General features: G+C 64.5%; 57 protein-coding genes (2 of these 57 only partly in view). 33 read left to right on the forward strand and 24 right to left on the reverse strand.

Annotation, left to right across the window (positions count from 1 at the left end; all coding sequences use genetic code 11):
• A protein-coding gene (locus E8E75_RS05685; RefSeq protein ID WP_120654647.1) for a DUF1329 domain-containing protein crosses the window boundary here: on the forward strand, window positions 1-756 show its 3' portion. Its footprint begins 612 nt before the window's first position; 756 of the gene's 1,368 nt are visible here — the last part of the coding sequence; the start codon falls outside the window, past its left edge; the stop codon is at window positions 754-756.
• Between the two features lie 150 nt (window positions 757-906).
• Entirely contained in the window at window positions 907-3,630 is a 2,724-nt protein-coding gene (locus E8E75_RS05690) for a LuxR C-terminal-related transcriptional regulator (protein WP_153918524.1), read from the forward strand.
• Here E8E75_RS05690 and E8E75_RS05695 read toward each other — a convergent pair.
• On the reverse strand, window positions 3,619-4,479 hold the full coding sequence (locus E8E75_RS05695) for a hypothetical protein (protein ID WP_153918526.1): 861 nt from the start codon (window positions 4,477-4,479) through the stop codon (window positions 3,619-3,621). The genes E8E75_RS05690 and E8E75_RS05695 overlap by 12 nt on opposite strands.
• An 89-nt stretch (window positions 4,480-4,568) precedes the next feature.
• Between E8E75_RS05695 and E8E75_RS05700 the strand changes: the two genes are divergently transcribed.
• Window positions 4,569-5,231, forward strand: a complete 663-nt coding sequence (locus E8E75_RS05700; RefSeq protein WP_120654650.1) for a TetR/AcrR family transcriptional regulator — start codon at window positions 4,569-4,571, stop codon at window positions 5,229-5,231.
• Window positions 5,232-5,320: 89 nt separating this feature from the next.
• A complete protein-coding gene (locus E8E75_RS05705) occupies window positions 5,321-6,262 on the forward strand; it encodes an alpha/beta hydrolase (protein WP_153918528.1) in 942 nt (313 codons plus the stop codon).
• A gap of 143 nt (window positions 6,263-6,405) precedes the next feature.
• On the opposite strand, the gene E8E75_RS05710 is transcribed toward E8E75_RS05705, so the two are convergent.
• A complete protein-coding gene (locus tag E8E75_RS05710; protein WP_153918530.1) occupies window positions 6,406-7,242 on the reverse strand; it encodes a metal-dependent hydrolase in 837 nt (278 codons plus the stop codon).
• 122 nt (window positions 7,243-7,364) lie between these two features.
• Between E8E75_RS05710 and E8E75_RS05715 the strand changes: the two genes are divergently transcribed.
• From E8E75_RS05715 to E8E75_RS05740, 6 genes are all read left to right on the forward strand, one after another.
• Window positions 7,365-8,384, forward strand: a complete 1,020-nt coding sequence (locus tag E8E75_RS05715; protein WP_120654653.1) for an AraC family transcriptional regulator — start codon at window positions 7,365-7,367, stop codon at window positions 8,382-8,384.
• A 50-nt stretch (window positions 8,385-8,434) separates the two neighbouring features.
• Entirely contained in the window at window positions 8,435-9,076 is a 642-nt protein-coding gene (locus E8E75_RS05720; protein WP_153918532.1) for an MBL fold metallo-hydrolase, read from the forward strand.
• An 80-nt stretch (window positions 9,077-9,156) separates the two neighbouring features.
• Window positions 9,157-9,864, forward strand: a complete 708-nt coding sequence (locus E8E75_RS05725) for an OmpA family protein (protein WP_120654655.1) — start codon at window positions 9,157-9,159, stop codon at window positions 9,862-9,864.
• A 193-nt stretch (window positions 9,865-10,057) separates the two neighbouring features.
• Window positions 10,058-13,786 (forward strand): response regulator, encoded by a 3,729-nt coding sequence (locus E8E75_RS05730; RefSeq protein WP_120654656.1) that lies wholly within the window; start codon window positions 10,058-10,060, stop codon window positions 13,784-13,786.
• Window positions 13,767-15,923 (forward strand): EAL domain-containing protein, encoded by a 2,157-nt coding sequence (locus E8E75_RS05735; protein WP_153918534.1) that lies wholly within the window; start codon window positions 13,767-13,769, stop codon window positions 15,921-15,923. Before E8E75_RS05730 ends, E8E75_RS05735 begins: the two co-directional genes overlap by 20 nt.
• 102 nt (window positions 15,924-16,025) lie before the next feature.
• Window positions 16,026-16,340, forward strand: coding sequence for an EthD family reductase (locus E8E75_RS05740; RefSeq protein WP_120654658.1), 315 nt, complete (start codon window positions 16,026-16,028; stop codon window positions 16,338-16,340).
• A gap of 43 nt (window positions 16,341-16,383) precedes the next feature.
• Here E8E75_RS05740 and E8E75_RS05745 read toward each other — a convergent pair whose 3' ends face one another.
• The 4 genes from E8E75_RS05745 to E8E75_RS05760 form a co-directional block, all read right to left on the reverse strand.
• The gene (locus E8E75_RS05745) at window positions 16,384-17,289 is read right to left on the reverse strand and encodes an acyltransferase (RefSeq protein ID WP_120654659.1); all 906 of its coding nucleotides are present in this window, start codon (window positions 17,287-17,289) and stop codon (window positions 16,384-16,386) included.
• A 227-nt stretch (window positions 17,290-17,516) separates the two neighbouring features.
• Entirely contained in the window at window positions 17,517-19,550 is a 2,034-nt protein-coding gene (pta, locus tag E8E75_RS05750) for a phosphate acetyltransferase (protein WP_153918536.1), read from the reverse strand.
• Window positions 19,551-19,572: 22 nt separating this feature from the next.
• The gene (locus tag E8E75_RS05755; protein WP_153918537.1) at window positions 19,573-20,739 is read right to left on the reverse strand and encodes an acetate/propionate family kinase; all 1,167 of its coding nucleotides are present in this window, start codon (window positions 20,737-20,739) and stop codon (window positions 19,573-19,575) included.
• Window positions 20,739-21,065, reverse strand: coding sequence for a DUF3565 domain-containing protein (locus tag E8E75_RS05760; protein ID WP_153918539.1), 327 nt, complete (start codon window positions 21,063-21,065; stop codon window positions 20,739-20,741). Before E8E75_RS05760 ends, E8E75_RS05755 begins: the two co-directional genes overlap by 1 nt.
• Here E8E75_RS05760 and E8E75_RS05765 point away from each other — a divergent pair.
• The 5 genes from E8E75_RS05765 to E8E75_RS05785 all read left to right on the forward strand — a co-directional run bounded on the left by E8E75_RS05765 (window position 21,034) and on the right by E8E75_RS05785 (window position 25,162).
• Window positions 21,034-21,519: a peptidylprolyl isomerase gene (locus tag E8E75_RS05765; RefSeq protein ID WP_120654662.1), complete on the forward strand. Its 486-nt coding sequence runs from the start codon at window positions 21,034-21,036 to the stop codon at window positions 21,517-21,519. The two genes, E8E75_RS05760 and E8E75_RS05765, sit on opposite strands and share 32 nt — an antisense overlap.
• Window positions 21,520-21,645: 126 nt before the next feature.
• Window positions 21,646-22,128, forward strand: a complete 483-nt coding sequence (locus E8E75_RS05770; protein ID WP_120654663.1) for a glutathione peroxidase — start codon at window positions 21,646-21,648, stop codon at window positions 22,126-22,128.
• A 155-nt stretch (window positions 22,129-22,283) separates the two neighbouring features.
• Window positions 22,284-22,874, forward strand: coding sequence for a TetR/AcrR family transcriptional regulator (locus tag E8E75_RS05775; RefSeq protein ID WP_256660919.1), 591 nt, complete (start codon window positions 22,284-22,286; stop codon window positions 22,872-22,874).
• Window positions 22,875-22,931: 57 nt separating this feature from the next.
• On the forward strand, window positions 22,932-24,041 hold the full coding sequence (locus E8E75_RS05780; protein ID WP_120654665.1) for an NADH:flavin oxidoreductase: 1,110 nt from the start codon (window positions 22,932-22,934) through the stop codon (window positions 24,039-24,041).
• Window positions 24,042-24,202: 161 nt separating this feature from the next.
• Window positions 24,203-25,162 carry a DegV family protein gene (locus E8E75_RS05785; protein WP_153918541.1) on the forward strand — a complete coding sequence of 320 codons (960 nt, stop codon included), beginning with the start codon at window positions 24,203-24,205 and terminating at the stop codon, window positions 25,160-25,162.
• Here the strand turns inward: E8E75_RS05785 and E8E75_RS05790 are convergent.
• On the reverse strand, window positions 25,159-26,370 hold the full coding sequence (locus E8E75_RS05790; protein WP_120654667.1) for a glycosyltransferase family 1 protein: 1,212 nt from the start codon (window positions 26,368-26,370) through the stop codon (window positions 25,159-25,161). The genes E8E75_RS05785 and E8E75_RS05790 overlap by 4 nt on opposite strands.
• A 144-nt stretch (window positions 26,371-26,514) precedes the next feature.
• On the opposite strand from E8E75_RS05790, the gene E8E75_RS05795 reads away from it, so the two are divergent.
• Window positions 26,515-27,078, forward strand: a complete 564-nt coding sequence (locus tag E8E75_RS05795; RefSeq protein WP_153918543.1) for a hypothetical protein — start codon at window positions 26,515-26,517, stop codon at window positions 27,076-27,078.
• Between the two features lie 64 nt (window positions 27,079-27,142).
• On the opposite strand, the gene cysZ is transcribed toward E8E75_RS05795, so the two are convergent.
• Complete coding sequence (cysZ, locus tag E8E75_RS05800) at window positions 27,143-27,910, reverse strand: sulfate transporter CysZ (protein ID WP_120654668.1); 768 nt, start codon at window positions 27,908-27,910, stop codon at window positions 27,143-27,145.
• A 287-nt stretch (window positions 27,911-28,197) separates the two neighbouring features.
• On the opposite strand from cysZ, the gene trxB reads away from it, so the two are divergent.
• Window positions 28,198-29,145 carry a thioredoxin-disulfide reductase gene (gene trxB, locus E8E75_RS05805; RefSeq protein ID WP_120654669.1) on the forward strand — a complete coding sequence of 316 codons (948 nt, stop codon included), beginning with the start codon at window positions 28,198-28,200 and terminating at the stop codon, window positions 29,143-29,145.
• Window positions 29,146-29,440: 295 nt separating this feature from the next.
• Here the strand turns inward: trxB and E8E75_RS05810 are convergent, their stop codons facing one another.
• The 7 genes from E8E75_RS05810 to E8E75_RS05840 form a co-directional block, all read right to left on the reverse strand.
• Window positions 29,441-30,028 carry a putative glycolipid-binding domain-containing protein gene (locus E8E75_RS05810; RefSeq protein WP_120654670.1) on the reverse strand — a complete coding sequence of 196 codons (588 nt, stop codon included), beginning with the start codon at window positions 30,026-30,028 and terminating at the stop codon, window positions 29,441-29,443.
• Between the two features lie 171 nt (window positions 30,029-30,199).
• Window positions 30,200-30,541: a HopJ type III effector protein gene (locus tag E8E75_RS05815; RefSeq protein WP_120654671.1), complete on the reverse strand. Its 342-nt coding sequence runs from the start codon at window positions 30,539-30,541 to the stop codon at window positions 30,200-30,202.
• Window positions 30,538-30,831, reverse strand: a complete 294-nt coding sequence (locus tag E8E75_RS05820; protein ID WP_120654672.1) for a DUF1244 domain-containing protein — start codon at window positions 30,829-30,831, stop codon at window positions 30,538-30,540. Before E8E75_RS05820 ends, E8E75_RS05815 begins: the two co-directional genes overlap by 4 nt.
• Before the next feature lie 87 nt (window positions 30,832-30,918).
• Entirely contained in the window at window positions 30,919-31,290 is a 372-nt protein-coding gene (folX, locus tag E8E75_RS05825; protein ID WP_120654673.1) for a dihydroneopterin triphosphate 2'-epimerase, read from the reverse strand.
• A gap of 3 nt (window positions 31,291-31,293) precedes the next feature.
• Entirely contained in the window at window positions 31,294-31,854 is a 561-nt protein-coding gene (folE, locus tag E8E75_RS05830) for a GTP cyclohydrolase I FolE (protein WP_120654674.1), read from the reverse strand.
• Window positions 31,855-31,874: 20 nt separating this feature from the next.
• Window positions 31,875-32,585, reverse strand: a complete 711-nt coding sequence (gene folM / locus E8E75_RS05835; RefSeq protein ID WP_153918545.1) for a dihydromonapterin reductase — start codon at window positions 32,583-32,585, stop codon at window positions 31,875-31,877.
• 80 nt (window positions 32,586-32,665) lie between these two features.
• Window positions 32,666-33,235: an antibiotic biosynthesis monooxygenase gene (locus E8E75_RS05840; protein ID WP_120654676.1), complete on the reverse strand. Its 570-nt coding sequence runs from the start codon at window positions 33,233-33,235 to the stop codon at window positions 32,666-32,668.
• Window positions 33,236-33,468: 233 nt separating this feature from the next.
• Between E8E75_RS05840 and E8E75_RS05845 the strand changes: the two genes are divergently transcribed.
• Window positions 33,469-34,416 carry a MerR family transcriptional regulator gene (locus E8E75_RS05845; protein ID WP_120654677.1) on the forward strand — a complete coding sequence of 316 codons (948 nt, stop codon included), beginning with the start codon at window positions 33,469-33,471 and terminating at the stop codon, window positions 34,414-34,416.
• 231 nt (window positions 34,417-34,647) lie between these two features.
• Here the strand turns inward: E8E75_RS05845 and E8E75_RS05850 are convergent, their stop codons facing one another.
• A complete protein-coding gene (locus tag E8E75_RS05850; protein ID WP_120654678.1) occupies window positions 34,648-35,094 on the reverse strand; it encodes a PAS domain-containing protein in 447 nt (148 codons plus the stop codon).
• A gap of 103 nt (window positions 35,095-35,197) precedes the next feature.
• Here E8E75_RS05850 and E8E75_RS05855 point away from each other — a divergent pair, with 103 nt between their 5' ends.
• Complete coding sequence (locus tag E8E75_RS05855) at window positions 35,198-35,647, forward strand: flavodoxin (protein WP_120654679.1); 450 nt, start codon at window positions 35,198-35,200, stop codon at window positions 35,645-35,647.
• A complete protein-coding gene (locus E8E75_RS05860; protein ID WP_120654680.1) occupies window positions 35,647-36,105 on the forward strand; it encodes a cupin domain-containing protein in 459 nt (152 codons plus the stop codon). The genes E8E75_RS05855 and E8E75_RS05860 overlap by 1 nt, the downstream gene beginning before the upstream one ends.
• A gap of 155 nt (window positions 36,106-36,260) precedes the next feature.
• Here E8E75_RS05860 and E8E75_RS05865 read toward each other — a convergent pair whose 3' ends face one another.
• Window positions 36,261-37,160, reverse strand: a complete 900-nt coding sequence (locus tag E8E75_RS05865; protein WP_153918547.1) for a LysR family transcriptional regulator — start codon at window positions 37,158-37,160, stop codon at window positions 36,261-36,263.
• Window positions 37,161-37,256: 96 nt separating this feature from the next.
• Between E8E75_RS05865 and E8E75_RS05870 the strand changes: the two genes are divergently transcribed.
• The 7 genes from E8E75_RS05870 to E8E75_RS05900 all read left to right on the forward strand — a co-directional run bounded on the left by E8E75_RS05870 (window position 37,257) and on the right by E8E75_RS05900 (window position 42,467).
• Window positions 37,257-37,643, forward strand: a complete 387-nt coding sequence (locus E8E75_RS05870; RefSeq protein WP_120654682.1) for a CidA/LrgA family protein — start codon at window positions 37,257-37,259, stop codon at window positions 37,641-37,643.
• A complete protein-coding gene (locus E8E75_RS05875) occupies window positions 37,633-38,319 on the forward strand; it encodes an LrgB family protein (protein ID WP_153918549.1) in 687 nt (228 codons plus the stop codon). The genes E8E75_RS05870 and E8E75_RS05875 overlap by 11 nt, the downstream gene beginning before the upstream one ends.
• Before the next feature lie 94 nt (window positions 38,320-38,413).
• Window positions 38,414-39,196 carry a class II aldolase/adducin family protein gene (locus E8E75_RS05880; protein WP_120654684.1) on the forward strand — a complete coding sequence of 261 codons (783 nt, stop codon included), beginning with the start codon at window positions 38,414-38,416 and terminating at the stop codon, window positions 39,194-39,196.
• Complete coding sequence (locus E8E75_RS05885; protein ID WP_153918551.1) at window positions 39,186-40,070, forward strand: alpha/beta hydrolase; 885 nt, start codon at window positions 39,186-39,188, stop codon at window positions 40,068-40,070. The genes E8E75_RS05880 and E8E75_RS05885 overlap by 11 nt, the downstream gene beginning before the upstream one ends.
• 120 nt (window positions 40,071-40,190) lie before the next feature.
• Entirely contained in the window at window positions 40,191-40,442 is a 252-nt protein-coding gene (locus E8E75_RS05890) for a hypothetical protein (RefSeq protein ID WP_120654686.1), read from the forward strand.
• A gap of 104 nt (window positions 40,443-40,546) precedes the next feature.
• Window positions 40,547-41,458, forward strand: a complete 912-nt coding sequence (locus E8E75_RS05895; RefSeq protein ID WP_120654687.1) for an SDR family oxidoreductase — start codon at window positions 40,547-40,549, stop codon at window positions 41,456-41,458.
• Between the two features lie 235 nt (window positions 41,459-41,693).
• Window positions 41,694-42,467, forward strand: coding sequence for a crotonase/enoyl-CoA hydratase family protein (locus E8E75_RS05900; RefSeq protein WP_120654688.1), 774 nt, complete (start codon window positions 41,694-41,696; stop codon window positions 42,465-42,467).
• 71 nt (window positions 42,468-42,538) lie between these two features.
• On the opposite strand, the gene E8E75_RS05905 is transcribed toward E8E75_RS05900, so the two are convergent.
• The 4 genes from E8E75_RS05905 to E8E75_RS05920 all read right to left on the reverse strand — a co-directional run bounded on the left by E8E75_RS05905 (window position 42,539) and on the right by E8E75_RS05920 (window position 46,185).
• Window positions 42,539-42,883, reverse strand: coding sequence for a cupin domain-containing protein (locus E8E75_RS05905; RefSeq protein ID WP_120654689.1), 345 nt, complete (start codon window positions 42,881-42,883; stop codon window positions 42,539-42,541).
• 71 nt (window positions 42,884-42,954) lie between these two features.
• Window positions 42,955-44,361 carry an FAD-binding oxidoreductase gene (locus tag E8E75_RS05910; protein WP_153918553.1) on the reverse strand — a complete coding sequence of 469 codons (1,407 nt, stop codon included), beginning with the start codon at window positions 44,359-44,361 and terminating at the stop codon, window positions 42,955-42,957.
• A gap of 177 nt (window positions 44,362-44,538) precedes the next feature.
• Window positions 44,539-45,270, reverse strand: coding sequence for a nuclear transport factor 2 family protein (locus E8E75_RS05915; RefSeq protein WP_120655359.1), 732 nt, complete (start codon window positions 45,268-45,270; stop codon window positions 44,539-44,541).
• Between the two features lie 111 nt (window positions 45,271-45,381).
• Window positions 45,382-46,185: a transglutaminase family protein gene (locus E8E75_RS05920; protein WP_120654691.1), complete on the reverse strand. Its 804-nt coding sequence runs from the start codon at window positions 46,183-46,185 to the stop codon at window positions 45,382-45,384.
• A 163-nt stretch (window positions 46,186-46,348) separates the two neighbouring features.
• Here E8E75_RS05920 and E8E75_RS05925 point away from each other — a divergent pair, with 163 nt between their 5' ends.
• The 5 genes from E8E75_RS05925 to E8E75_RS05945 all read left to right on the forward strand — a co-directional run bounded on the left by E8E75_RS05925 (window position 46,349) and on the right by E8E75_RS05945 (window position 51,583).
• A complete protein-coding gene (locus tag E8E75_RS05925; protein WP_120654692.1) occupies window positions 46,349-47,368 on the forward strand; it encodes a Glu/Leu/Phe/Val dehydrogenase dimerization domain-containing protein in 1,020 nt (339 codons plus the stop codon).
• Between the two features lie 91 nt (window positions 47,369-47,459).
• Window positions 47,460-48,551, forward strand: coding sequence for a pyruvate dehydrogenase (acetyl-transferring) E1 component subunit alpha (gene pdhA / locus E8E75_RS05930; protein ID WP_120654693.1), 1,092 nt, complete (start codon window positions 47,460-47,462; stop codon window positions 48,549-48,551).
• Window positions 48,544-49,545: an alpha-ketoacid dehydrogenase subunit beta gene (locus E8E75_RS05935; RefSeq protein WP_120654694.1), complete on the forward strand. Its 1,002-nt coding sequence runs from the start codon at window positions 48,544-48,546 to the stop codon at window positions 49,543-49,545. The genes pdhA and E8E75_RS05935 overlap by 8 nt, the downstream gene beginning before the upstream one ends.
• Before the next feature lie 10 nt (window positions 49,546-49,555).
• On the forward strand, window positions 49,556-50,662 hold the full coding sequence (locus tag E8E75_RS05940; RefSeq protein WP_120654695.1) for a dihydrolipoamide acetyltransferase family protein: 1,107 nt from the start codon (window positions 49,556-49,558) through the stop codon (window positions 50,660-50,662).
• 243 nt (window positions 50,663-50,905) lie between these two features.
• Window positions 50,906-51,583, forward strand: a complete 678-nt coding sequence (locus tag E8E75_RS05945; RefSeq protein ID WP_153918556.1) for an AraC family transcriptional regulator — start codon at window positions 50,906-50,908, stop codon at window positions 51,581-51,583.
• Here the strand turns inward: E8E75_RS05945 and E8E75_RS05950 are convergent.
• Together E8E75_RS05950 and E8E75_RS05955 are read right to left on the reverse strand one after the other, a co-directional pair.
• Window positions 51,580-52,461, reverse strand: a complete 882-nt coding sequence (locus E8E75_RS05950) for a sterol desaturase family protein (protein ID WP_153918557.1) — start codon at window positions 52,459-52,461, stop codon at window positions 51,580-51,582. The two genes, E8E75_RS05945 and E8E75_RS05950, sit on opposite strands and share 4 nt — an antisense overlap.
• Window positions 52,462-52,590: 129 nt before the next feature.
• Window positions 52,591-52,848 (reverse strand): YebG family protein, encoded by a 258-nt coding sequence (locus tag E8E75_RS05955; protein WP_120654698.1) that lies wholly within the window; start codon window positions 52,846-52,848, stop codon window positions 52,591-52,593.
• Between the two features lie 296 nt (window positions 52,849-53,144).
• Here E8E75_RS05955 and E8E75_RS05960 point away from each other — a divergent pair, with 296 nt between their 5' ends.
• A complete protein-coding gene (locus E8E75_RS05960; protein WP_120654699.1) occupies window positions 53,145-53,636 on the forward strand; it encodes a phosphate-starvation-inducible PsiE family protein in 492 nt (163 codons plus the stop codon).
• 22 nt (window positions 53,637-53,658) lie between these two features.
• Here E8E75_RS05960 and E8E75_RS05965 read toward each other — a convergent pair whose 3' ends face one another.
• A protein-coding gene (locus E8E75_RS05965) for a DUF3509 domain-containing protein (RefSeq protein WP_120654700.1) crosses the window boundary here: on the reverse strand, window positions 53,659-53,755 show its final stretch. It continues 215 nt past the right edge of the window; only the last 97 of its 312 coding nucleotides appear in the window; the start codon falls outside the window, past its right edge; its stop codon occupies window positions 53,659-53,661.

A 53,755-nucleotide genomic window follows, 5' to 3' on the forward strand; every position in this document is an offset into this window, starting at 1 on the left:
TTCACCTTCCGCGACAAGCTGAAGGACTACGACGCGAGCAAGCCGAGCAACGTGCTGTTCTACTTCAAACAGCGGGTAACTGCGCCGTCCCGCCTGGCCGGTAACGTGCTGCTGGTGCACGAGACCCTCAACCAGGTGAAGGAGCCGCGCCTGGCCTGGCTCTACAACGCCGGTCAACGTCGCGTGCGTCGCGCCCCGCAGGTGTCCTATGACGGTCCGGGTACCGCGGCTGACGGCCTGCGTACTTCCGATAACTTCGACATGTACAACGGCGCACCGGACCGTTACGACTGGAAGCTGGAAGGCAAGAAGGAGATTTACATCCCCTACAACAGCTACAAGCTGGATGGCCCGAACCTGAAGTACAGCGACATCATCAAGGCCGGCCATATCAACCAGGACCTGACCCGCTACGAGCTGCACCGCGTGTGGCATGTGGTAGCCACCCTGAAGCCGGGCGAGCGCCACATCTATGCCAAGCGTGACTTCTACATCGACGAAGACACCTGGCAAGCCGCCGCCATCGACCATTACGACGGTCGTGGCACCCTGTGGCGCGTTGCCGAGGCTCATGCCCAGTACTACTACAACCATCAGGTGCCGTGGTACACGCTGGAAAGCCTCTACGACCTGCTGTCCGGCCGTTACCTGGCGCTGGGCATGAAGAACGAGGAGAAACAGTCCTACGACTTCAGCTACACCGCTGGCGAGAGCGATTACACCCCGGCGGCCCTGCGCCAGGCGGGCGTTCGCTGATCGCTGCAACACCCTGTTGCGAAGCCGGCCTCCGGGCCGGCTTTTTCTTGTCTGTACTTCCTTCCCGGCGGGGCTTCTATTGGCTCTCCCGAACGGCTAGGCTCCTTCGAGCTCGCCCCCCGCACGTACAACATTCCTAGAAGCTGGGTGATGACCGTACTGACCAGTTCGCGAACCATTTCGTCGTCCGCTGTCCCCGTGGCAGATGCGCGCTTTTTCCGCCCGCCGCGTCCTGCCGGCCATGTCCCGCGTCCGCGCCTGTGCGAGCGGCTTGCCGCCGGCCTCGACGGTCGTCTGCTGATGCTCAGTGCCCCCGCCGGCTTTGGCAAAAGCTCCCTGGCGATCGAGTTCTGCGAGGACCTGCCTGATGGCTGGCAAAGTCTGTGGCTCAGCCTGAGTCGGCGCGACAGCGATCCGGGGCGCTTTCTCGAACGCTTGCTGGATGGCCTGCGCCAGTTCTATCCGGGCCTGGGCGACGAAGCCATGGGGCACCTGAAGATGCGCCAGCGCCACCAGCCTTTCGCCTTCGAGCAGTGGCTGGATGGCCTGCTCGACGAAGTCGCCGAGCGCCTGGATGCAAACCAGCCGCTGCTGTTGGTGCTGGACGACTATCACCTTGCGCAGAACGCAGTGCTCGATCGCTGCCTGCAGTTCCTCCTCAACCACTTGCCCGATGGCTGGGTACTGCTGGTCACCAGTCGCCAGCGCCCGGACTGGCACCTGGCGCGGCTGCGCCTGTCGCGTCACCTGTTGGAGCTCAATGAACAGGACCTTCGCCTGACTGAGGACGAGTGCCTGGCTCTGCTCAGCAGCCAGGGCACCAAACTCGATAGCGACGACCTTGAAGGCCTGCTGCAACGCAGTGAAGGCTGGGTCGCCGGCCTTCGCTTGTGGCTCCTGGCCGGCCAGGAAGCACCGGCTGGTACTGGTGTCGAGCAGGTCGCCCATGGCGATGAGAGCCTGATTCGCGAATACCTGCTGGAGGAAGTCATCGAGCGACAGCCGCCCGAAGTCCAGGCCTTCCTCTTCGAGACCGCCCGCTTCGAGCGTTTCTGCGCCGAGCTCTGCGATGCCGTGCGCGAGAGCCACGACAGCGCCGCGATCCTACGCCACCTGCAGGCGCACCAGGTGTTCCTGGTGCCGCTGGACGAGCAGGGCCAATGGTTCCGTTATCACCACCTGTTCTCCGATCTGTTGCGTGCCCGTGGCACCACGAGCCTGACGCCTTCCGGAATGCACCTGCGCGCCTGCCGCTGGTTCAGCGCACGTGGGCTGCTGGATGAGGCGGTGGAACAGGCCCTGCGTGCTGGCCAGCCCGATGTGGCGGCCTCGCTGGTGCAGAACCTGTCCGAGGAGCAACTGCTGGCCAACCAGAACATCGCCATGCTGCTGCGCTGGAAGATGGACTTGCCCGACAGCCTGCTGTCCAGCACGCCGCGCCTGATCGTGCTCTACAGCCTGGCCCTGGGCCTGGCTTGCCAGCTGGATGCAGCGGAAGAACTGGCCAGCAACCTGGCGCGCTTCCTGCCCGCACCGGACGCCGCTCAACAGCGCAGCCTGCTGGTGCAATGGCAGGCCATCAACGGGCTGATCGCCCGTGGCCGTGGCGATATCGAGCGTGCGGAAGCTTCCTGTACCGAGGCCCTGACTGCGTTGTCGCCGGAGAACTACGGCCAGCGCCACCTCTGCCTGTCGCTGCTGGGGAATATTGCCCTGGTGCGCGGCGACCTCTGGCGCGCTCGTGGCCTCAACCGCGAAGCGCTGGAAATGGCCCAGCGCGGCGCCAATCCGTTGTTCGAGTCGCTGGTCCATTACGACCGTGCCCGCGTCCTGCAGGTGCGTGGCGAAACGCTGCGGGCTCAGGCCGAAGTGCAGAAAGGCCTGGAGCGCCTGCGCGGCGTGGAAGTTCCCAGGGCCTGTGTGGCAAGGGCGCGATTGATGCTTTATCAGGGCTTCCTGCTGTGTATGCGCATGCAGCATCAGGCAGCACGGGTCAGCCTGCAGGCGGGCATTGCCGAAGCCCGTGCGTGCCGCGATATCAGCCTGTTGATCGGGCACTGCGCCCTGGCCGCCCTGGAAGGGCGTGAAGGGCGCTTCGCCGCCGCGTTTGCGCAACTGGCCGAGGCCGAGCGGCTGATGCACATCTGGGACGTACCGCCGGTTTACTACCTGGCGATGATCACCCTGTCCAAATGCGAGCTCTGGCTGGCACAGGGGCAGCTCGAACTGGCGGAAGCCTGGCTGCCACGACTGGAAGAAACCTACGCGGGCGAAGGGGCTGCAGCGGCGCCGGAGTTCCACCCGCTGCTGCCGTTGTGCATCGAGCAGCAATCGGCCGCGTTGTCCCGTGCGCAAGGTAAGGCGGTCGAAGCGGAGGCTCGGCTCAGGGCGTTGCTGGAGAAGGCCGAAAGCCAGGGAATCATGCATGTGGCCCTGGGAGCACGGCTGCAACTGGTAAGTCTGCTGCGCACCAGTCGCGAGCGCGAAGCCTCGGCGTTGCTCGACCGTGCCCTGGAATGCCTGCAATGCGGTTCCCTGCTGCCATATCGGGAGCTGCTGGAGCAGCATCCACAGTGGCTCCGCGAGCAACTGGCGACACGCTCTCCGGATTCGGTGCGCGAATTGCTCGACCTGCTGCCGGGCGCCGAGGTTGCGCTACCAGCGGACGTCGGGGCCGCCGAGGCATTGAGTTCGCGGGAGCTGGCGGTGCTGCAGCTGATCGCCCAGGGCTGCTCCAACCAGGAAATCAGCGAGCGCCTGTTCATCTCATTACATACGGTGAAAAGCCACGCCCGCCATATCAACAGCAAACTCGGCGTGGAGCGCCGCACCCAGGCCGTGGCCCGGGCCAAGGCGCTAGGTCTACTTCGCTGAGGTGGCCTGCGGTACCGAGAGGTCCAATGCCGGCTTGGCCGGTTTCGTCGGAGTGGGTTTGGCCAACTGGGCGTCCACGTCCTGCTGGATGCTGACCAGTACCGGTAGCAGGTCGGCCATGTTCGCGCGCACCTCGTCGTATTGATGTTTCTCCGCCAGTTCGGCCACCCGCGCCAGCAGTTGCCCACGCACATCCGCCGGCAGATGCACGAAAAGCTCCGGCAGTTGCTTGGCCAGTTCGGCGCTGTAGAGCACCAGGTCTTCGCGATTGAACTGGCGGGTCAGACCCAGGTAGTCCAGTGCGCTGGAGGTCAGCATGGCGGCGGCAGCCTTGGTCTCCTGCAGGCCCTGCAGGCGAATCTGGCTGGTCTGTTCCTTTTCGGAAAGCGTCATCCAGAACTCCACCGTGAGGGTGAAGAGGATGGCCTGCTGGCGCAGTGAATAGGTCATCAGGCCCAGCGCCTCGGCACCGTAGGGTTGCTGCGCGGCCTTGAAGTCGAAGTACAGGCGCATCAGCTCCTTGAGCTGGAAGAGCACTTCGCGCGCCTCGTTCTGTCGCAGCTCCAATGGCGCATAGATGTTCAGCTGTGGCTTGAAGTTCTGCTCACTGACCATGCGCGTGTAGATGGGGCCGGTGAACTCGCCGCTGCGTCGCGGCAGGGCGTTGACCTGGGTGGTATCGATCTTCTGCAGGGCCAGGATCAGTTGGTGATAGTCGGCGCTTGACCAGGGGCGCTGGATGTCCGGGATCTTCTGCCCCAGGTAGAACAGCTCGGCGGCCGGTGCGCGCAGGGCGAACACCAGCAAAAGGATGGCCAGCGGCAAGAGCAGGGGGCGTGTTAGCGTCATCGATCAGGACAATCCTGCGGGGAAGGGCCGGCCAAGAGTAACGAGGCCGCGATGCGCCGTCACCCGCGCCTTGGTTGGGAAACAGGCTGATGGAAACGAGCGAGCAGGGTGCCGTGCGTGCGGTGTTCGAGGACCTGGGTGGTTTCAACGCCGTGCGCCAGCAGGGCGAAGGCGAAGGGCCGCTGGTGGGCCATATTCTGCGCGCCAATATCCAGTTGGCGGCCATCCCGGTATTCGCCCGCAAGGGTATCGCCGAGACCACGGTTAACGACTTGCTGGAGGCGGCCCGGGTGTCCCGCCGCACTTTCTACAAGTACTTCGCGAACAAGATGGATGTGCTGGAAAGCATCTATCGCACGGCCGTGGTCCTGCTGCTGGCGCGCTTTCGCGAGATGCAGGACGACGCCGGCAGCGCCGACGCCTGGCTGCGCGGGATGGTGGCGCGTTTCTTCGATTACCACCTGGCCGTCGGCCCCATCATTCGTCTGATGCAGGAAGAAGCCCTGCGTGCCGATTCCCCCCTTGCGAGCCACCGCCAGCGGGCCCACGAGGAGATGGGCCGCCTGCTCGCCGAACGCCTGCATGGCGAAGGTGATGCGCGCGACCCGCTGACCTATCGCGCGCTGATCTGGGCGATGGAGGCGGCATCCCTGGAGCTGCTGGGTAGTGCCGCCTCCGCCAGCGGGATCGAGCGGGCCAAGACGGTGCTGGGGGATCTGCTGATCGCTGCACTGCGCCCACGCGCCCTCTAACACGACGGACACATCCTAGGTTGGGCGCGGTCTTCCGGGCTGCGTGCTGTGATAGGCCCTCGACAACAACAATCACGAGGTGCCCCCGCATGTCCGCATCCAGCTTGCCGCTGTCGCCGCCGCTCGCCGCCGGTTTCGCCCGTCTGGGTTTCGGCTCCCTGCCGCTCGACCGCCTCAAGGCGCGCTATGCCAGCGCCGATAGCGGTTCGCGTTTCATCGAGCTGGATGGTTTCAACGTCCATTACCGCGACGAAGGTAGCCGCGACAAGCCGGCCCTGGTGATGATCCATGGCGTGGTGGCTTCCCTGCATACCTGGGATGGCTGGGTCGAAGCCTTCGCCCCGTACTACCGCATCATTCGCTTCGACGTGCCGGGCTTTGGCCTCACCGGTCCCAAGCGCGGCGGTGACTACTCGGCCGAACGCATGGTCGGCATCCTCGGCCTGCTGATGGATTACCTGGGCGTGACCAGGGCATCCATCGCCGGCAACTCTCTGGGCGGCTACATCGCCTGGAACTTCGCCCTGACTCAGCCGCAGCGGGTCGACAAGCTGGTGCTGATCGACCCGGCCGGCTACCAGATGCGCAAGGTACCGTGGATGATCGCCTCCGCTGCGCTCCCCGGCGCCACCCTGGCCATGCCGCTGTGGATGCCCAGGGCACTGATCGCTCAGGGCATCAAGGAAGTCTACGGCGAACCGGGCCGGATCAGGCCGGGTGTGGTGGATCGTTACTACGACCTGAGCCGCCGCCCTGGTAACCGTCGGGCGATGATGGAGATCTTCCGCGTACTGCTGAAGGTCAACCAGGAGGAACTGGAAGGCACCGGCCAGCGCGTGGCGCAGATCACGGCGCCGACGCTGCTGCTTTGGGGCGAGAAGGACCGTTGGATTTCACCGAAGCATGTGCCGCTTTGGCAGCGCGACCTGCCCGGTATCGAGGTGAAGACCTACCCTGGCGTCGGGCATATCCCGATGGAAGAGATTCCGCAGCAGAGCGCGGCGGATGCGATGAGGTTCTTGTTGGGCTGACCGGTCGAACCTGGCTGTAGGGTGCGCCGCGCGCATCGAGTTTCCCGTGCGGACTTCCTGGTGCGCACGGCGCACCCTACCCAATCACCCCGAGCTCAAAAGAAAACGGCCCCGAAGGGCCGTTTTTCTCATCCGGTCAATGCTCAGGCAGCACTCGCTTGAGGCTCATCGAACTCTTCGCGGGTCTTGTACAGCAGGTCCAGGTTGTCGTGCTGCCACGGATGGAAGCCTTTCTTGAAGAAGTCCAGGTAGGTACGCACCAACGGGCGGAAGATACCGTTGCGCCCCCACATCCAGCTCAGGCCGTCGCGCCAGACGCGCCAGTTCCACAAGAGCCCGTCGCGCTTGAGCATGTGGGCCAGGCCGCGGGTGGTGTCGAGGACGAAGAAGAAGGTGCCCATCATCATCGCCCGGCGCAGCAGGCGATGACTGCCGCAGACCTGGTTGTACACGTCGAAGGCCACTGCCTTGTGCTCGGTTTCCTCCAGCGCATGCCAGCGCCACAGACGCGCCATAACCGGGTGGGCGCCAGTCATGTACTCGGGGTTCTTCAACAGACCATCGGCCATGATCGCGGTGATGTGTTCCAGGGCGGCAGTGGCGGCCAGTTGGCGGCGTGCAGAGAACTTCTTTTGCGTGTAGCGGATGCGTGCCTGGGCGCGGCGCTCGATGGCGCCGATGTCGTAGCCGAGGTCGCGCAGGCGATTGCTGTACTCCAGGTGCTCGCGGCTGTGGTGGCCTTCCTGGCCGATGAAGCCGCGGATCTGCTCCTTCAGGGTCGGGTCGTCGATCTGGTCGCGGAACAGGCGGACCGAGTCGATGAAGAAGCGCTCGCCGTCAGGGAAAAGCACCGACATCGCGTCGAACAGGTGGCTCTTGAAGGCATCGCCACTGTGCCAGTGGCGGGGCAGCGGATTGGGAAATTCGAAATCCATGTGGCGCGGGCGGATTACCAATCCTTCGGGTGTGGTGCTGGCCATGGGGGCTCCTTGAGTCTGTATGGACCATGGTCCCAATATCCGCTTGCCGGGTTTTGTAGGACAAGGTTATCTTCTGCCAACCTTCGGGTCATATCCGGCCACATCCAGAACAAGACGCCAATATGAAGCAATCCCTGACCTTCTCCGCCGAACTGGTGCCCGTCGCTTACGCCGAATCCTTGCTGGGTCTGGCTGAAGAGCTGGGCGTGGCGCGCGAGGCGCTGCTTGCCGGTGCGAGGGTCCGGCCGGAGATCCTCGGCACCCCCAATGGCCGCCTGTCGTTCCTCGATTTCAACCAGCTCGCCGGCACCGCCCTGCAATTGTGCCGGGAACCAGCCCTGGGCCTGCTGCTTGGCAGGCGCCTCAATGTCTCCACCCATGGAATCCTTGGCTATGCGGTGCTCTCCAGCGCCAACCTTGGTCGCGCCCTGCAGTTTGCCCTGAAGTACTACCGCGTCCTGGGACTGGCCTATGAACTGGAGCTGGTGGAGCAGGGCGATTGCCTGCAACTGCGGGCGACCGAATCTTTCCCGATGGGCCCCCTGGGGCGATTCGCCGGGGAAGGGCTGCTGGCCAGCTTCTTCAGCATCGCGCGCTTTCTGTTGGGTGAAGAGCTGCACGGGCAGCAAGTGGGTTTCGCCCACCCGGCGCCGGCCTATGCGGCGCGCTATGTGGAGGTCTTCGGTGTCGAAGCGCAGTTCGAGCAGTCCTGCCATTGGCTGAGCCTGCCCAAGCACTACCTGGAGCGGCCCATGGCCCTGGCAAACCCCGCCACGGTGCAGATGTGCCAGCAGCAGTGCGAGGCGTTGCTGGCCACCCTGGATGTGCAGGACGCGTTACTGACCCGTGTGCGCCGCCTGCTCATGGCTCGTCCCGGCGATTTCCCCGACCTCGACGGTGCCGCCCGCGCCCTGCATACCAGCGGGCGCAGCCTGCGCCGACACCTGGCGGCCATGGGCACCAGTTATCAACAGGTACTGGACGAAGTGCGCAAGGGGCTGGCGCTGCAGTACCTCAGCAGCACCCAGCTGCCGCTGTTCGAGATCGCCGGCCTGCTGGGCTTCAACGATCCCTCCAACTTCCGCCGCGCCTTCCGCAAATGGACGGGCAGGCTGCCGAGCGATTATCGTGCCGGGCCGTGATGCCCATTCCCCGAGCGCCGCAGAGCGCACCGCCGTACCGGAGATGCCCGATGACCCAAGCCACAGCCCTGATTCGCGAAACCTTCCCCGTCGGCCCGTTGCAGTGCAACTGCACCTTGATCGGCGATCCGGTCAGCAAGAAGGCCATCGTCGTCGATCCGGGTGGCAACCACGAGCTGATCCTGGCACGCCTGGAGGCCCACGGCCTGAAGCTCGTCAGCATCATCCATACGCATGCCCACCTCGATCATTTCCTCGCTTCGGGCGAACTGAAGAAAGCCACCGGTGCAACCCTGCATCTGCACAAGGAAGACCAGTTCCTCTGGGACAGCCTGGAAATGCAATGCCGCATGTTCGGTGTGCCCTACAAGCCAGTGCCGGCACCCGACCAGTGGCTGGCCGATGATGAGGAGCTGGCCTGCGGTTGCGGCGTTGCCCTCCACACTCCGGGGCACACGCCAGGCTCCATGAGCTTCTGGTTCCCCGAGGCCAAGCTGCTGATCGCAGGTGACACCCTGTTCCGCCGGGGCATCGGCCGTACCGATCTGTGGGGCGGCGACTACGGCACCATCGAACGCTCGATCAAGCAGCGCCTCTACAGCCTGGACGAGGATGCCACTGTGGTGACCGGTCACGGCCCGGACACGCGCCTGGGCGATGAGATGCGGGAAAATCCGTTCGTGCGAGCCTGATCTACGGAATTTTTACGCGCATTGATGTCTAATCGCCCGCAGCCACACCGGCTAAACGATTTCTCAGGAGTAAAAAGTCCATGTTCACCCCGCGTCGCCTGATCATCGCCGCCACCGCTTTCGCCATGCTGTCGGGCTGTGCTGCTCAGAATCCCTACAATCAACAGGGTGAAGTCCAGGCTCCCGCCGAAGGCGGCATGAGCAAAACCGCCAAGTACGGTGCCCTGGGCGCGCTGGCGGGTGCCGTAGCCGGTGCCGCGATCAATCATGACAACCGTGGCAAGGGTGCGCTGATTGGCGCCGCCGTGGCTGGCGCTGCCAGCGCAGGCTACGGCTACTACGTCGACAAGCAGGAAGCCGAGCTGCGCCGCAGCATGGAAGGCACTGGTGTGCAGGTACAGCGCCAGGGCGACAACATCAACCTGATCATGCCCGGCAACATCACGTTCGCCACCAACTCGGCAGATATCGCCAGCAACTTCTACACCCCGCTGAACAACCTGGCGACGTCGTTCAAGCAGTACGACCAGAACAACATTGAAGTGGTCGGCCACACCGACAGCACCGGTAGCCACCAATACAACATGAACCTGTCGCAGCAGCGCGCCCAGAGCGTGGCCAACTACCTGATGGCCCAGGGCGTCAACGGCACTCGCGTTTCCTCCCGTGGCATGGGCCCGGACGTGCCGGTCGCCAGCAACGCCAACGAGGCGGGCCGTTCGCAGAACCGCCGTGTGGAAATCAAGCTGACGCCCATCCCCGGCGCCCAGGCTCCGCAGCAGTACTGATACTGCTCCACCACCACGAGGCCCGCTGTTGCGGGCCTCGTCGTTTCTGCCGCTCGTCGTGCGATTACTGGCGCAACGCCAGTTGTCACTTTCCTGTCTAGACTGCGTTGCAGGGTTCCACCGAACCCTGTTTGAACCGTCGGCCAACGCCCCCAGAGGCGCCGCCACGGACAAGGAGTAGTCAGGAGCGTGCATGGACGACAACCAATCCCCCTTCTCCCGCAAGTACCTGTTGCCGCTGCTGGTGACACTGACCCTGCTGCTCGTGCTCGGCGGTCTGGTTATCTGGCAATGGCTGGCTCTCGAAGCACGTAATCGCGACGAGTACGAGCAGCGCTTCAAGATAGAGGCGGAGGAAATTGCCCAGCGTGTCGGCATCCGGATGCGCGCTTATGAGATGGTCCTGCGTGGCATGTCCGGCCTGATGGTTGGTAGCACCGCCGTGTCTGCCGAGGAGTGGGCTCGGGCCACCGACCAGTTGCAGTTGCAGGACCGCTATCCGGGTATCCAGGCGCTGGCCTGGGCGCGTTACCTGAAACACGAGGAACTCAGCGAATTCGTCGGCGAGATCTGGGACCAGGGGCGTCGCGAGTTCCGCGTATTCCCGTCGGAGCCGAGGGACGAGTACCTGGTGGTGCAATACAGCAGCCCCATGGACTGGCGCAACCGACGTACCCTGGGCTTCGACATGCTCACCGAGGCGGTGCGCCGGGAGGCTATCAATCTCGCCTGGGAGACCGGCGAGGCCATCCTCACCGGACCGGTGAAGCTCAGGCAGGAAACCGATCAGCAAGTGCAGGGAGGACTGCTGCTCTACATGCCGGTGTACCGCCCTGATGCGCCCAGCAGCACCGTCGAGGAGCGCCGTGCGGCACTGATTGGCATGGTCTGCGGTGCCTTCCGCGTGAGCGACCTGATGGACGGCATCCTGGGGACCCAGAGCAGCCTCTACAAAATTGACCTGAAGGACCTCGGTAACCCAGGTCTGCCCCTGTTGGAGACGGTTGGTGGCGAACGCCAGCCACGTTTCCACCAGGTCCAGGAACTGAAACTGTTCGGCCGTACATGGGCTTTGGGCGTAGGCAGCACGGCCAAGTACGAGGCCATGCTGGGCAACAACCGCATCGCTTTCAGCCTCTGGACAGGCCTGGCGGCCGCGGTGCTGCTCTCGCTATTGGTAGGGGGCTACCTCTACCAGCGTGAGCGCCAATTGCAGCTCAGCCTGTCTTCCTCCATCGAACTTGCCGAGCGTGAGGAACGCTTCCGCCTGCTGCTGCAGCACCTGCCAGTGGCCACGCTTATCTGCGACGTCCAAGGGCGTATAGAAATGGCCAATGCCAGTGCTGGCGACTTGTTGGCTTGTGATACCGAATTCCTGCTGGGCCAGCGCCTGCAGCGATACCTGCCGAACATGGCTGCACTGGTGTCGAGTGAGGCTGACCAGGCGCCCACCCAGCTGACCGAGGTTGAAGTGCAACAGGAGGGGGGAGAGCGAATTCCGGTGGCGCTGACCCTGAGCAGCCTTAACCTTGGCGTGAATCATCGCTACCTGATCAACCTGGTGGATCTGCAGGCGCGCAAGAGCGCTGAGGAACGCTTCCGCCTGGTGGTCGAAGCCTCGCCCAACGCCATCGTCCTGGTGGATACCCAGGGGCGGATCGCCATGGTCAATCGGCAGGCCGAGCAGCTCTTCGGCTACAGCCGCCAGGAAATGCTCGATGCACCGGTGGAGAAACTGCTGCCCGAGGCGCTGCGCGAGTCCCATGTGGCGATGCGCGAAGGCTTCCTGCGCAAGCCCGAGCAACGGCGAATGGGCAGCAACCGCGAGCTGTTCGGCCAGCATCGCGACGGCACCATGATCCCCCTGGAGGTGGGACTTTCGCCGATCCGTGCAGGCCGCGAAGTCCTGGTGCAGGCGGTGATCATCGACATCACCGAGCGCAGGGCGGCGGAACAGCGGCTGCGTGACCAGGCCGAGCAACTGATGCTGGCCAACCGGTACAAATCGGAATTCCTCGCCAACATGTCGCACGAGCTGCGTACGCCGCTGAACAGCATCCTGATCCTCAGCGACCAGCTACGGCAGAACATGGTCGGTAACCTGACCGAGAAGCAGACCCGGCACGCCGACATCGTCCACCGCGCCGGCAGCGACTTGCTGCAACTGATCAACGATGTCCTCGACCTGGCCAAGGTCGAGGCGGGGCGCATGCAGCTCAAGCTGGAGCCGCTGAACGTCCAGGACATGCTTGCCGAGCTGGATGGCAGCCTGCGGCCTATGGCCGAGATCAAGGGCCTGCGCCTGTCCACGCACATCCAGGCGGGCGTGCCGAGGGTTATCCACAGCGACCGCGTGCGCCTGCACCAGATTCTGCGCAACCTGTTATCCAATGCCCTCAAGTTCACCGAGCAGGGTGAGGTGGAACTGTCCGTGGAGCTGGACCCGTCGGCCGCAACCGATGAACGCGAAGTGCTGCGTTTTGCCGTGCGCGACACTGGTATCGGCATTCCCGAAGACCAGCACGATCGTATCTTCCAGGCTTTCCAGCAGATAGATGGTTCCACCAGCCGGCGCTTCGGCGGTACCGGGCTGGGGCTGGCCATCACGCGTCAACTGGTGCTCGCCCTGGATGGCGACATCACGCTGGAAAGTGTGCCGGGGCGGGGCTCGCGCTTTATCGTCCGACTGCCGGTGGCGGTGGCCGCCAGCCAGCCGAAGGACGACGAGACACCGCCGCAACCGGTGCGCAGCGGCCAAGGCCCGTCCGTGCTGATTGTCGAGGACGACGTCAATTTCGCCTCGGTGATGGCCGAGGAAGCCCAGGCCCACGGATTCTCCAGCGTTCACTGCCGCAGTGGAAAACAGGCCATCGCGCTGCTGCAGAGCGAGCGATTCGCCGCGGTCATCCTCGACATCCTCTTGCCGGACATCAGCGGCTGGCAGATCTACCGACGCCTACGCAGCCATGCGAACCACCGTGCCACGCCGGTGAACATCATCTCCTGCGTGCCACAGCCCCAGGACTGGAACGAGGACGATACCCGCTACCTGGTCAAGCCCATCGCCCGGGAAGACCTGGAGCAGGTGTTCCATGACCTGGAGGGCGGCACTCCGCCGGATGCGCGCAAGCTGCTGCTGGTGGAGGACGTGGATGTAGAGCGTGAGCACTACCGCGAACACCTGGAACAACTGGGCTTCAATGTGGTGGCCAGCGCCAGTGGCGAAGGGGCCCGGAAGGCCTACGCACAGAACGATTTCTCCGCCCTGGTGATCGACCTCGACCTGCCCGACCAGGATGGCTTCGAACTGCTCGACAGCCTCGACCGGGAACGTCCCCTGGACGGCTCGCGCGTGGTCATCAACACCGGTGTTGACGTCAATCAGCAGAACCTTCAGCGCTTGCGCCGCTATTCGGCAGTCGTGGTGCGCAAGGCGGGCGAGGACCTCGACAACCTCAGCTCGGCCGTGCAGGGCTTCCTTGCAGCCGTGCGTCAGCCGAACGCCCTCTCGGACATGGACCCTCTGGAAGGTAGCCGGGTGCTCCTGGTGGATGACGATGTGCGGAACATCTACGCCCTCAGCGCCTTGCTGGACGAGGCCGGCCTGAAGGTGACCGCCGCCCGCGACGGTCTGGAGGCCATCGAATGCTTCCAGCGTGAACCCTTCGACCTGATCCTGATGGACATGGCCATGCCCAATATGGACGGTTACACGGCCACCCGCGTGCTCAAGCAGGAGCACGGTTGCGCTATTCCGATCATCGCCCTGACCGCCCACGCAATGAAGGGCGACCGTGAGAAGTGCATCACCGCCGGTGCCGACGACTACCTGGCCAAGCCGGTCAGTCGCCAGGAAGTGCTGGACATGCTCTACCGCTGGCTGGAACAACCAGGAGGTCGCCATGGCGCACCTGCAGCTTAAAGAGGGCCTGGCGGCCAACATCCTGCTGGTGGTGGACGACCGCCAGGAAAACCTCGCCGCCATGGAGGCGTTGCTGGACGACGGTGAATGGCAGGTCCGTACGGTGGATTCAGGCGAGGCCGCGCTCAAGTGTCTGCTGGAAGAGGAAGTCGGCCTGGTACTGCTGGACGTGCAGATGCCGCGCATGGACGGTTTCGAAGTGGCTCGGTTGATGCGTAACAGTCCGTTGACCCGCTTCACGCCGATCATCTTCATCTCCGCCATCGCCCATACCCAGGACGCAGTGCTCCGTGGCTACTCCTCCGGTGCGGTGGACTTCATTCTCAAGCCGTTCGACCCCCAGGTGCTGCGTCACAAGATCCAGTCGCTGCTGGCCCACGAGCGCAATCGGCGCGACCTGCTGCAGCTCAGCCAGCAACTCGACACCGCGCGCGCCTTCAACGCCTCGGTGCTGGAGAATGCCGCCGAGGGCATCCTGGTAGTGGGCGAAGACGGCCTGATCAGTTTCGCCAACCCGGCCATGGCGCAGATGCTCCAGGGCAGCGTGGACGATCTGGAGGGCCGGCCACTGCTGAGCCTGATTGCCCATCCCGAAATGGCGAGCGAATGGAAACTGTCGGATTTCTACCGCCACTGGAGGCAGAACCAGACCTACCGCCTGCATGACGCCAGTCTCAAGACAATGGGGGGCGAGCGTCTGCCGGTGGCACTGTCGTCCTCGCCGCTGCCACGGCTGCAGCGCTCCATGGTGGTCATTGCCCTGGATATGTCAGTGGTGCGTCAGTTGCACGCCCAACTGGAGTCCCAGGCAATCACCGATGCCCTGACCGGACTGCTCAACCGCCGAGGCTTCCACCAGGCGCTGGAGGCTTCCCTGGCGCGCATCGAACGTAACGGCAAGCGCATGGCGGTGCTCTACCTGGACCTGGACGGTTTCAAGCTGATCAACGACTCCCTGGGCCATGAGGCCGGCGACCGCGTGCTGCGACGGGTAGCGGAACAGTTGAAGAACTGCCTGCGCCCCTACGACATCCTGGCGCGCATGGGGGGCGACGAATTCACTGCACTTCTGGATACCCTCGACCACCCCGAAGACGCTGCAAGGGTTGCCGAGAAACTCATCGAACTGGTCTCGGTGCGCCACCGCATCGAGGGCATCGATGTCACCCTCGGCGCCAGCGTCGGCATCGCCTGCTTCCCCGAGTGCGGACAGAGTGTGGACGGCCTGTTGCGCGCGGCGGACATCGCCATGTACGAGGCCAAGCGCGCCGGTCGTCAGCAGTACCGCTTCTACTCGCCGGAAATGAATGGCCGCGCCCGCTCCCGTCTGATGCTGGAGGAAAGCCTGCGCAATGCCATCGAGCAGAACGACTTCCATCTGGTGTACCAGCCGCAGGTCAACCTGGAGACCGGTCGCCTGCGTGGCTTCGAGGCGTTGTTGCGCTGGGAACATCGAGTGGCCGGCACCGTGGCGCCCAATGTATTCATCCCGCTGCTGGAGGAAACCCGCCTTATCAACCGCCTGGGCGACTGGGTACTGCGGGAGGGGGCCAGCCAGTGCAGCGCCTGGCAGCCGACCTTTGGCAGCGACCTGGTGGTGAGCCTGAATGTCAGTCCGGTGCAGTTCGGCATGCCGCAACTGGTGGATGACCTGCGGCGGGTGCTCGGGGAATTCCGCTTGCGCCCCGAGCAGTTGGAAGTGGAGGTCACGGAAAGCGCGTTGATGCAGGACCTGGAGCTGACCCGCGAACAGCTCAGGCAGCTGCGTGCCCTGGGGGTGCGTATCGCCATCGACGACTTCGGCACGGGCTATTCGTCCCTGGCCTACCTGCGGCATTTCGAGCTGGATACCCTGAAGATCGATCGCCTGTTCATTTCCAACATGCTGGAGTCGCGTCGCGACGCCGCGGTGGTCAGCACCATCATCGACCTCAGCCGCCACCTGGGACTGGAAGTGATCGCCGAGGGGGTGGAGACCCTGGCGCAGCGCGACTGGCTGCTGGAACACGGCTGCACTTTCATGCAGGGCTTCCTGGTGGCGCCCGGGCTGCCGGTGGCCAAGGCTGAGGCCTTCCCGAAAGTGGTGGACTGGGTCGCGTTGCGCGAGGGATCAGATAGCCTGACGGCCTCTCCCTGAAACCGGGGCAGGCCATCACGCATACCGGAAGTCGCGGGCCTACACTTCATGAGTCGGGGCATCGGGGTTCGCGCCCGCTGCCTATTGAGAAAAGGAGGCTCCATGTACTGCTTTGTTGTGGCGTATCCCAATGCACCGGGCGCCAAGTTCGACTTCACCTACTACTGTGAGGAACACATCCCGCTCCTGTCCCGCCTGATCGGCGAAAACCTGGTGAAGCTCGAAGTGCGCAAGGGCTTGGCTGCAGCGGATGGCGCCGTGGCGCCGTTTATCTGCATGGCCAATATCTGGGTACTGTCGGTGGATGAATTGCGCAGCACTCTGGAACTGAACGGCGACGAGATAAGCGCCGATATCGCCAACTACACCAACCTGGCGCCGTTGCTCCAGGTAGATGAGGTGCTACAGACGGCCTAGAGCAAGAAAAAGCCCGCCAATCGGCGGGCTTTTCGTATCCGGCTCAGGCTGCCGGGAATTGCTGGTGCAGCCGCACCAGTTGGGCATCCTTGGCCTCCCACAGGCGGTTCACCCATTGCTGGAAGGCCAGGCGGTATTGCTCGTCCTGGTCGTAGTTCTTGCCGATGAACTCGCCAGGAATCTCCAGTTTCTCGATGCGTACCACTACCTGGCGCAAGCGGCCGGCCAGCAAGGTCCAGAAATTCGGGTTGCCATCCGGGTAGTGAATGGTGACGTTGACCAGCGAATGCAACTGCTCACCCATGGCGTCGAGCACGAAGGCGATGCCGCCTGCCTTGGGCTTGAGCAGGTATTGGAAAGGCGAACCCTGTTCGTCGTGTTTGGCACGGGTGAAGCGGGTGCCTTCGAGGAAGTTGAAAATGCCCACCGGGTTGTCACGGAACTTGTCGCAGGTGCGGCGGGTGGTTTCCAGGTCCTTGCCCTTTTTCTCCGGGTGCTTGGCCAGGTAAGCCTTGGAGTAGCGCTTCATGAAGGGGAAATCCAGCGCCCACCAGCACAGGCCGATCACCGGGACCCAGATCAACTCCTGCTTGAGGAAGAAACGCAGCAGACGGATGCGCCGGTTGAACAAGTGTTGCAGGACCAGGATGTCCACCCAGCTCTGGTGATTGCTGGTGACCAGGTAGCTGTGCTGGTAATCGAGCCCGGCCAGTCCGTCGACGTCCCAGCGGGTGTCGCGCACCAGGCGCATCCACAACTTGTTGCAGCTGATCCAGCCCTCGGCGATGAAGCTAGCGGCCCAGTTCAGCACGCCCTTGGTGGCGCGGAAGGGCAGCAGCAGCTTCAGCAGCGTCACAGCGAACAGTGGCATGCACCAGAACAGGGTGTTGAGCGCCAGCAGGACAGCTGCCAGGGCGCCGAGCAGGGGGGCGGGGATAAAGCTGAGCATGAAAGGGTGGAGCCTCACCGTGGGTGGTCGTAGCCACCGCGTCATGGATAGGGCCCGCTGCATTCCCTGACTGCGGGCAGAATGGTGGCCAAGGTTAACGGTTGTTCACTCAACTGCAAGCGGGAAGGGTGACCGGGCGGTCGGGAGCGAGGCTAATTCGTCGGCTCTGTTGTAGGGGCGAATGAATTCGCCCCTACAGAGGAAATTCCCGGCAAGGTGTGGTTCTGTCAGCCCTCGCTACCGCACGCGGCCTGGATCGCCGTCAGTGCGATGGTGTGGATGATGTCGTCCACCACGACATTGCGCGGCAGGTCGTTCACCGGCTTGCGCAGGCCCTGGAGCATCAGGCCGCCACTGGCTGCGTGATTGCCCTGTTGCACGGCCTTGTAGGCCGCATCACCGCTGGCGAGGTCGGGGAAGACGAACACCGTGGTGCGTCCGTCCCTGGCGGCGGCATAGGGCAGGGGGCCTTCGATGGGCAGGTCCGGGCGGGCGGCTCGGGCCAGGCGCGTAGCCTCGCCGACCTTGGCCAGCTCAGCTGCGTCTGCCGAATCGCAGATCAGCGCCACGCGTGGGGTTATCCCCAGCGCCTCGGCGGAATCCGCACTCTGCAGGGCGATTTCCGCCAGGTCGCTGGCGTCGGGATCGGGGTTCACCGCGCAGTCTCCGTAGACCACCACCTGTTCCGGCAGCAGCATCAGGTAGACGGAAGAGGCGATGCGGTAGCCGGGCGCCGATTTGATCAGCTGCAGCGCCGGGCGAATGGTGTTCGCCGTGGGGTGGATGGCACCGGACACCAGGCCGTCCACTTCGTCCAGGGCCAGCATCATGGTGCCGAGCACAACGCTGTCTTCCAGCTGCGCGGTTGCCATGGGCGCATTGAGGCTCTTGTTCTGGCGCAGCTCCACCATGGGCTGCACATAGCGTTCGCGGACCTTGTCCGGATCGAGGATTTCCAGGCCCTCTGGCAGGTCGATGCCCTGCGCCCGGGCCACGGCATGAACATCGTCCGGCTTGGCCAGCAGCACACAATGGGCGATGCCTCGAGCCTGGCAGGCGGCGGCAGCCTGCACGGTGCGCGGCTCGCTGCCTTCAGGCAGGACGATGCGCTTGCCGGCGAGCTGGGCCTGCTGGATCAGGCGGTGGCGGAACGCCGGGGGAGACAGACGCGGGGTCGCGCTGGGAGCGCCGCAGCGGGCGCGCAGCCAGTCGAGGTCGAGGTTGCGGGCGACGAACTCGGTGACTTTCTCCGCGCGCTCGCGGTCGTCCACCGGGATTTCCTTGTTCATCCGGTTGAGGTTGGTGGCCGTGTCATAGGTGCCGGTTGCCACGCCCAGCACCGGCAGGCCGCCTTGCAGGGCACCTCGGCACAGTTCCAGGGTGCGTGGGTCGGGCTGGATATCGCTGGAGAGCAGCAGGCCGGCAAGCGGCACGCCGTTCATGGACGCCAGGCTGGCGGCGAGGATGATGTCGTCGCGATCGCCAGGCGTCACCACTAGCACGCCCGGTTTGAGCTGTTGCACGGTGTTGGGCACGGTGCGTGCGCAGACGACTATCTTCTGCACGCGGCGCTGGTCGTAGTCGCCGGCATTGATCACCTGGGCCTGCAGCAGGTCGGCGACGTCGCGGGTTCGCGGTGCGTTCAGTTCGTCCAGCCAGGGCACGCTGCCCAGCAGGCGGAAGTCGTCGCCGCGGAGCAGAGGTGACTGCTCCTTGAGGCGGCGGGCGAATTCGTCGTCGCGCACCTTGTTGAGGATCACCCCTAGGACCTTCGGGTCACGCGGTCCGCCGAATTGCTGGGCCTGGATCTCCAGGCGATCGGACAATTCCGAGAGACTCTCGTCTTCCGGCGCCGATACCAGGATCACGTCGGCGTCCAGGCTCTTGGCCAGGTGGAAGTTGATGCGCGCGGCGTAGCTGGCGTGTCGGGTCGGCACCATGCCTTCGACAATCACGACGTCCTTGTCCTCGGCGGCCTTATGGAACAGGCCGGTGATGTCTTCCAGCAACTCGTCCAACTGGCCGTCGGCGAGCATCCGCTCCACCTGGGACTGCGCCAGTGGCGTCGGTGGTTTGAGACCATGGGTGCGGGCCACCAGCTCGGTGGAGCGCTCCGGGCCGAGGTCGCCGGGGTGGGGCTGGGCCACCGGCTTGAGGAAGCCGACCTGCAGGCCAGCCAGCTCCAGGGCACGTACCAATCCCAGGCTGGTGGAGGTCAGACCGACGCCGAATCCGGTCGGGGCGATGAAAAAGCAGTGCATGGGGCTCCTTGGCGAAAACGGTTCAGGCGAGCAGGCCTAGGGTATCGAGGGCGATCTGGCGTTCTTCGTTGGTCGGCACCACCAGCACGCGTGGATGGCCACGCTGGTGGATGGGGCCGGCGATGCCGCGCACGCAGCGCGCGTTGGCTTCGCGGTCGATGGCCAGGTTGAGCAGCTTCAGGTGATCCACCGTGCGGCTGCGCACAAGGGGTGAATTCTCGCCGATCTCGCCGGTGAAGATCAGCCCGTCCAGCTGTGGCAGAGCGCAGCTTACGGCCGCCAGGGTCTTGGCCAGGCGATAGCAGAAGACTTCGATGGCCAGGGTGGCGCCGGCGTGGCCCTGGTCGCGGGCTGTTTCCAGGCTGCGCATGTCCTTGGCCAGATTGGAGAGGCCGAGCAGACCGCTTTCCTGACGCAGTACCTGGTCGATCTTCTCCAGGCTCCAACCAAGGCTGCGGTGCAACTGGGTATAGAGATGCGGGTCGATATCGCCGCAGCGGTTGGCCATGACCAGGTTCATGCTGGCGTCGCGGCTCTGGCCGTTGACGATGGCGCAGGCGGAGCTGTGCTCGCCGACGTGCGCGGAAAGCCAACAGCTGTCTCCGAGCGATAGTCCGGCCAGCTCGGCGGCACGGCGACTGACGAAACGGTGGCTGTTGCCGTGGAAGGCATAGTGGCGCAGACCGTGGTCGCGGTAGACGGCATCCGGCAGGGCGAGGCGGTAGACGTGCTCGGGCATGCTCTGGTGGAAGGCCGTATCGAACACGGCCACATGGGGCAGGTTCGGCAGCAGGTGCATGGCGGCGTCGATGCCGACCAGGCTGGCCGGCATCTGCTGCGGCGCCAGCGGGACCAGGGCCTGCAGGCAGCGGATCACCTGGGCATCCACGCGGCAGGCGGAGTTGAACAGCTCGCCACCGTGCAACACGTGGTGGCCGACGCCATGCAGCTTGCCGCCGGCCGCACCCAGGACAATGGGCATCAGCTGCGACAGCGCGGCGCGGTGGTCGGCGTTGGGGATCATCAGACTGTCTTTGTCACCGCCGCGCTGCCAGCGCAGTTCGGCGTTACGGCTGCCAAGCCCGTCGGCCATGCCGTGGAGGATGAACTGACTGTGGGCCTCGTTGACCAGGGCGAAGCGCAGGGATGTCCTGCGGGCATGGATCACCAGGATGTTGCGTGCAGGCATCAGGTTTCCTCGGTGGGGACAGGGGCCATGCCCTGGGCGCACCAGCCGCAGGGGAAGAGGCGGCCCAACTGGTCGGCGCGTTGCGCGGGATCGAGCACCCAGGCGCGCGACTGCCAGGGTGGCTGGTGCCGCAAGTGCTGAGTATGGCCGCAGGAAAGCACTGCCACCCAGTGACCGTCCTCGTCTTGCCTGTAGCCGACCAGCTGGGGCCGCCCGTCAGCGTTCGGGTCGCAATCGACTTGCCGCGCGGTTAAACTTGCTCGTTCATCATTCATTCGCAGAAGGTCTCGCACCATGCTGATCGCCGCCAACAAGGCCGTGTCCATCGACTATACCCTTACCAACGACGCCGGTGAGGTGATCGACAGTTCCGCTGGCGGCGCTCCGCTGGTGTACCTGCACGGCGCCGGCAACATCATCGCTGGCCTGGAACGTGCACTCGAAGGCAAGCAGATTGGTGACGAGCTGAATGTTGCCGTCGAGCCCGAAGATGCCTACGGCGAGTACAGCGCCGAGCTGGTCGCTACCCTGGACCGCGCCATGTTCGAAGGCGTCGACCAGCTGGAAGTCGGCATGCAGTTCCACGCCTCCGGCCCGGACGGCAGCATGCAGATCGTCACCATCCGCGACATCGACGGTGACGACGTAACCGTGGACGGCAACCACCCGCTGGCCGGCCAGCGCCTGAACTTCAAGGTCAAGGTAGTCACCGTGCGTGACGCCAGCGACGAAGAGATCGCCCACGGTCACATCCACGGCGAAGGCGGTCACCACCACTGACCGATCGTCCGCGACTGTCGACCCGGCAATTCGCGAATCGGCTGCTAAGCTGAAAAAACCGAAAAGGCGCCCCGGGGCGCCTTTTTTGTCCGCTGTGAAATCCCTGAGATTTTCGAGGAGTCAGTCATGAGTGCCTTTCACGACCTCAATCTGCGTGCGCTCGACGGTCAGGATCTGCCGTTGGCGCCGTACAAGGGCCAGGTGGTGTTGGTGGTGAATGTCGCCTCCAAGTGCGGCCTGACGCCCCAATACGCCGGGCTGGAAAAGCTCTACCAGCAATACCGTGACAAGGGTTTCACCGTGCTGGGCCTGCCGTGCAACCAGTTTGCCGGGCAGGAGCCGGGCAGCGAGGACGAGATCCGCGAGTTCTGCAGCCTGAACTACGGTGTGACCTTCCCCCTGGGCAGCAAGATCGAGGTAAACGGATCGGCCCGTCACCCGCTGTATCGCCTGCTGGCGGGCGAGGGCGCCGAATTCCCCGGCGAGATCACCTGGAACTTCGAGAAGTTCCTTGTCGGCAAGGACGGCCGCGTGCTGGCGCGCTTCTCTCCGCGCACCGCGCCGGACGATCCCGCGCTGATCCAGGCTGTCGAAAAGGCCCTGGCCTGATGCACCTCCTGCACTCATGAACGCTTGACCGTAGGAGCCAGCTTGCTGGCTCCTACGTTTCCTCCCCCGGCAGTAACTTCCCCGGCTTTTAGTGCTCGATCAGCGTCGTCAATAGTGCTGGGCAAGGCGAGACGACCGGTCATATGCTCGCCGCCATGACCAGTATCCGACTCGACAAACGCGACCTCATTCTCGCCAAGGGCTCCCAGGTGATGACCCGCCGTGGCTACCACGGTACCGGCGTGCAGGAGATCGTCCAGGCCGCGGGCATTCCCAAGGGCTCCTTCTATCACTACTTCGCCAGCAAGGAAGACTTCGCCCTGCAGGCGCTGGAGTACCTCTACCTGCCGCGCCTGGATCGTTACGCACAGGCCCTGGGCAATTCGGCGCTGAGTCCGCGCCAGCGCATCCTCGGCTATTACCGCGAGCTGCTGGTGCACTTCTCCAGCCGCGAGAAACCGGAATACCACTGTTTCATCGGCAGTCTCGGCTTCGAGATGGCAGAACTCTCGCCCGCCATCGGCGAGCAGGTTGAACGCATCCTCCAGGGCTCGGTGGACATCCTCCAGGCCTGCCTGGAAGAGGCCGTGGCTGTGGGCGAGCTGTCCGCCGATGAGGACTGCGCCAACCTCGCGGCGTTCATCGCCAATGCCTGGCAGGGCGTGTTGACGCGCCTGAAGGTGGGCGGTGGCACCGTACCCATGAACGCATTCGTCGACCGTCTGGAGCTGCTGCTCCGGGCGTGATTTTTCAATGCCTTGAAACCGAGACGACCGGTCATATGGCCGGCCACAGGAGAACCCATGACCGCTCCCGTACAAGCCCTCTTCGAACCCTTCCGCCTCGGCGGCCTGGAACTGCCTACCCGCGTGGTGATGGCGCCCATGACTCGCTCTTTCTCGCCGGGCGGCGTGCCTAACGCCAAGGTGGTGGAGTACTACCGCCGCCGCGCCGCGGCCGGTGTCGGCCTGATCATCACCGAGGGCACCACCATCGGTCACAAGGCCTCCAACGGTTATCCCCATGTGCCGCGCTTCTTCGGTAACGACGCCCTGGCCGCCTGGAAGGAAGTGGTTGATGCCGTGCACGCCGAAGGCGGCCGCATCGTCCCGCAGCTCTGGCATGTGGGCAACGTACGTCGCCTGGGCACCGAACCGGACGCAAGCGTTCCCGGCTACGGCCCGACGGAAAAGGTGAAGGACGGCCAGGTGGTGGTTCATGGCATGACCAGGGACGACATCCAGGAAGTGGTTGCCGCTTACGCCCAGGCCGCGCGTGATGCCAAGGCCATCGGCATGGACGGCGTGGAAATCCATGGCGCCCACGGTTACCTGATCGACCAGTTCTTCTGGGAGGGCACCAACCAGCGCACTGACGAGTACGGCGGCAGCCTGGCCAACCGCTCGCGCTTCGCCATCGAAGTGATCCAGGCCATCCGCGCCGCCGTTGGCCCGGACTATCCAATCATCTTCCGCTACTCCCAATGGAAGCAGCAGGACTACACCGCGCGCCTGGTGCAGACCTCCGACGCCCTGGGTGAATTCCTCAAGCCGCTGTCCGATGCCGGTGTGGATATTTTCCACTGCTCGACCCGCCGCTTCTGGGAGCCGGAGTTCGAAGGCTCCGATCTCAACCTCGCCGGCTGGACCCGCCAGCTCACTGGAAAACCCACCATCACCGTCGGCAGCGTCGGGCTGGATGGCGAGTTCCTGCAGTTCATGGTCAAGACCGACAAGGTCGCCCAGCCCGCCAATATCGAAGGCCTGCTGGAGCGCCTGAACAAGGACGAGTTCGACCTGGTTGCCGTGGGCCGTGCCCTGCTGGTGGACCCGGACTGGGCTGTGAAGGTGCGCGAAGGCCGCATGCAGGACATCCTGCCGTTCAGCCGAGACGCACTGGCCAGCCTGGTGTAAGGCACTTGAGTGAAGAAGCCCCGCTAATGCGGGGCTTCTTATTTGTGGCCTTGACTCGAGTTCCCTCAAACCCTCTTTCAGTTGGGCTGACACCACATCCTCCTGCGGTCACTGTGCGCGCACCACAACAAGCGCCGGCACACCGGCCGAAGGAGTAACCCATGCGCATTGGACTGGTAGTGGATGCCACCTGCGACCTGCCCCAGGACTTCCTCGTCACGCACCATATCCCGGTGCTGCCCATCCGCATCCGGCTGGGGGAGCATTCCCTGGTGGATCGCCGCGTACCCCAGGCGACCCAAGCCTTCTACGGCGAATTGCTGCCCAAGGTCGGCCCGGCCGATCGCAGCGAGCCGCTGCAGGTGGTGGAAATGCAGGAGTGGTTCCTGGAAGAGCTTGTCACCCGCTTCGACCATGTGATCTGCCTGACGATTGCCTCCCAGCGCAGCCCGATCTTCGAGCACGCAACCCAGGCCTCCTTCGGTCTGCTCCAGCGCTATCGCGACCGTCGTTCGGCAGCTGGGGTGGCCGGGCATTTCGCGATGCGCGTGATGGATGGCGGCAACATCTTCGCCGGCACCGCAGTGCTGGCTGCCGAGGCAGCGAGGCTGATCGGTGATGGTGCCCACCCCAACGCCGTGCGTGCGCGGCTGGAACAGTTGGCAGGGCAGGTCTGTACCTTTCTCGTGCCGGACGATCTCGGCCATCTGCGCCAGCGAGGATTCCAGAAGGGCGAGCGCAGCGGGCTGCTCGACCGCCTGCGTGGCGCTGCACTGGGGCTGGGCTCGTTGCTGGATGTGAAACCGGTGATCAGCGTGCAGCAGGGTGAGGACAAACCCGTGTCGCTGGCCCCCAACTTCGACAAGGCGGCGGAGAAGCTTCTGGCCCATGCGTGCTTGCGGGTACTGGCAGGTGAGCTGCTAGCGCCCCAGCTGTGCATCAGTTATGCCGGGGAGCTGTCGCTGGTACGAGATCTGCCAGGCTTCGCCGAACTGGAAACGGCCTGTGTCGAGCGCGGGGTTGCATTGCACCTGGCGATGCTGAGCCCAACCGGGGCGATCAATCTGGGGCGTGGCGCTCTGAGTCTGGCCTACGCCGCGCCACCGGCGGCGTTTTCCTAGGCCTGCGGGGGCAGGCTACTACCAGCCGGGACTTCCAGCTCGGGGCGGCGGGCATGTGCCAGGTACTGCTCGAACTGCTGAACGATGGCTTCCCAGCCTTGGCGGCCGGCGTGCATGCGTGCGTTGAGGCGCACGCGACGCAGGCATTCCGGGTCTTCCAGCAACCAGGTGGCGGCCTCGATGAAACTGGTCGGCTCGTCCGGCAGCGCCAATGCGCCATTGTGCCCATGGCGAATGTGTTGGGCGGCCGCCGCCTGGTCGAATGCGACCACCGCCAGGCCGGAAGCCAGGGCTTCCAGCACCACATTGCCGAAGGTTTCCGACAGGCTCGGGAACAGGAACAGGTCGCCGGATGCATAGTGGCGGGCCAGCTCCTCGCCGCGTTGCACACCACAGAAGATGGCCTCCGGCAGGGCGCGTTGCAGTGCCAGGCGTTGCGGACCGTCGCCCACCACCACCAGTTTGAGGCGCAGCTGTGGATAACGTTGCTGCAGGCGCTGGAACGTTTCACCGAGCAGGCCGAGATTCTTCTCCGCTGCCAGGCGCCCAACGTGAATCACCGCGATTTCCTGTTCACCCACACCCCACTGCGCGCGCAGTTCGGGGCAGCGGCGGGCCGGGTTGAACAACTGGCCGTCTACGCCTCGCGAAAGCAGCTGCAGGCGCTCGAAGCCGCGCCGGGTGAGGTCCTGCAACTGGCTGACGCTGGGTACCAGGGTCAGTCGTGTGGCGTTGTGGAACCAGCGCAGGTAGTTGGTCAGCAAGCGGGTCAACAGGCCCGCGCCGTAATGACCGGTGTACTGCTGGAAGTTGGTGTGGAAGCCACTGACCACGGGAATCCCCAGGCGCCGTGCGGCGCGCAGGGCGGAGAAACCCAGCGGACCCTCGGTGGCGATATAGAGCACGTCCGGCTTGCGCTGGCGCCAGCGGCGCAACAACTTGTGCAGGCAGGACTGGCCCCATTGCAAGCCGGGGTAGCCCGGCAGCGGCCAGCCGCGGATCAGCATCAGATCATCGTCGCTCCGGCGGCCTTGGTCGCACGACTGGCGCGGACGCACCAGCTGCAGCCGATGGCCGGCGGCGCGCAGGCCATCACAGAGGCGGCCAAGGGTATTGGCCACGCCGTTGACTTCGGGCAGGAAGGTTTCGCTGATCAGCGAGATGTACAGGGGCGCTGTGGTCATGCAACCAGTGTCGACAAGGGCCATGTAGCCCGCGTGACAACCCTGTGACGCCTCTGTGACTACCGGCCGCTGGCGGCAAGAATTTGCCGTCCAAGGGCCTGGCTGTCCCGCTCAGGATATCCGCGAAGCTTTGATTTTCAACGCCTTGGCTCGAATGACGGAAATGGCATGGTACTTGAGTACCAACGCGCGGATCCCCTTAAAGGAGCGGCAAAGGTGTCAATCAACTCGATCGGCGGGGCTGGCGCGGGCAGCGCCTTGTCCGGCCTTGGATTCCGTAACAGCAAATCTTCAAAGGAGAGTGAGGATCCCTTTGGGATCAACACCAGGGAGGAGCCTCGACGCACTGCGTCTCCCGGCTCGGAGCGCGACTACCGGGCCTGGCAGGCAACCGAGGAGGGCTTTGCCCGAATGCGGGTGGAGCTGCAGAACTCCGCTGGGAAGTTGCAAATGAGCAACAAGGACCTGCCGGCCGACCTGGGGTTGGGTGGCAAGACTGCGGTGGAGAAATTCCAGGAGTACATGGACAAGTCACCGGCCGAGAAGATGCGCGATGCCATCCTCGCGGAGATGGGGCTGACCCAGGAAGAACTCGACGCCATGCCGCCGGAGCAGCAGGAGGCGGTGGAGAAGGAAATCGCCGAGCGCTTCCAGCAGAAGATGGAGATGCAGGCCAAGGAAGCGGAGGAGGAGCGACAAGCGAGGGAGAATCCGATCAATATTCAGGCATGATCAGCAGCGTGCGCATGGCAGGCCCCGATGTGACCGGGGCCCGCCGCTCGTGCGGCCGGACGGTTCAGCGAACCAACTGGCCGGATTGTTTCTGCAGGGCCAGGTCGCCCTGCTCGCGTACCCAGAACAGCGTGGCGCCGGCCACGGCAGCCGGCATCATCAGGATGTTCACGAAGGGAATCATCAGCGCCAGGTAGGTGATGCCGCCAAAACCCAGGCTCTGCCAGCGCTTCTCGCGCAGCCAGGCGAGCATCTCGTTCCAGCCCAGCTTGTGGTTGTCCGCCGGGTAGTCGATGTACTGCACCGCCATCATCCAGATACCGAAAACGATCCACAGCGGGGCGGCCAGCAGGTTCACCCCCGGAACGAAGGACAGGATCAGCAGGGCTCCGGCACGCGGGAGGAAGTAGGCCAGCTTGCGCAGCTCGCGGCCCACGGTGCGCGGGATCATCGCCATCAGCTCGGCCCAACTGAAGGCCGGGAAGTCGTCCTGGCCACGAACCACCACTTCCACCTTTTCCGCGAGGAAGCCGTTGAACGGCGCGGCGATGATGTTGGCCAGCATGGTGAAGCTGAAGAACACCATGACCAGCACCAGAAGCACGAAGAGGGGCCAGATCAGGTACTGGAGGAAGCTCAGCCAGTCTGGAAGGCTGGGCATGAAGGCATCGACCCAGCCGCTGAATTCCCCTATCGCGAAGCCGATCAAGGCAGCGAACAGCAGCAGATTCACGGTCAGCGGCAGCAGGACGAACAGGCGCAGTCCGGGGCTCAGGACCAGCTTCAGTCCTTCGCCCAGGTATTGCGGCCCGGATAGTGCGGGTGCAGGCATGGTGGTTCCCCAAGGTTGCAAACGCGCCGACCTTAACGGCTTTGCCGGCGCCGTGGAAAGCCTGGAAAAGGCTCGGAACAAATTTGATCGCGGTTGCGCCAATAGGTGCGTCCTATGGCCGGGATTGAGAGCGGGTATTTCCGCTATCGAAGGGGCCTTAGTAACCTTGCGCCCATTCCTGGCCGATCGTTGACGGCCAGACCTGGTTCAACGGGGCCACTGCATTCAAAGCCTTCCCCAAGTGCCGCAGTGGCCCCTTTTTATGCCCAGCAGGGCGGGAGTCAGTCATGTCCGAAGTACGCCATTCGCGGGTCATCATCCTCGGGTCCGGTCCTGCCGGTTACTCCGCGGCTGTCTACGCCGCCCGTGCCAATCTCAAGCCGCTGCTGATCACCGGCATGCAGGCGGGCGGGCAACTGACCACCACCACAGAGGTCGACAACTGGCCTGGCGACCCCCATGGCCTGACCGGCCCGGCGCTGATGCAGCGCATGCAGGAACATGCCGAGCGTTTCGAGACCGAGATCGTCTTCGACCACATCAACGCTGTGGACCTGGCCGGCAAGCCCTTCACCCTGGTTGGGGATAGCGGCACGTACACCTGCGACGCGCTGATCATCGCCACCGGTGCCAGTGCCCGTTACCTGGGTCTGCCTTCGGAGCAAGCGTTCATGGGTAAGGGCGTGTCCGCCTGCGCCACCTGCGACGGTTTCTTCTACCGCAACCGCGAAGTGGCGGTGGTGGGCGGCGGGAACACAGCTGTGGAAGAGGCGCTGTACCTGGCCAACATCGCCAGCAAGGTGACCCTGGTGCATCGCCGCGAGACCTTCCGTGCCGAGAAGATTCTCCAGGACAAGCTGAAAGCGCGCATCGCCGAAGGCAAGATCGAGCTCAGGCTGAATGCCGAAGTGGACGAAGTGCTGGGCGACGACATGGGCGTCACCGGCGTGCGCCTCAAGCGCAACGATGGCGGCACTGACGAGCTGAAGGTAGACGGATTGTTCGTCGCCATCGGCCATACCCCGAACACCTCGCTGTTCGAAGGCCAATTGGCGCTCAAGGACGGCTATCTGGTGGTCAATGGCGGTCGTGACGGAAACGCCACCGCCACTAGTATCCCCGGTGTGTTCGCCGCTGGCGACGTGGCCGACCACGTCTATCGCCAGGCCATCACCTCGGCCGGCGCGGGCTGCATGGCCGCCCTGGACGTCGAGCGCTACCTCGACGCGCACTAAGTTTCAGCCTGATGAGGAAAAGCCCCGCCAATGCGGGGCTTTTCTTTTGTGTCAGGCCAACTTTTCTTTCACGGTGTCAAGCTGCAGATGAGCTTCAGGATGGTTTGGGCCTGGCCAGTGTGAGTCACCCCTCGCCCTTTGGGAGAGGAGCGGGGGGAGAGGGAAGCGTCAGGTCGGCTGGGTGTCCAGCGTGGCAGCCCTTCGGCCTACCTGGCGAATGAATTCGCCCCTACGGAGAAGCGCGCAACCCTGACCCGGATCTGCCTTGCAGGGGCGGGCACCGCTCCGCTACGGATCAAACCCAGGTATTCAGCGACAGGGTCCGCGCGCTCATGCGCTGGTACAGGCCCTGGGCTTCCAGCAGCAGGGATTGCCGGTCCACGGTCAATTCGATCGCCTTGCGGCCTTCCGCCTCGCAGCGATACAGGCTTTGCTGGGGTTGCTGGCGAAGGCAGTGGTAGCGCATGCGGCGGGCTTCCACGCGCATGCTCGACAGGTCGATGTAGGCAACGTGCAATTGTTCGCTCTGACCCGTTCCCAGGTCGCAGCGATGCAGCGCCGGCGTGTGGGTGAAGGGTGTGCCGGAGAGCATCACCAGCTGGCATTGGTCGAGGTCGCGGCGGTGCTGGCCATCGAGCATCCAGCGGCCGCGGATGTCACGGCTCAGGCGCAGGCTGCGAGATCCCAGGTTCTCCACCTTCAGCCAGAGATGGCGAAAGCGCCAGCGCGGGTCGCTGTCCAGCACATAGGCGGCGGCGATGCTTTGGCCATTGCGGTTCTGGATCAGGTGGCTGCTGGCATGGATACCGGTTTCATCCGTGGACAGGCGCAGGCTTTCCACGCCGGGCGTCGTCAGGGGCTTCCATACGAGGGATTGCTGCATCCGTGCGCTCCGGCAGAGAGAGTGGTGCTGTTCCTGTGGGGATTCCGGTAGCTCCACAGCTATCTGATGAGAATCCTACGCGTTTGAGTGGCGAATTGATGTCAGCCATTGCTGACAGAGAACGGAAGCTAAAGCGTAAGAAAGCCGCCCCGGAAGGGGCGGCGGGGGGAGTCAGGCCTTGCGTTGCAGCGACTGGCGCTCGAAGCGCACACCCGCCAGGCCGGTATTCATCAAAGCGCGGATATTGCCGTGGTCAGTGCCTTCCGGGGTGGCCAGCACTGCGCGGTAGTGCTCGCCGAAAGCCAGCAGGGTTTCTTCCAGGCTGAAACCTTCCAGCAGCGCAAGGCCAAGGGTCTTGCAGGAGCCTTCGTTCTGGCCGGAGGCGTTTTCCACCGCGCCGTTGGTGAAGGCGCTCTGCTGGTAGTCGTAACCATCGGCGATGAACGCCAGGGTGTCGGCGAAGACGTGCTGGTCGCTATGCAGGCGGGCGCGGAAGTCGTTCAAATTGGTCATTCTTTGTTCGCTTTGTTGAAGGCCGTTTGCTGCTCGGCGCTGGCTTCTTTCTGGTACTTGGCTTTCCAGTCGGCGTAGGGCATGCCGTAGATCTCTTCGCGTGCCTGGTCCGGAGTGACCTCCAGGCCCAGATCGTCGGCGGCGGCCTTGTACCACTTCGACAGGCAGTTGCGACAGAAGCCGGCGAGGTTCATCAGGTCGATGTTCTGTACATCGGGGCGGCTACGCAGGTGTTGCACCAGACTGCGGAAGGCGGCGGCCTCAAGTTCAAGGCGTTCTTGCTCGGTCATGGCAGGATTCTCCTGGGGCTTTCGGGAGGGAGTGGCCGGCATGATAAGAGCCCTCCGTGGCACCGGCAAACAGGTCCGATCAAAGACTCATCTATGGCTGGACAGGGTGATCGATACCGACTCGGCGAAGCGCAACGCATGGGGCTTATCCACCTCCACCTCGGCATAGCGCACGCTCGGGTTGGCCATCACCAGGTCGAGGATTTCCTGGGTCAGGCGCTCCAGCAAGGCGAAGCGGTTTTCCTCGACGTGGCGGATGATCGCCTTGGTAATGGTGCGGTAGTTCAGCGCGTGGTCGATGTCGTTGTCGCGCACTGCCTCGGCAGCCGGGTAGAGGATGGTGAGATTGATCAGCACATCCTGCTTGTTGAGGATTTCCTCCTCCTTGATTCCGATGAAGGTGCGCAGGCGCAGGTCCTTGACGCGAATTCGCGCCATTCCGGGCTCCAGTCTCGGCATTCTCTAGTTGCTCCGTCCGATCAGTTTCAGGAATTCGTGGCGGGTATTCTGGGACTCCCTGAAGGCGCCCAGCATCACTGAGGTGCTCATCACCGAGTTCTGCTTTTCCACGCCGCGCATCATCATGCACATGTGCTGGGCTTCGATCACCACCGCGACGCCGGCGGCACCGGTCACCTGCTGCACCGCTTCGGCGATCTGGCGGGTGAGGTTCTCCTGGATCTGCAGCCTGCGCGCGAACATGTCGACGATGCGCGCGACCTTCGACAGCCCCAGCACCTTGCCGGTGGGAATGTACGCCACATGGGCCTTGCCGATGAAGGGCAGCAGGTGGTGTTCGCAGAGGGAATAAAGCTCGATGTCCTTGACCGTCACCATCTCGTCGTTGTTCGAGGCGAAGAGGGCACCGTTGACGATTTCGTCCAGGCTCTGTTCATAGCCGTGACACAGGTAGCGCATGGCCTTGGCCGCGCGCTTGGGCGTATCGCGCAGGCCTTCACGGTCCGGGTCTTCGCCCAGGCCAAGCAGGATTTCCCGATAGTGCCGGTTCAGTTCATCGCTCATGGTGGCAGTCCTTGTGGCGCCTACTTGAGGTGGCGGCCGCCGTTCAGGGTCAGGGTCGTTCCGGTGACGTAGGAGTTGTCCAGGAGGTAACGCAGGCCCTGGTAGACGACCTGCGGGCCGGGCTCGATGCCCAGCGCCGACTTGGCCAGGGTCTTCTTGCGGTAAGCGTCATCGTCATCGGCATTGAACATCACCAGTGCTGGAGCAATGCCGTTGACCTTGATGTGCGGGGCAAAGCGCGCGGCGAAGGACAGTGTCAGATTGTCCAGCCCGGCCTTGCTGGCGCAGTAGGCGATACGCTTTTCGCTGCCACGGCGCGCCACGTCGTCACTGAGGTGGATGATGTCGGCCGGGCTGCTGCGGCGCAGCAGCTCCTCGCACTGCAGGTTGATCAGGTAGGGCGCCAGCATGTGCACGCTGAACATCCGCTGGAAGGCCTCGGCCTCATGGCCGGGCGCTTCCGTGAGCCACTCCGAGGCGTTGTGGATGATGGCGCGCAGGCTGTTGGTGCAGGCTTTGAGCGAGTCGATGAAGGCAAGGATCCCGACTTCGCTGGCGAAGTCCGCCTGCAGCGTCACGGCACCGCGTTGGCGCAGGTGCCGGACGCCGTCACGTTCGGTGCGGTAGCTGATGATCACCGGCTGGCCGTCGTCCAGCAGGCGCTCGGCGCAGTAGAGGCCAATGCGCTGGCTGGCGCCGGTGATCAGGATGGGGGCGGTGGGGCGGCTCATTGACGCCTCGAAATCTGAGGACTATGGCCGGCCACGTTATACCAGGGGTGGGGCTTGTACAAATTTCCAGAAGAGCGGGCTCAGCGTGGTTGCACCGCCGCCGCACCGCGTGCCATGGATTCCCGACCGCCTTGCAGCCACGGGGCCAGCAGGCGGGTGGAGAGCGGGATGAACCAATAAGTCATGAGTGGCGTCAGCGCCAGGGTGCTGATCAGGATCCGCAGGGCCAGCGGCAGGTCACCCAGCGCGCCTTCGAACAGCAGGTTGAAGGCCAGGGATACCGGGAAGAAGGCCAGCCAGATGGCCACGCTCTGCTTCCAGCGGGGCGGGCGCTGTTCGGCCTTGCCGAACCAGGCATCCAGGCCCAGGGCGCGATGTTCTTGGGGTTGCTCGAACAAGCCGGTGCCGCGTTCCAGCCAGGCGCGACGCGAAGCGGAGTGCTCCCAGGCGGTCATGGTCGGCTCGTCGGTGAAGCGGAAGATCATCTGGAATTCGTCGTCATCCGGCGGCGGCGCCAGTACGCCCGAACCGAGATAGCCGGGAAAGTCGGCGGCCAGTTGCTCGCCTTCGCGCAGCCAGGCCATGAAGTCGTGGTAGCGCTCGCGGGCGACGCGGCGGGCCACCATCAGGGTGACGGGATCGGCAGACATCGTGTATCTCCTTGCAACCGGGTGCCCGCCCGGGTAGGGCTGTGGCACATCACGCAGCGCCGGGGTGGTGGGCTGCGCAAAAAAAGAGGCAAGGATTATTCCGTTTTTTCAACAAAGCGCCAGCGTGAAGGATGACTGGCGGGTCGTAGCGCGCTTTCCGTGGCCTGCGGCCAATTGGAATCCCCGCCGCAAGGTTTAAACTGCGTCAATCTTTCCCCTGACGATTGCCTGCCATGACCGAATCCGGTGCATCCCTCGCATCCCGCGCCCTGAAACAGGAAGAACTCTTCCCGATTCGGGAAGTTTCGCGCCTGACGGGCGTTAACCCGGTCACCCTGCGGGCCTGGGAACGGCGCTACGGGCTGATCCAGCCGACGCGCACCGACAGCGGTCACCGCCTCTATTCAATGGCGGATGTCGAGGCGGTGCGCAGCATCCTCGCCTGGATCGAGCGCGGCGTCTCGGTGAGCAAGGTGGGCAAGCTGCTGGCCCGTAGCCACGCGGCGAAGGTGCCGGTGGCGCCGGTTCACCACGAAGCGGCCGCAGGGGAGTGGAGCGAGCGGCGCGCCCAGGTGCACAAGGCCTTGTCCACCCTGGACGAGGCGGAGCTGGAACGGGTCTACGGCCAGGTGTTCTCCACCTATCCCCTGCATGTGGCCTTCGCCGATGTGCTGATGCCGGTCTGGCAGGCACTGTTGCTGCGCCAGGATGAGTTCGGCCGTGGCAGCGAGTGGGTCTTTTTCGACAGCTTTCTCCGCGCCCGCGTCCTGCAGCGTCTGCAACTGGCCCGCAGTGGCCAACAGCAGCGCGTGCTGCTGGCGCCGTTGCCAGGGCAGGGGCGTGAACTGGAGCTGCTGGTGGCCGGCCTGTTGCTTGGCAGCAGCGAGGTGGCCGTCAGCGTGCTTGGCCTGGGCCAGCCGCTGGCCGAGCTGGAGATGGTTTGCGGCAAGCTGCAGCCCCAGGCCATGGTGCTGTTCTCCAACCAGCCGCCGGACGATGACCTTGGCCAGCAACTCACCCGGCTGGCCCAGGGCCTGGACTGTCCTCTGGCCCTGGCCGGCGATACCTCCGACCTGATGAGCGAGGAGCTCGACGGCACGCCCGTCGCCTGCCTCGGCAGCGAGGGACGACTGATGCAGCGGCGCCTGCGGCAGTTCCTTTCCGGTCACCTGGATACCTGAAGCTGCTTTCGCCCGTCTTTCGCCGAATTCATCGAGGCTAAGGCTGCTGGCCGGCTAGCGGCCCGACACGCTGCGCTTCAAGCGACCGTTCGGCAGGAAGAGTCCAGCAACCCCTTGCTGGCGTGCTGATCAAATTCTATACAATAACTTGTACATAAATTTGTTTTGTACAGATTTTGTCTGCGCTACCGGTGGCCGATTTGTTCACCCTTCTTGGGCTACCGGTTTTTTTCAGCCTTTCAAGGCCGCCAGCTCGGCCTTGAGGCTGGCCAACTCCGCTTCCAGTTCACGCACCCGCTGACGAGCTTCCACCTGTTCGGTGACGTCTTTCTGGATGCCGATGAAGTAGGTGAGTTGGTCGGACTCGTTCAGAACCGGGGTAATCGACAGCTCGTTCCAGAAGGGACTGCCGTCCTTGCGGTAGTTACGTAGGATCTGCCGGCTCGGCTGGCCATTGCGGATCGCCTGGCGAATGGCGGCCAGGCCCAGCTGGTTGCGGTCCTTGCCCTGGAGGAAACGACAGTCCTGATAAAGGATTTCGTCGCGGGAGTAACCGGTCAGGCGTTCGAAGGCGGCATTGGCATAAATCAGGATATTGTCTTCGCCTTCCTGCTCGGCGACCACGATGCCATCGTTGGAGGCGTCTATTACCAGTTGCAGCAGCTTGGCATTGATCATTTTTTCGGCTCGTTCGACCTGACCGGAAGCAGTCTAAGGCATCCTGCGCCCGCTGCCAGTTGCGGCATAATGCGCGGCATTTCGCCCCAGACTCGGAGTACCCATGAAAGTCGCCATCCTGTCCGGCTCGGTCTACGGCACCGCCGAAGAAGTCGCCCGTCACGCAGAAAAGCTGTTCAAGGCCGCCGGCCTCGACGCTCACTACTTGCCGCGGGTGAGCCTGGACGACCTGATCGCCTTCGACCCCGAGGCGCTGCTTACTGTGACCGCCACCACGGGCATGGGCGAACTGCCGGACAACTTGCTGCCCCTCTACGCCGAGCTGCGCGACCGCCTGCCCAACTGGCGTGGCCGCGCTGGCGCCATCCTCGCCCTGGGCGATTCCAGCTACGACCTGTTCTGCGGCGGCGGCGAGATGATGCGCGAACTCTATGCCGAACTGGGCCTGCGTGAAGTGGTGGAGATGCAGCGCCTGGATGCCAGCGAAACCGTCACGCCGGAACTGGATGCCGAGCCCTGGCTGAACAGTGTCGTCGTTGCGCTGAAAGCCTGATGCATCCGCGCGCTGAACAGCTGATCCGCGAACTGCAACTGCTGCCGCACCCGGAGGGAGGTTTCTACCGCCGGGTGTTCGAGTCGGCCATCACCCTGCCAGGTGGCCGAGCGGCATCGTCAGCCATTTTCTTCCTGTTGCCGCAGGGCGGCGTGAGCCGCTGGCACCGGGTGGATGCCGACGAGATCTGGCACTTCTATGAAGGCGAACCGCTGGAACTGCTGGTTGCCGATTCTCCGGAAGAGGTTCGCCGGGAAATCCTCGGCCCGGTCGCGGAGGGCAGCCTGCCCCAGCGTTCCGTACCCGCCCACGCCTGGCAGGCCGCCCGCGCCCTCGGCGCCTATACCCTGGTGGGCTGCAATGTGGCGCCAGGCTTCGAGTTCGCCGGCTTCCGCCTGCTGGCAGACGATCCGCAGGCGCAGCAGGACTGGCCGTTGCTGGATCGCGAACTGCTCTGAACCTGCCTTGCTTGTGCTGTGGAAGATTCCCTGTCAGTCAGCCGCAGCGTACCCGCAGGTTGGTCCGAGCCCACGAGGCCCAACGCGGCAAGGCACAGGAGCCGCAGCGTTGGGTTTCGCTGCGCTCTACGCCAACCTACGAAAAACTCCGCGCCCTATAAGGTTTCGTCTCGCCCCAGCGGCGAATATTCCCGCAACAGCTCCAGCCACGCCTGTGCGGCCCGTGACAGGTAGGCGCCGCGTCGCCAGACGAAGGCGATGTCCCAGCGCAGGTCCGGTTCGCGCAGCGGAACCAGGCGCAGGCCAGGACGTTGCAGCGGGCGGGCGACGATGCGCGGAAGCAGCACCACACCCTGACCAGCAGCCACCAGCGCGGCGAGGAAATCTGCCTGGCCACTTCGGCCCACTTCGCGCGGAGTGAAGCCGGCCTGGCGGCAGGCCAGCAGCAATCGGTCATTGAGGGTGAAGCTCTGCTGGTAGAGCAGGAACGGCGAGTCGGCCAATTGCGCAAGGGCAAGGCTTGTCTCGCCTACCAGCGGATGGCTCTCGGGTACGAGGACATCCAGTGGTTCGTTGCAGAAGGGCTGGTACTCCAGCACCGGATCGCTGGGCGTCAGGCTGCCAGCCAGTTCGAGTTCCCCCTGCAGCAGCGCCTCTTCCATCAGCTTGCTGCCGCCTTCCTGCAAGCGCACCACGATGTTCGGGTAGCGCCGTCGGTATTCGGCGAACAATTCGGCGAACAGCACTTCACCGCCCAGCAGCGGCAACCCCAGGCGCAGTTCACCCCGTCGCAGGTGGCTGAGGTCATCCAGCTCGCTATGCAGGTCCTGGCGCTGGCGCAGCATGTCTTCGGCGTGGCGCAGCACCACGGCTCCGGCGTCGGTCAGGCGCAGATGCGGGCCACTTCGCTCCAGCAACTGTACGCCCAGCCGCTGTTCAAGCTGGGCCACCTGTTTGCTGACGGTGGATTGGGTGGCATGCAGGGTTTTGCCGGCCTGGGTGAAGCCGCCCTGACGGACGACCTCTACGAAGCTGCGTAACTGGCGGAATTCCATGGCTATTCCAATATCGAATGGCTGCAAGTCGAATAATTCGCTTTTGGGATGATAGGCGCGGACCTAAGCTGGCCACCAGTACCGAGGGTCACCGCCATGAACCGTTCCCGCCTGCTCCATATCACTCGCCTCGCCGCCGAACTCGTCGTTCTCCTGGGTCTCTACGCCCTGGGCGGCAAACTGGCGACGGTGCTGGGTTGGCCGATTCCCGGTGGCGTGATCGGCCTCGGCCTGCTGTTGTCGGCCTTTGCCACCGGCTGGGTAAAGCCCGCGGCGCTGCAACTGGGTGCCGGACTGCTGATGGCCGAGATGCTGCTGTTCTTCATTCCGGCCCTGATGAGCCTGCTGGACTACGGAGCGCTGCTGCGCGCGGACGGACTGCGCATACTTCTGGTGATCGGCGCCAGCACCCTGCTGGTCATGCTGGCCACCGCGCTGACGGTTGAATTCGTTTGCCGCTGGAGGGTGCGCCATGAACATTGAGCCCATGTCCTGGTTCTGGCTGGCGCTGACGCTCATCGGCTACCTGGCCAGCCGCTGGATGTACCGGCGCACCGGCCGCTACCTGCTGTCGCCGCTGATCTTCGTGCCCGCGCTGCTGCTCGTCGTGGCCGTTCCGCTACACACCGCCTACGCCGAGTACGCCGGGGCAACCCACTGGCTGATGTTGCTGCTGGGCCCGGCTACCGTGGCCTTCGCCGTGCCCATCTGGCAACAGCGCACCTTGCTTGCCCGTCATTGGGCGGCGCTGCTTCTGGGCATGCTGGCCGGGAGCGCGGTCGCTATTGCCAGCTCCTGGTGGCTGGCCAATGCCCTGGCGTTGGAGTTCGAGGTGAGCCTGTCGCTGGTGCCGCGTTCCATCACCACGCCCTTCGCCATGCCGGTGGCCCAGGACCTGGGCGGCGTGCCCGAGCTGACGGCGGTCTTCGTCATGCTCACCGGGGTATTCGGCGCGCTCGCCGGCAGCCTGCTGATCCGCTGGCTGCCCCTGCGCAGTGCGCTGGCCCGCGGTGCGTTGTTCGGCGTTGGCGCTCACGGCGCGGGCGTCAGCCGGGCCCAGGAAGTGGGCCGCGAAGAGGGCACCGTGGCCGGTCTTGTGATGGTCCTTATGGGCCTGCTCAATCTGTTCGCCGCGCCATTGGTGGCATCGCTGATCTGACTCGCAAGGCCATTAAGCTGGCTGCCAAGGCGACTATCGCCGCGGCAGCCCATGGCTAGACTCCTGGCACACATAACAACAACGAGGTTTCGCCATGACAGCCGCCCAAGCTCTCCCGTCACTCAACCTCAAGGACCAGGTGTCCGCAGCCGAATGGCAGACCCGTGTCGATCTGGCCGCCTGCTACCGCCTGATCGCCCTGTACGGCTGGGACGACCTGATCTTCACCCACATCTCCGCCAAGGTTCCCGGCACCGAGGATTTCCTGATCAACCCCTACGGGCTGATGTTCCATGAGATCACCGCGTCCAGCCTGGTGAAGATCGACCTGGCCGGCAACAAGCTGATGGACAGCCCCTACGACATCAATCCGGCCGGCTACACCATCCACAGCGCGGTGCACGAAGTACGCCCGGATGTGGGCTGCGTGCTGCACATCCATACCGCCGCTGGTATCGCCGTGTCGGCGCAGAAGCAGGGTCTGCTGCCGCTGTCTCAGCAATCGCTGTTCGTCCTCGCCAGCCTCGCCTACCACGGCTACGAAGGCGTCGCACTGAACCACGATGAGAAAGCCCGCCTGCAGGCCGACCTCGGTCAGGCCAACTTCATGATCCTGCCCAACCACGGCCTGCTCACCGCCTTTGGCAGCATCGCCGACGCCTTCCTCGGCATGTTCACCCTGCAGCGCGCCTGCGAAATCCAGGTGATGGCCCAGTCCGGTGGTGGTGAGCTCATCCATATCCCGCAGCAGATTCTCGACGGCGCCAGTGCAATGATCGCCGGGGTGATGAAAAGCTCCACCGGCATGGGCGGTGCCTTGCCCTGGCCAGCCCTGCTGCGCAAGCTCGATCAGCAGTTCCCCGGTTATGCCCAGTAAAGGCCTGTCCGGCATTTGCCTGGGCGACTGGCGCGCCCAGGCGAGGGACATGGACTTCCGGGGCCAGCGCATTCGCTACTGGACGGCAGGGGAGGGCGAGCCGCTGTTGCTGATACACGGCTTTCCCACCGCCTCCTGGGATTGGCACTACCTCTGGGCGCCGCTGGCCAGGCGCTTTCGCGTCATCGCCTGCGACATGCTCGGCTTCGGTTATTCGGCCAAGCCCCGCGGCCATGACTACCGCCTGTTGGAGCAGGCGGACCTCAAGCAGGCGCTGCTCGCCCATCTGGACGTAACCGGGCCAGTGCATCTGCTCGCTCATGACTACGGCGACAGCGTCGCCCAGGAGCTGCTGGCGCGGCACCACGAAGGGCGTTTCAACCTGGCCAGCTGCGTCTTCCTCAATGGCGGCCTGTTTCCGGAAACCCACCGGCCGGTGCTGGTGCAGAAACTGCTGCTGAGCCCCATCGGTGGGCTGGTCGGGCGGTTGTTCTCCCGCCGCAAGCTGGCCGCCAGCTTCGCCCAGGTGTTCGGGCCATACACCCAACCCAGTGAAGCGGAGCTGGATGATTTCTGGCGACTTATCGCCGAGCAGGATGGCCCAGCGGTCATGCACCGGCTGATCCACTACATCCCTGAGCGTCGCCAACAGCGTGACCGCTGGGTGGCGGCCATGCAGAAGGGCGGTGTGCCGCTGCAGGTGATCGATGGTGCGGTGGACCCCATCTCCGGTGCGCACATGGTCGCGCGTTATCGGGAGCTGATTCCGGACGCCAATACCGTGTTGCTCGAAGGTATTGGCCACTATCCACAGACAGAGGCGCCGGAACAGGTGCTGGAGCACTTCCTGGCGTTTCATGATCGAGGCCGATAGCGGCATTTCCCACAGACGAATCGGACTTGCTCGCCTCCAGTTGCTGGCGGCGTAGCACTAGCATTTCCGGCCTCATCCATTGGCCGGGCACGGGTTGCCCGGCGCCATCGAGGCTCGATCATGCTGTTCCGTTTCCTGGTGTTCCTCTATCCCGTCATTCGTAACCTGGGACCGGCTGCCGCCGCCCTGCTGCTCATCGCCGGCATCAGCCTGATTGGTTACGCGGTACTGCGCCAGCCGGGCTGGTGGAGCTGGCTCGCCGCCGGCGCTTGCCTGCTGGGCGCCGGGCTGCTGGCGCTGCTCTGCCACAGCTATCACTGGTGGTTGTTCAAACTGCGGCCGCACGGTTGCCTGTTCATTCCCATCAAGTAGCGTTGCCCTTATCGGGCACCATTCATGGCGGCTCCGATTCTTGTGGGTCCGGTTGAGCTGCCGGAGACTCGGCGGATACCCAGGCGTGCCGAGGAGCCCAGCCAATGAGCGATGCAATCCGCTTCCAAGACAAAGTCGTAATCGTCACCGGCGCCGGTGGTGGCCTTGGCCGCGCCCACGCGCTGAATTTCGCCCGGCACGGCGCCCGGGTGGTGGTCAACGACCTGGGTGGCAGCACCCACGGTGAGGGTGCCAACGCCTCGGCGGCCGACCGTGTGGTGGCGGAGATTCGCGAAGCCGGCGGCACCGCCGTGGCCAGCCATGACTCGGTGACCGATGGCGAGAAGATCGTCCAGGCCGCCCTCGATCACTTCGGCCGCGTCGATGTGGTGGTGAACAACGCCGGCATCCTGCGCGACAAGACCTTCCACAAGATGGAAGACGCCGACTGGGAGCTGGTCTACAAAGTCCATGTCGAAGGCGCCTACAAGGTCACTCGCGCCGCCTGGCCGCACCTGCGCGAGCAGAACTACGGCCGCGTCATCTTCACCTCGTCCACCTCGGGCATCTATGGCAACTTCGGCCAGTCCAACTACGGCATGGCCAAGCTCGGCCTCTACGGCCTGACCCGCAACCTGGCCATCGAAGGCCGCAAGAACAACATCCTGGTCAACGCCATCGCCCCAACCGGTGGTACCCGCATGACCGAAGGGCTGATTCCACCGCAGGTGTTCGAACAGCTGAAGCCCGAACTGGTCAGCCCGCTGGTGGTATTCCTGGGCAGCGAGCAATGCCAGGAAACTTCCGGCCTGTTCGAAGTCGGCGGTGGCTGGATCGGCAAGGTGCGCTGGGAGCGTAGCCTGGGCTTTGGCTTCGATCCCAAGGCCGGCTTCGACGCCGAGGACGTGGCGGCCAACTGGAAGACCATCTGCGACTTCGAAGGCGCCGCGCACCCGGCGGACAACGTCGAAGCCCTCCGCGAGATGATGGCCAACCTGCAGAAGTACGCCCTCTGATCCCGCCGTTCACCGGGGCAGTTCCGCCAGTGGGCTGAACATTCCTTCGGTGAAGCACTATGTTGAAGGCCGGCCTTGTTGCCGGCCTTTTTCATTATGTGGGAACGAGTTCATTTGCGATGCAGGCCACAGGCCTGCCCTACGGAGTGCCCAAGGGGGCTGCCGCGCAGCATCTTCGCGAATGAATCTCCCACAAGAAAACTGCCCCTCCATCTGCCAAACCCAGGAGCCCCCCATGAACGTCAAAGTCGAGAAGAACGGTCCGGTCACCACGCTCATCATCGACCGCCCCGATGTGCGCAATGCCGTGGACCGTCCTACCGCCGATGCCCTGGCGGCAGCACTGCGTGCGTTCGAGGCGGATGAGGAGGCTCGGGTCGCAGTGCTTACCGGGGCGGGCGGCACCTTCTGCGCCGGGGCTGACCTGGGTGCGGTGGCGGAAGACGGTGCGCGGCGCAATCGCCTGGAAACCGAGGGTGACGGCCCGATGGGACCGAGCCGAATGCAACTGGCGAAGCCGCTCATCGCAGCCGTCGAAGGCCATGCAGTGGCGGGGGGATTGGAGTTGGCCCTGGTAGCGGATATGCGGGTAATGGCCGAGGACGCGGTGTTCGGGGTGTTCTGCCGACGTTTCGGCGTGCCGCTGATCGACGGCGGCACGGTGCGTCTGCCACGCATCGTCGGCCAGGGCAGGGCGCTGGACCTGATCCTTACTGGACGCCCGGTGAAGTCACAGGAAGCCCTGGCAATCGGCCTGGCCAATCGAGTCGTCCCAAAAGGGCAGGCCCGTGCCGCAGCCGAGGAGCTGGCCCATGCGATTGCGGCCTTTCCTCAACGCTGCATGCTGGCTGACCGAGCCAGCGCCTATGCCCAGTGGGAGCTGCCGTTCGAGGCGGCCATCGCCAACGAATTCGCGGGAGGGATGGAGGTTATCCGCAGCGGGGAAACATTGGCCGGCGCGCGCTCCTTCAAGGCGGGGCAGGGGCGGCACGGCAGTTTCAGCGATTGATTTCGATGGAACGCTGTAGGGGCTAATTCATTCGCCAAGCAGGGCGCAGCCCTGCCTGGAGGCCAGCTTGATCAGCGCGAGATGATCACGTACGTCTTGCGCAGGGTTTCCTTCACATCCCAGATGCCCAGGCTGTTGGCCGGCAGCAGCAGGGCGTCGCCTGCCTTGATCTCGATGGGCTCGCCACCGTCCGGGGTGAAGGTGCAGCTGCCGTGGGTGAAATGGCAGAACTCCTGCTCGACGATCTGCCGGCGGAAACGACCGGGGCTGCATTCCCAGACGCCGGTTTCCACGCTGTCGGTGCGCTCCACCGAATGCACGCGGGTGTGCGGCACGGGCTCGTCGATCGGCACCGCGACCGGGCTAGGAGCGGACAGGGGCATCTCGTGGGTGTTCTGCAGCAAGGTGGCTTTCATGTCGTTGGCTCCGCAAATGCCTGGGTGTGCGAGCTCTGCTCGCGAATAGGTGCAGTAATGTTTCGCGCGGCTCAGCGCATCAGGCCTTCCATGAGGTTGGCCAGCTTCAGCGCCATGGCGCGGCGCCAGGGCGCGCTGTGAGGATTGGCCAGCACCCGGTCTTCGTGGACGAAGCTGCGGATGATGGCGTTGTAACCGAGCCAGCGGCAGGGTTCCGGCTCCCAGGTGCTGAGGCGCTCCAATGGGCCGTCGCCCAAGACCCAGGGCTGGCGGGTGAGCAGGGTTTCCTTGCCGAGGATCAGGTCGGCCAGGGTGCGACCGCCCAGGTTGCTGGCGCCGACACCTTCGCCGCCGTAGCCGCCGGACAGCGCGATGCCGTTCCTGCGGTCCACCAGCATGTGCGGACGGAAGCGCCGCGCCATGCCCAGGTTGCCACCCCAGCTATGGGTGATGCCCACGTTGCGCAACTGCGGGAAGAGTTCGCCGAGCAGGTAACGACGCAGGCCGACTTCGTCGTCGGTGAGCTGGAAGTCCTCCCGCAAGCGGCCGCCGAAGCGATAGCCGCCCCGTGCGCCGAAGGCCAGGCGGTTGTCCGCGGTGCGTTGTGCATAAGTGACCTGGCGGCTGCTCTCGCTGAACGCCTGGCCGTGTCCCAGGCCGATCTCCGCCCATTGCGCGTCGCTTAGTGGTTCCGTGGCGATGAGCAGGCTCTGTACCGGCAACTGGTATTTGCCCAGCGGGGGCAGGCTGGCGGCGTAGCCTTCGATGGCAGGCACTACCCAATGCGCCTTGAGCTCGCCCTGCGCGGTGCGCACCAGTCCTGGTTGCCAGTGAGTGGCTGGGCTCTGCTCGAACAGTTGCACACCCATGCGCTCCACCGCCCGGGCCAGTCCGCGCACCAGCCGGGCCGGCTGGATGGTGGCGCAGTGCGGGGTATGGATGCCGCCGTAGGGGTTGGCCACACGGAGCTGGCCATTCAACTCTTCGGGGCTCATCCAGCGGTAGTCGGCTTCGCTGAGGCCTTCGGCATGCAGGTCCGCCAGTTGGTCGCGCAGACGCTTTTCCTGCTCCGGATAGCGGGCGGCGCAGTAAAGGATGCCGCCCTTGCGGAAGTGGCAATCGATGCCTTCGCGTTGCAGCACTTCGGCCACTTCATCGGGAATGCCGTGCAGCAGGTCGAAGGACGCCTTGCGCACGTCAGCAGGCAGCGGTGCCAGGGCGCGGTCCTCGCCCAGCAGGTTGCCCATCAGCCAGCCGCCATTACGGCCACTGGCGCCGAAGCCGGCGAACTGCGCCTCGACGATGGCGATCTTCAGCTCCGGGGCCTGGCGCTTCAGGTAATAGGCCGTCCACAGTCCGGTGTAACCGGCGCCGATGATCGCCACATCCACTTCGAGCGATCCCGCCAGCGCCGGTCGTGGCTTGAGGTCTTCGTCGAGCGTGTCCATCCACAGGCTGATTTGGCGCCAGTTCGGCATAGGCAGGTCCCCGTTGGCAGGTTGTCGTGGCTGGCAAGGCTAGAGGGTGGCAGGGCGCTTGTCGTGTGCGCGGGCACGCTGGGAATGTGCTGGTTGCACATGCCCTGTCGCAGGGGGCGCCGTGCACACCAGAACCCCGGTGCGGGGCTGAACTCTGCTCGGTGCGCGTAGCGCACCCTACGATTTGGGGTGTTGCTTGAGATAGGCCTTGGGTGATTGGCCGGTGTGCTGACGGAAGCAGCGATAGAACGCCGAAAGGGAATTGAAACCGGCGCTGAAGGCCAGTTCGTCGATTCGAACCGGCGGCAGGGCGGTTTTCAGCAGTTCGAGCAAGTGCTGCAGGCGGGCCTGGTTGACGTACTGGTAGAAGCTCTGGCCAAGCATCTGGTTGAGCAGGTAGGAAATCTGGTTACGGGTGTAGCCGGTGGCGTTCGCTACCTGGTGCAGGTCCAGGCTCGGGTCGAGGTAGGGCTGGGAGCGCTGGAAGTACTCCTCGATGTCCCGCGCCAGCATGCCCAGTTGGCGTGCCGAAAGGCCAAGACGGCTGGCCGCCGGGCGCGGCGACTGGGCCTTGCCGGGCTGGGCAGCGGGTTGTACCAGCAGGGCGTATTCGTTGATCCGCCAGATCAGTCCGTCGCGCACGGTGATGGCTTCACTGGCGCGGAACGTGCCACCGCCGGCGACGCTGATGGCGTACTGGATGAATGCGGTGTCCCCATCGATGCGGATGCGGTCGTTGTGCTCGAGGAAGTCTTCCGGGCCGCTGGGCATGGTGGCGATCAGGTAGTCGCGGAGGTCTTCGCGGCGCATGCAGCGGTTCTGGAAGAAGTCGTTGTATTCCACCTCGGGGTGGTAGAGCGCGAGCACGGCCTCGATGTCACGGGCTTTCCAGCTAAGGTGGTAGCGCATCACCACGTCACGGGTGGCGGTGGTCAGGGGATCGGCAGCTTGATCGTGCGAACTCATGAGGCGGTCACGGCGAGGGGAAGCCCAAAGCATGCCCGAGCCAGAGGGTGGCCTTCAATGCAGGGCTTGAACATGCCCCAGCCTGCGCAGGCGCTGAGCAAGTTGCAGGTGCTGGGTCGGGTTGTCGCAGAGCAGCAGGGCGCGCTCAAGGTCGTAGCGCTCGGCCTGCGGGCAATCCAGACGATGGTAGATGTCGGCGCGCGCCAGATGGTCGTGCATGTTCGGCGGGCCAAGCAGTAATACGCGCTCGGCGTCTTTCAGGGCAGCGAGGAACTCGCCGGCCTCGCGGTGTAGCTGGCTGAGGTTGCGTGACAGACGCTGGATCATGTCTCCGGGGCTGGCGGTCTGCAGGTGCACGGCTTTGAGATCGGCCTGCGGGCCTTGAACGCGTATCAGCAGATCCCGGCAGTCACGGGTATAGAGCCGGCGCCCGCTGCACGGGTCGAGCAGGTGATCGGCGCTCGGCACACGCAGCAGGAAGTGGCCCGGGAAGTTGACCCCGACCAGCGGAATGCCCAACCGGGAGGCCAGTTCCAGGGCGATCAGCGCCAAGGACAGCGGCTGGCCACGTCGCGTTGCCAGCACCTGAGGCAGCAGTGCAGCCCGCGGACGAAGGGGCGTTTCGTCGTCTTCGTGAAAGTCCAGTTCGTTCAGACGCCGCAACAGGGGTTGCGCCAACTCCGTCGGCGGCAGTTGTGGCAAGCCGGCAGCGACCAGTTGCAGCAGTGCGCCGAAGTCACGCAGCACTTGTCCGGGCTCCAGTCTCGGATCGTGTTCGGCGGCAATCCACAGCGCCGCCTCCAGCATCGCTGGAGGGTCGCGTTCGAGGCAGGCTAGACAGTGTTGGCGCGGGTCCATGGGTATCTCCGACGGGTTGATTCCTTGTAGTCAACTGGTTGATTTTCGTCCAGTAGTGGCGCGAATAGCGGTTATCTCGATGGCCAGGCTTATGCCCGGATGCGAGGGGGCGGACGGCGAAGCTCGGCCTATACTGGCCGTAACGTCAGGAAGGGAGCCCGCCATGTTCGCCATGATGGAAACCGCCCGGCTGGAGGCGTTGCACCTCGCCAATGATCCCGCCACCGGACTCAAGGCCATCATCGCCATCCATAACACTCGCCTCGGCCCAGCCTTGGGCGGTTGTCGCTATCTCGCCTACCCGGATGATGAAAGTGCCATTCGCGATGCGATCCGCCTCGCCCAGGGCATGAGCTACAAGGCCGCCCTGGCCGGCCTTGACCAGGGCGGCGGCAAGGCTGTGATCATCCGGCCTTCCCATGTGAATGACCGCGCCGCGTTGTTCGAAGCCTTCGGGCGCATGATCGAGTCCTTGAGTGGCCGCTACATCACTGCCGTGGACAGCGGTACCTCCAGCGCCGACATGGACTGCATCGCCCAGCAGACCGGGCACGTCACCAGCACCACCGCTGCCGGCGACCCCTCGCCGCACACCGCGCTTGGCGTGTTTGCCGGGATTCGCGCCACGGCCCATGCGCGCCTTGGCAGCGATGACCTGGAAGGCCTGCGCGTCGCCGTGCAGGGGCTCGGCCATGTCGGTTACGCCCTCGCCGAACAGCTCCATGCGGTGGGTGCTGAACTGCTGGTCAGCGACCTGGACGCCGGCCGCGTGCAACTGGCGATGGAACAGCTTGGCGCCCATCCGGTGGCCAGCGATGCGTTCCTGACCACGCCTTGCGACATTCTTGCGCCCTGCGGTCTGGGCGGCGTGCTCAACGCCCAGACCGTGGGGCAGTTGCGTTGCGCGGCGGTTGCCGGAGCGGCCAACAACCAGCTCGCCAGCCCCGATATCGCCGACGAGATGGAAGCGCGCGGCATCCTCTACGCGCCGGACTACGTGATCAACTCCGGCGGGCTCATCTACGTCGCGCTCAAGCACAAGGGCGAAAGTCTGCCGGCGATCACCGCGCACCTGTCGCGGATCAGCCAGCGCCTTACCGAGATATACGCGCACGCCCAGGCCGACAAGCGATCCCCCGCGCGGGTCGCCGACGCCCTGGCCGAACGCCTGCTATTTGGCTGAGCGACCGCCAACCAGCGGTCCGGCCCGCACGCTCCCGGCGCCACAAGCCCCGGGCCTCGACAGGCACCCACAAGGTGTAAGGAGAGATGCCATGTCCAATCGAATCGAATTGCCCTATACGCGCTTCCTCGACCCTGAGGGACACCTGGTCGGCGAGCTGCCGGTCTGGGCCGACGACTTCAACCTGCTCACCGACCTTTACCGCCGCATGGTGCTGACCCGCCTGTTCGACCAGAAGGCGGTGGCCCTGCAACGCACCGGCCGCATCGGTACCTACGCGCCGACACTCGGCCAGGAAGCCATTGGCGTTGCCATCGGCAGCCTGATGCAGAGTGAGGACGTGCTGGTGCCTTACTACCGTGACACCGCCGTGCAACTGATGCGTGGCGTGCGCATGGAGGAAATCCTTCTCTACTGGGGTGGCGACGAACGTGGCAGTGATTTCCAGGACCCGCGCTCGAAAGAGGACTTCCCCATCTGCGTGCCCATCGCCACCCAGTCCCTGCATGCCTGCGGCGTGGCGACGGCAATCAAGATCCGCGGCCAGCATCGCGCCGTGGTAACCACCTGTGGCGATGGCGCCACCAGCAAGGGCGATTTCCTCGAAGCCCTTAATGTGGCCGGTGCCTGGCAGCTGCCGGTGGTCTTCGTGGTGAACAACAACCAGTGGGCGATTTCCGTGCCCCGGCGTATCCAGAGCGGCGCGCCCACCCTGGCGCAAAAGGCCATCGGTGCCGGCTTCCATGGCGAACAGGTGGATGGCAACGACGTGCTTGCCGTCTACGACCGCATGCAATGGGCGCTGGATCGTGCGCGACACGGCAAGGGGCCGGTGCTGCTGGAGTGCATCAGCTACCGTCTCGGTGACCACACCACCGCCGACGACGCCACCCGCTACCGCAGTGCCGAGGAGGTCAAGGCGGCCTGGCAGGACGAGCCCATCAAGCGCATGCAGGCCTTCCTCGCCAGTCACAAGGTCTGGGACGAAGGGCGCGAACAGGCGCTGATCGCCGACTGCCAGCGCCAGGTGCAGGTCGCTGTGGATAACTTCGAAGGCGCCGGCGTCCAGCCAGTCGAGTCGGTGCTCGACCACGTCTATGCGCGCTGGCCGGCCGCCCTTGGCGAGCAGCGCGAAATGCTCCTTGAACGGGTCGCCCGCAGGGAGGAACAGGATCATGAGTAACCTCAACGCCACCATCGAAAAACGTGCCCTGCTGGAAGCCGTGAACATGGCCCTGCACCGTGCCATGCAGGAAGACGAGAACGTCGTGATCCTGGGGGAAGACGTGGGCGTCAACGGCGGCGTGTTCCGCGCCACCCTCGGCCTGCGCGACCGCTTCGGATTCAAGCGGGTAATCGACACGCCGCTGGCCGAAGCCATGATCGGCGGACTGGCTGTGGGCATGGCCGCCCAGGGCCTGAAGCCGGTGATGGAGATCCAGTTTCTCGGCTTTATCTACGCCGCCATGGAGCATCTGGTATCCCACGCCAGTCGCCTCCGCTGCCGCACCCGTGGCCGGCTTACCTGCCCGCTGGTGCTGCGTAGCCCCATGGGCGCCGGCATCCGTGCGCCGGAACATCACAGCGAAAGCACAGAGGCCTTGTTCGCGCATATCCCCGGCCTGCGAGTCGTGATCCCGTCGTCACCGGCACGGGCCTACGGACTCCTGTTGGCGGCCATCGACGATCCGGACCCGGTGATCTTCCTCGAACCTACCCGGCTCTACCGGATGAACCCGCAACCCATCATCGACGACGGCAAGCGCCTGCCGCTGGATAGCTGCTTCACCCTGCGCGAAGGTTCGGACATCACCCTTGTCAGCTGGGGCGCCAGCGTCCATGAAACGCTGCAGGCCGCCGCCAGGCTGGAAGGGCAGGGCGTGTCTGCCGAGGTCATAGATGTCGCCAGCATCAAGCCGCTGGATCTCGACACCCTGGAAGCCTCGGTGCGCAAGACCGGCCGTTGCGTGATCGTCCACGAAGCACCGCGCAGTTGCGGTGTGGGCGCAGAGATCGCCGCCAGTCTTTACGAGCGCGTGCTGCTCGACCTGCAGGCGCCGATCCAGCGAGTCACCGCACCGGACATTCCGCCACCGTTGTATCGCCTGGAACAGCTCTATATCCCCAGCCCGGAAGACATTCTCGCGGCCTGCGACCTGGTGCTGAACTACGCCTGAGGAGTGCACGATGAAATACTTCAAACTGCCCGACCTGGGCGAAGGTCTGCAGGAAGCGGAAATCGTCCAGTGGCACGTGAAGGCGGGGGACAGCGTCAAGGCTGACCAGTTGCTCGTCTCGGTGGAAACCGCCAAGGCCCTGGTGGACATCCCGGCGCCCCACGATGGCGTGGTAGCGAAGACGTTCGGCAAGGAGGGCGACATCCTCCATGTCGGCGAACCCTTGCTCGGTTATGAGGGGGAAGATGCCGACGCCGGAACCGTGGTCGGTCGCCTGGAAGGTGGCGGCAATGCTCAGGCCGACAGCTTCTTCGTCGGCGCCGCGCCCTCCACCCGTGAACACCTGGCGCCTCGCGCCACTCCCGCTGTTCGCCAGCTTGCCCGGCAAATGGGCGTGGAGCTTGCGGCCCTGGCCGGCAGTGGCCCGGATGGCCTGGTGACCCGCGCCGATGTGGAGCAGGCCGCGCAAAGCGCCCGCGACAGCTTCGGCGGTGAGCGGCTGCGAGGTGTGCGCCGCAGCATGGCGATCAACATGGCGCGTTCCCACGCCGAAGTGGTGCCGGTGACCATCTTCGGTGACGCCGACCTGCACCGTTGGCCGGAAGCCCGTGACCCGCTGATCCGCCTGGGCAAGGCCATTGCCGCGGCCTGTGAGGTTGAGCCGATCCTCAACAGCTGGTTCGACGGCCGCGCCCTTTCCATCCGCCAGCACGACAAGCTCGACCTCGGTATCGCAGTCGATACCCCCGACGGGCTCTTCGTACCGGTGTTGCGCAATGTGGGCGGGCGCAGCGCGGAAGACCTGAAAGAGGGCATGTCGCGCCTGCGGGCGGACGTGAAGGCACGCTCCATCCCGCCGCAGGAAATGATGGGCGCCACCATTACCCTGTCCAACTTCGGCACCCTGTTTGGCCGCTACGCCAATCCCGTGGTGGTTCCGCCCCAGGTGGCGATCATCGGTGCGGGCGGCATCCGCGACGAGGTAGTGGCCTGGCAGGGCAAGGTGGATATCCACCCGGTGCTGCCGCTGTCGCTGACTTTCGACCACCGGGCCGTCACCGGTGGCGAGGCGGCGAGGTTTCTGAAGGCGCTGGTGCACGCGCTGGAGCAGCCGTAGGGCAGGGCTGTGCCTTGCTCAGCAATTGACATCGCCCCCACAGGAAAAGCACGTCGCTAAGCTCCGGCGCGAACTGTCCCCTCTCCCTTTGGGAGAGGGTTGGGGTGAGGGCTGTGTCAGGCGCCGCTTAGTGCCATTCCATTTCGCGAATGAGTTCGCCCCCAAAGATACCTCGACACTCATCTTGCCGATCCGGCGACCGGCAGCTATTGCTGTCTGCCTTGAGCCGGCAGGAGGCCCCTGATGATCGAGTTACCCTGGCAGGGCGCGCTATGGATGGCCCGCGACTTTTGCCTGCTCGAGGGCGTTGCTGGTAGTGCGCGCCCCCACGCCCACTACGCCCACCAGGCGCTATTGGCCAAGGCCTTGCCGTTTCGCCTGACCCTGGAGGGTGAGCTATTTTGCGGGCGCTTCCTGCTGGTGGAATCGATGCGTTCCCATGCCATCGAGGATCCCAGCCAGGAGGTGGTCGCCGTGTATGCCGAACCCCTGGCCTTCAGTCCGGAGACGTTACGCCAGTTGCTCGCGGATGCCCCGACGAACCTTGAAGCGCTGGCCGACCTGCTGCAGGCTGCGCCCCGGCAACAGTTGGACCCGCGAATCGCCAATGCGCTGGCAACGGTGGATACCTTGCTGGAGGAGAAGGTCAGTGCGGTGGTCCTGGCGCAAAGGGCCTGCCTGTCACTTAGCCAGTTGGAAAGACTGTTCAGCGACCAGGTGGGGCTCTCGGTGCGGCGTCTCGTACTCTGGCGCCGCCTGCGTCTGGCGCTGCGTTTGGCCCTCGAAGGCGCGACGCTGACCCGCGCTGCCATGGACGCCGGTTTCGCCGACGCCGCGCACTTCTCTCGCACCATGCGTGCCACCTTCGGAATCCGCGCCGACCGCAACGTGGCGCGGCTGTCGTTGCGGCTGATCGACTAGACCTGGCGCAGCCCTTCCGGTGCCTCGGGGCTGGTTCCATGCGGTTGAGGGCGGAAGGGTTCGATCAACTGGGCCAGGTAGTTGCGCGGATAGTCCGGACGGCTGCCGATGCCAAGATCATGCACGCCCAAGGGGTAGTCGCTGTGGAAAGCGGTGCCAAGCAGGCGGTCCCAGAAGCTGAAGAACAGCGCGAAGTTCACGTCTCCGGCGCGGCCGTACTTCATGTGGTGGAAGCGGTGTACCGGCGCCCAGGCGAACAGATGGCGTAGTGGGCCGATGCGCATGTCGACGTTGCTGTGCTGCAGCAGGAGCTGCAGGGCGATGGCGAAGGCCAGCAGCGCGGCGATGCCCTGCGGCATGCCTAGTAAGAGTAGCGGTGCGGTACCTGCCAGTGCCTCGACGGCCTGGTGCAGCGGATGCTTCATCAGGCCATTGAAGCCATACAGCCGCTGGACGCTGTGGTGCACGGCATGCAGGCGCCAGAGCGGCTCGAGCCGGTGGCTGAGGTAATGCATCAGGGTAACGCCGAGGTCGGCGACCAGGACGGCCAGCAGCAACTGGAAAATCAGTGGCCAGTGATTGGGCCAGGTATCGAGTCCCTGCAGCCAGGTAGCGGCCAGCGGGATGACCGACACGCCGAGCAGGCTCTGGCTTTCGTTGAACAGCGCGTGCAGGCCGTCCCGTAAGCGGTCGCCCCGTGGTCGGTTCCACTGTGGCTCATAGGGCAGCCCGGCTTCGGCGAGGAAGGACAGGGCAATGGCCGGCACCAGCAGGGCCGCGAGCCAGTAGGTCGGATGATGGGCAGTGGTCCAGAGCCCAAGGGCGAGGAAGCCGAAAAGGAACAGCGGGGCGTAGAGCCAGGCAAAGAGTGAGCGCATGGGAGGTCTCCTTGAAAGGGACCTCCAGCGTGAGGGGAAGGGCCTCCGCCGGATTGAAGAAACCGCGCAAGATGGGATTGGGCGACACCCATTGCAGGGGCAATGGGCGGGGCCGTTGGAGAGGGCGGATTACTCGCCAGCCAGCTCCAGTTCGCCCAGGGCGTCGGGCTGGTTCTTGAAGGCGCGGGCGAAGGTGTCGCGATGCTTGGCCATGAAGATGCCGATGTCTTCCACCTGCTGCTCGCTCAGTGACGGAACCGCCTTGTGCAGGACTTCGGCCAGGGATTCGGCCAGTTCGAGCATCTTGTCGTAACGGTCGGCTTCGGCCTTATCCATGAACAGGCGCTCCGGATCGCGGCTGCTGCGGTACACCACTTCGACGGCCATTCATCACCCCTCACCTTCATTGGTTGGAAAAATACTGGATGTGCGTACAGTATTCGGAATGATGGCAAATGGAAATACCCCGTAGGAAATTTCCATTTGCCGGCCTCTCTCAACGGTCGCTGCGAATCGGCCCGAATTCCGCTGGAACCCAAGCATAGTCCGTGCCTCGTCCCTGCGGAGGGCTGGCTGCGACAACCTGCCTCGTGGCGTGGGGGCCAGGGCGGCCCCCATCCTGCATAACCCCACTGTCATTTTTCGCCGGCACCATCGGGGCCGTTGTCGCAAGGAGCTGTATCGTGAAAATCAACTGGGCTGAACAACTGCGTGCAAATGTGCATGGCCTGGCCGAGTCGCTGGGAAATCTCCTTGTGGAGAGTTTCCACTACCTGGCGCTGTTCGCCATCGGCGGTATCACCGCCTGGGCCGCTGTCGTGGCCTTCCTGGGCATGGTGGAGAAGGGGCACATCACGGTCGATGACATCTTGCTGCTGTTCATCTACCTCGAACTGGGCGCCATGGTCGGCATCTACTTCAAGACCAACCACATGCCGGTGCGTTTCCTGATCTATGTGGCAATCACCGCTCTGACGCGCCTGCTGATCTCCGACGTTTCGCACCATCATCGTCCCGACCTGGGTGCGGTATTCGTCTCCGGCGCGATCCTGTTGCTGGCTCTTGCAATCCTGGTGGTGCGCTTCGCTTCTTCGCGCTTTCCCTCCGAGCAGTCCGACGCCCCGCCGCGTCGGCGACACCTGCGTCGTCAGGTCGAGGCGGAAGAGGAAGCCTGACCTCGTGCACGGATAGCGTGCATCAGATGCGCGCTATCTGTGCGGCATTGACCAGCCCCGCGCGGACCGGCGCCACATGACCTCCTGTCATGCTGGTGAGCAGTTCGCCCACCTTGTGC

The organism is Pseudomonas sp. BN606 (assembly GCF_029873115.1).
Classification (GTDB): Bacteria; Pseudomonadota; Gammaproteobacteria; order Pseudomonadales; family Pseudomonadaceae; genus Metapseudomonas.

Bases quoted from the DNA above. Each gene is read 5' to 3' on its own strand.
- E8E75_RS05955 (WP_120654698.1), bottom strand. From the start codon at position 52,848: ATGGCCGTCGAAGTGGTGTACCGCAGCAGCCGCGATCCGGAGCGCCTG.
- E8E75_RS05790 (WP_120654667.1), bottom strand. From the start codon at position 26,370: ATGGCCCTTGTCGACACTGGTTGCATGACCACAGCGCCCCTGTACATC.
- E8E75_RS05810 (WP_120654670.1), bottom strand. From the start codon at position 30,028: ATGCAGCAATCCCTCGTATGGAAGCCCCTGACGACGCCCGGCGTGGAA.
- E8E75_RS05855 (WP_120654679.1), top strand. From the start codon at position 35,198: ATGAAAGTCGCCATCCTGTCCGGCTCGGTCTACGGCACCGCCGAAGAA.
- E8E75_RS05910 (WP_153918553.1), bottom strand. From the start codon at position 44,361: ATGCCGAACTGGCGCCAAATCAGCCTGTGGATGGACACGCTCGACGAA.
- E8E75_RS05705 (WP_153918528.1), top strand. From the start codon at position 5,321: ATGTCCGCATCCAGCTTGCCGCTGTCGCCGCCGCTCGCCGCCGGTTTC.
- E8E75_RS05780 (WP_120654665.1), top strand. From the start codon at position 22,932: ATGACCGCTCCCGTACAAGCCCTCTTCGAACCCTTCCGCCTCGGCGGC.
- E8E75_RS05925 (WP_120654692.1), top strand. From the start codon at position 46,349: ATGTTCGCCATGATGGAAACCGCCCGGCTGGAGGCGTTGCACCTCGCC.
- E8E75_RS05765 (WP_120654662.1), top strand. From the start codon at position 21,034: ATGCTGATCGCCGCCAACAAGGCCGTGTCCATCGACTATACCCTTACC.
- E8E75_RS05775 (WP_256660919.1), top strand. From the start codon at position 22,284: ATGACCAGTATCCGACTCGACAAACGCGACCTCATTCTCGCCAAGGGC.
- E8E75_RS05850 (WP_120654678.1), bottom strand. From the start codon at position 35,094: ATGATCAATGCCAAGCTGCTGCAACTGGTAATAGACGCCTCCAACGAT.
- E8E75_RS05690 (WP_153918524.1), top strand. From the start codon at position 907: ATGACCGTACTGACCAGTTCGCGAACCATTTCGTCGTCCGCTGTCCCC.
- E8E75_RS05845 (WP_120654677.1), top strand. From the start codon at position 33,469: ATGACCGAATCCGGTGCATCCCTCGCATCCCGCGCCCTGAAACAGGAA.
- E8E75_RS05920 (WP_120654691.1), bottom strand. From the start codon at position 46,185: ATGGACCCGCGCCAACACTGTCTAGCCTGCCTCGAACGCGACCCTCCA.
- E8E75_RS05860 (WP_120654680.1), top strand. From the start codon at position 35,647: ATGCATCCGCGCGCTGAACAGCTGATCCGCGAACTGCAACTGCTGCCG.
- E8E75_RS05950 (WP_153918557.1), bottom strand. From the start codon at position 52,461: ATGCGCTCACTCTTTGCCTGGCTCTACGCCCCGCTGTTCCTTTTCGGC.
- E8E75_RS05815 (WP_120654671.1), bottom strand. From the start codon at position 30,541: ATGACCAATTTGAACGACTTCCGCGCCCGCCTGCATAGCGACCAGCAC.
- E8E75_RS05735 (WP_153918534.1), top strand. From the start codon at position 13,767: ATGGCGCACCTGCAGCTTAAAGAGGGCCTGGCGGCCAACATCCTGCTG.
- E8E75_RS05730 (WP_120654656.1), top strand. From the start codon at position 10,058: ATGGACGACAACCAATCCCCCTTCTCCCGCAAGTACCTGTTGCCGCTG.
- trxB (WP_120654669.1), top strand. From the start codon at position 28,198: ATGTCCGAAGTACGCCATTCGCGGGTCATCATCCTCGGGTCCGGTCCT.
- E8E75_RS05695 (WP_153918526.1), bottom strand. From the start codon at position 4,479: ATGACGCTAACACGCCCCCTGCTCTTGCCGCTGGCCATCCTTTTGCTG.
- E8E75_RS05725 (WP_120654655.1), top strand. From the start codon at position 9,157: ATGTTCACCCCGCGTCGCCTGATCATCGCCGCCACCGCTTTCGCCATG.
- E8E75_RS05895 (WP_120654687.1), top strand. From the start codon at position 40,547: ATGAGCGATGCAATCCGCTTCCAAGACAAAGTCGTAATCGTCACCGGC.
- E8E75_RS05740 (WP_120654658.1), top strand. From the start codon at position 16,026: ATGTACTGCTTTGTTGTGGCGTATCCCAATGCACCGGGCGCCAAGTTC.
- cysZ (WP_120654668.1), bottom strand. From the start codon at position 27,910: ATGCCTGCACCCGCACTATCCGGGCCGCAATACCTGGGCGAAGGACTG.
- E8E75_RS05915 (WP_120655359.1), bottom strand. From the start codon at position 45,270: ATGCGCTACCACCTTAGCTGGAAAGCCCGTGACATCGAGGCCGTGCTC.
- E8E75_RS05935 (WP_120654694.1), top strand. From the start codon at position 48,544: ATGAGTAACCTCAACGCCACCATCGAAAAACGTGCCCTGCTGGAAGCC.
- folX (WP_120654673.1), bottom strand. From the start codon at position 31,290: ATGCCGAGACTGGAGCCCGGAATGGCGCGAATTCGCGTCAAGGACCTG.
- pta (WP_153918536.1), bottom strand. From the start codon at position 19,550: ATGCACTGCTTTTTCATCGCCCCGACCGGATTCGGCGTCGGTCTGACC.
- E8E75_RS05760 (WP_153918539.1), bottom strand. From the start codon at position 21,065: ATGGACACGGCCTTGTTGGCGGCGATCAGCATGGTGCGAGACCTTCTG.
- E8E75_RS05840 (WP_120654676.1), bottom strand. From the start codon at position 33,235: ATGTCTGCCGATCCCGTCACCCTGATGGTGGCCCGCCGCGTCGCCCGC.
- E8E75_RS05745 (WP_120654659.1), bottom strand. From the start codon at position 17,289: ATGCTCAGCTTTATCCCCGCCCCCCTGCTCGGCGCCCTGGCAGCTGTC.
- E8E75_RS05700 (WP_120654650.1), top strand. From the start codon at position 4,569: ATGGAAACGAGCGAGCAGGGTGCCGTGCGTGCGGTGTTCGAGGACCTG.
- E8E75_RS05770 (WP_120654663.1), top strand. From the start codon at position 21,646: ATGAGTGCCTTTCACGACCTCAATCTGCGTGCGCTCGACGGTCAGGAT.
- pdhA (WP_120654693.1), top strand. From the start codon at position 47,460: ATGTCCAATCGAATCGAATTGCCCTATACGCGCTTCCTCGACCCTGAG.
- E8E75_RS05785 (WP_153918541.1), top strand. From the start codon at position 24,203: ATGCGCATTGGACTGGTAGTGGATGCCACCTGCGACCTGCCCCAGGAC.
- E8E75_RS05905 (WP_120654689.1), bottom strand. From the start codon at position 42,883: ATGAAAGCCACCTTGCTGCAGAACACCCACGAGATGCCCCTGTCCGCT.
- E8E75_RS05945 (WP_153918556.1), top strand. From the start codon at position 50,906: ATGATCGAGTTACCCTGGCAGGGCGCGCTATGGATGGCCCGCGACTTT.
- E8E75_RS05870 (WP_120654682.1), top strand. From the start codon at position 37,257: ATGAACCGTTCCCGCCTGCTCCATATCACTCGCCTCGCCGCCGAACTC.
- E8E75_RS05880 (WP_120654684.1), top strand. From the start codon at position 38,414: ATGACAGCCGCCCAAGCTCTCCCGTCACTCAACCTCAAGGACCAGGTG.
- E8E75_RS05940 (WP_120654695.1), top strand. From the start codon at position 49,556: ATGAAATACTTCAAACTGCCCGACCTGGGCGAAGGTCTGCAGGAAGCG.
- E8E75_RS05875 (WP_153918549.1), top strand. From the start codon at position 37,633: ATGAACATTGAGCCCATGTCCTGGTTCTGGCTGGCGCTGACGCTCATC.
- E8E75_RS05820 (WP_120654672.1), bottom strand. From the start codon at position 30,831: ATGACCGAGCAAGAACGCCTTGAACTTGAGGCCGCCGCCTTCCGCAGT.
- E8E75_RS05890 (WP_120654686.1), top strand. From the start codon at position 40,191: ATGCTGTTCCGTTTCCTGGTGTTCCTCTATCCCGTCATTCGTAACCTG.
- E8E75_RS05755 (WP_153918537.1), bottom strand. From the start codon at position 20,739: ATGCCTGCACGCAACATCCTGGTGATCCATGCCCGCAGGACATCCCTG.
- E8E75_RS05710 (WP_153918530.1), bottom strand. From the start codon at position 7,242: ATGGCCAGCACCACACCCGAAGGATTGGTAATCCGCCCGCGCCACATG.
- folM (WP_153918545.1), bottom strand. From the start codon at position 32,585: ATGAGCCGCCCCACCGCCCCCATCCTGATCACCGGCGCCAGCCAGCGC.
- E8E75_RS05795 (WP_153918543.1), top strand. From the start codon at position 26,515: ATGGTACTTGAGTACCAACGCGCGGATCCCCTTAAAGGAGCGGCAAAG.
- E8E75_RS05900 (WP_120654688.1), top strand. From the start codon at position 41,694: ATGAACGTCAAAGTCGAGAAGAACGGTCCGGTCACCACGCTCATCATC.
- E8E75_RS05720 (WP_153918532.1), top strand. From the start codon at position 8,435: ATGACCCAAGCCACAGCCCTGATTCGCGAAACCTTCCCCGTCGGCCCG.
- E8E75_RS05885 (WP_153918551.1), top strand. From the start codon at position 39,186: ATGCCCAGTAAAGGCCTGTCCGGCATTTGCCTGGGCGACTGGCGCGCC.
- E8E75_RS05865 (WP_153918547.1), bottom strand. From the start codon at position 37,160: ATGGAATTCCGCCAGTTACGCAGCTTCGTAGAGGTCGTCCGTCAGGGC.
- folE (WP_120654674.1), bottom strand. From the start codon at position 31,854: ATGAGCGATGAACTGAACCGGCACTATCGGGAAATCCTGCTTGGCCTG.
- E8E75_RS05715 (WP_120654653.1), top strand. From the start codon at position 7,365: ATGAAGCAATCCCTGACCTTCTCCGCCGAACTGGTGCCCGTCGCTTAC.